This window comes from Mesorhizobium sp. WSM4848 (assembly GCF_055811375.1).
Genome location: NZ_JBVVPX010000025.1, coordinates 27,411 through 84,575 on the forward strand (window position 1 = coordinate 27,411; position 57,165 = coordinate 84,575).

Annotated in this window: 50 protein-coding genes and 1 pseudogene (1 of these 51 cut by a window edge); 24 read left to right on the top strand and 27 right to left on the bottom strand. The window is 63.4% G+C overall.

The features are described 5' to 3' along the window. Positions 1-279: 279 nt before the first annotated feature. Genes AC0L16_RS21555 through AC0L16_RS21590 form a run of 8 tightly spaced genes read left to right on the top strand, consistent with a single transcriptional unit; the run spans position 280 to position 9,428 of the window. The gene (locus tag AC0L16_RS21555; protein WP_473623118.1) at positions 280-1,203 is read left to right on the top strand and encodes a carbohydrate ABC transporter permease; all 924 of its coding nucleotides are present in this window, start codon (positions 280-282) and stop codon (positions 1,201-1,203) included. A 9-nt stretch (positions 1,204-1,212) separates the two neighbouring features. After that, positions 1,213-2,070 (top strand): carbohydrate ABC transporter permease, encoded by an 858-nt coding sequence (locus AC0L16_RS21560; protein WP_023800184.1) that lies wholly within the window; start codon positions 1,213-1,215, stop codon positions 2,068-2,070. 6 nt (positions 2,071-2,076) lie between these two features. Beyond that, positions 2,077-3,195 (top strand): ABC transporter ATP-binding protein, encoded by a 1,119-nt coding sequence (locus AC0L16_RS21565; protein WP_473623119.1) that lies wholly within the window; start codon positions 2,077-2,079, stop codon positions 3,193-3,195. Beyond that, a complete protein-coding gene (locus tag AC0L16_RS21570) occupies positions 3,192-4,316 on the top strand; it encodes an ABC transporter ATP-binding protein (protein WP_473623120.1) in 1,125 nt (374 codons plus the stop codon). The genes AC0L16_RS21565 and AC0L16_RS21570 overlap by 4 nt, the downstream gene beginning before the upstream one ends. Next, entirely contained in the window at positions 4,316-5,869 is a 1,554-nt protein-coding gene (locus tag AC0L16_RS21575) for an FGGY family carbohydrate kinase (RefSeq protein WP_473623122.1), read from the top strand. Before AC0L16_RS21570 ends, AC0L16_RS21575 begins: the two co-directional genes overlap by 1 nt. 10 nt (positions 5,870-5,879) lie before the next feature. Next, positions 5,880-6,920 carry a 2-hydroxyacid dehydrogenase gene (locus tag AC0L16_RS21580; RefSeq protein WP_473623123.1) on the top strand — a complete coding sequence of 347 codons (1,041 nt, stop codon included), beginning with the start codon at positions 5,880-5,882 and terminating at the stop codon, positions 6,918-6,920. A 49-nt stretch (positions 6,921-6,969) separates the two neighbouring features. Next, on the top strand, positions 6,970-8,487 hold the full coding sequence (locus tag AC0L16_RS21585; RefSeq protein ID WP_473623124.1) for a glycerol-3-phosphate dehydrogenase: 1,518 nt from the start codon (positions 6,970-6,972) through the stop codon (positions 8,485-8,487). Next, on the top strand, positions 8,487-9,428 hold the full coding sequence (locus tag AC0L16_RS21590; RefSeq protein WP_473623126.1) for a sugar phosphate isomerase/epimerase family protein: 942 nt from the start codon (positions 8,487-8,489) through the stop codon (positions 9,426-9,428). Before AC0L16_RS21585 ends, AC0L16_RS21590 begins: the two co-directional genes overlap by 1 nt. A gap of 43 nt (positions 9,429-9,471) precedes the next feature. Here AC0L16_RS21590 and fba read toward each other — a convergent pair whose 3' ends face one another. Then, on the bottom strand, positions 9,472-10,536 hold the full coding sequence (fba, locus tag AC0L16_RS21595; RefSeq protein WP_473623127.1) for a class II fructose-bisphosphate aldolase: 1,065 nt from the start codon (positions 10,534-10,536) through the stop codon (positions 9,472-9,474). Between the two features lie 301 nt (positions 10,537-10,837). Here fba and AC0L16_RS21600 point away from each other — a divergent pair, with 301 nt between their 5' ends. The 3 genes from AC0L16_RS21600 to derI all read left to right on the top strand — a co-directional run bounded on the left by AC0L16_RS21600 (position 10,838) and on the right by derI (position 12,930). Then, positions 10,838-11,605, top strand: a complete 768-nt coding sequence (locus tag AC0L16_RS21600; protein WP_473623129.1) for a DeoR/GlpR family DNA-binding transcription regulator — start codon at positions 10,838-10,840, stop codon at positions 11,603-11,605. Positions 11,606-11,699: 94 nt separating this feature from the next. Continuing rightward, positions 11,700-12,458 (top strand): triose-phosphate isomerase, encoded by a 759-nt coding sequence (locus tag AC0L16_RS21605; RefSeq protein WP_473623130.1) that lies wholly within the window; start codon positions 11,700-11,702, stop codon positions 12,456-12,458. A 28-nt stretch (positions 12,459-12,486) separates the two neighbouring features. Further along, positions 12,487-12,930, top strand: a complete 444-nt coding sequence (derI, locus tag AC0L16_RS21610) for a D-erythrulose-4-phosphate isomerase (RefSeq protein ID WP_254018744.1) — start codon at positions 12,487-12,489, stop codon at positions 12,928-12,930. Positions 12,931-13,017: 87 nt separating this feature from the next. Here derI and dhaL read toward each other — a convergent pair whose 3' ends face one another. From dhaL to oiaX, 8 genes are all read right to left on the bottom strand, one after another. After that, the gene (dhaL, locus tag AC0L16_RS21615; RefSeq protein WP_473623132.1) at positions 13,018-13,656 is read right to left on the bottom strand and encodes a dihydroxyacetone kinase subunit DhaL; all 639 of its coding nucleotides are present in this window, start codon (positions 13,654-13,656) and stop codon (positions 13,018-13,020) included. Between the two features lie 10 nt (positions 13,657-13,666). After that, a complete protein-coding gene (locus AC0L16_RS21620) occupies positions 13,667-14,674 on the bottom strand; it encodes a dihydroxyacetone kinase subunit DhaK (RefSeq protein ID WP_473623134.1) in 1,008 nt (335 codons plus the stop codon). 189 nt (positions 14,675-14,863) lie between these two features. Next, on the bottom strand, positions 14,864-17,149 hold the full coding sequence (locus tag AC0L16_RS21625; protein WP_473623135.1) for a xanthine dehydrogenase family protein molybdopterin-binding subunit: 2,286 nt from the start codon (positions 17,147-17,149) through the stop codon (positions 14,864-14,866). Positions 17,150-17,158: 9 nt separating this feature from the next. Further along, the gene (locus tag AC0L16_RS21630) at positions 17,159-18,145 is read right to left on the bottom strand and encodes an FAD binding domain-containing protein (protein ID WP_473623137.1); all 987 of its coding nucleotides are present in this window, start codon (positions 18,143-18,145) and stop codon (positions 17,159-17,161) included. Positions 18,146-18,148: 3 nt separating this feature from the next. Then, positions 18,149-18,808 carry a 2Fe-2S iron-sulfur cluster-binding protein gene (locus AC0L16_RS21635; RefSeq protein ID WP_236370151.1) on the bottom strand — a complete coding sequence of 220 codons (660 nt, stop codon included), beginning with the start codon at positions 18,806-18,808 and terminating at the stop codon, positions 18,149-18,151. A 90-nt stretch (positions 18,809-18,898) separates the two neighbouring features. Then, positions 18,899-19,783: a helix-turn-helix domain-containing protein gene (locus tag AC0L16_RS21640; protein ID WP_473623196.1), complete on the bottom strand. Its 885-nt coding sequence runs from the start codon at positions 19,781-19,783 to the stop codon at positions 18,899-18,901. 163 nt (positions 19,784-19,946) lie between these two features. Then, a complete protein-coding gene (locus AC0L16_RS21645; protein WP_473623139.1) occupies positions 19,947-21,281 on the bottom strand; it encodes a four-carbon acid sugar kinase family protein in 1,335 nt (444 codons plus the stop codon). A 4-nt stretch (positions 21,282-21,285) separates the two neighbouring features. Beyond that, the gene (gene oiaX, locus AC0L16_RS21650) at positions 21,286-22,536 is read right to left on the bottom strand and encodes a 3-oxo-isoapionate-4-phosphate decarboxylase OiaX (protein ID WP_473623140.1); all 1,251 of its coding nucleotides are present in this window, start codon (positions 22,534-22,536) and stop codon (positions 21,286-21,288) included. 141 nt (positions 22,537-22,677) lie between these two features. Here oiaX and AC0L16_RS21655 point away from each other — a divergent pair, with 141 nt between their 5' ends. Beyond that, complete coding sequence (locus AC0L16_RS21655) at positions 22,678-23,388, top strand: transcriptional regulator NanR (RefSeq protein WP_473623141.1); 711 nt, start codon at positions 22,678-22,680, stop codon at positions 23,386-23,388. Between the two features lie 50 nt (positions 23,389-23,438). On the opposite strand, the gene AC0L16_RS21660 is transcribed toward AC0L16_RS21655, so the two are convergent. The 6 genes from AC0L16_RS21660 to AC0L16_RS21685 all read right to left on the bottom strand — a co-directional run bounded on the left by AC0L16_RS21660 (position 23,439) and on the right by AC0L16_RS21685 (position 28,932). Then, positions 23,439-23,579, bottom strand: coding sequence for a hypothetical protein (locus AC0L16_RS21660; RefSeq protein ID WP_473623143.1), 141 nt, complete (start codon positions 23,577-23,579; stop codon positions 23,439-23,441). Next, entirely contained in the window at positions 23,576-24,610 is a 1,035-nt protein-coding gene (locus AC0L16_RS21665; RefSeq protein ID WP_473623145.1) for a Gfo/Idh/MocA family protein, read from the bottom strand. The genes AC0L16_RS21660 and AC0L16_RS21665 overlap by 4 nt, the downstream gene beginning before the upstream one ends. 3 nt (positions 24,611-24,613) lie before the next feature. After that, complete coding sequence (locus AC0L16_RS21670) at positions 24,614-25,678, bottom strand: ABC transporter permease (protein WP_473623146.1); 1,065 nt, start codon at positions 25,676-25,678, stop codon at positions 24,614-24,616. Further along, positions 25,671-27,227, bottom strand: a complete 1,557-nt coding sequence (locus AC0L16_RS21675) for a sugar ABC transporter ATP-binding protein (protein ID WP_473623147.1) — start codon at positions 27,225-27,227, stop codon at positions 25,671-25,673. Before AC0L16_RS21675 ends, AC0L16_RS21670 begins: the two co-directional genes overlap by 8 nt. Beyond that, on the bottom strand, positions 27,224-27,898 hold the full coding sequence (locus AC0L16_RS21680; RefSeq protein ID WP_473623149.1) for a DUF2291 family protein: 675 nt from the start codon (positions 27,896-27,898) through the stop codon (positions 27,224-27,226). The genes AC0L16_RS21675 and AC0L16_RS21680 overlap by 4 nt, the downstream gene beginning before the upstream one ends. 92 nt (positions 27,899-27,990) lie before the next feature. Further along, positions 27,991-28,932 (bottom strand): D-ribose ABC transporter substrate-binding protein, encoded by a 942-nt coding sequence (locus tag AC0L16_RS21685; protein WP_287326972.1) that lies wholly within the window; start codon positions 28,930-28,932, stop codon positions 27,991-27,993. A 670-nt stretch (positions 28,933-29,602) separates the two neighbouring features. On the opposite strand from AC0L16_RS21685, the gene AC0L16_RS21690 reads away from it, so the two are divergent. Together AC0L16_RS21690 and AC0L16_RS21695 are read left to right on the top strand one after the other, a co-directional pair. Next, positions 29,603-31,234 carry a polysaccharide biosynthesis/export family protein gene (locus AC0L16_RS21690; RefSeq protein WP_473623150.1) on the top strand — a complete coding sequence of 544 codons (1,632 nt, stop codon included), beginning with the start codon at positions 29,603-29,605 and terminating at the stop codon, positions 31,232-31,234. Positions 31,235-31,293: 59 nt separating this feature from the next. Continuing rightward, entirely contained in the window at positions 31,294-32,052 is a 759-nt protein-coding gene (locus tag AC0L16_RS21695; protein WP_473623151.1) for a hypothetical protein, read from the top strand. A 45-nt stretch (positions 32,053-32,097) separates the two neighbouring features. Here AC0L16_RS21695 and AC0L16_RS21700 read toward each other — a convergent pair whose 3' ends face one another. The 3 genes from AC0L16_RS21700 to mtnK all read right to left on the bottom strand — a co-directional run bounded on the left by AC0L16_RS21700 (position 32,098) and on the right by mtnK (position 35,582). Beyond that, positions 32,098-32,925: a phosphogluconate dehydrogenase C-terminal domain-containing protein gene (locus tag AC0L16_RS21700; RefSeq protein ID WP_473623152.1), complete on the bottom strand. Its 828-nt coding sequence runs from the start codon at positions 32,923-32,925 to the stop codon at positions 32,098-32,100. Between the two features lie 294 nt (positions 32,926-33,219). Next, positions 33,220-34,314: an S-methyl-5-thioribose-1-phosphate isomerase gene (gene mtnA, locus AC0L16_RS21705; RefSeq protein WP_473623154.1), complete on the bottom strand. Its 1,095-nt coding sequence runs from the start codon at positions 34,312-34,314 to the stop codon at positions 33,220-33,222. Further along, on the bottom strand, positions 34,311-35,582 hold the full coding sequence (gene mtnK / locus AC0L16_RS21710; RefSeq protein ID WP_473623155.1) for an S-methyl-5-thioribose kinase: 1,272 nt from the start codon (positions 35,580-35,582) through the stop codon (positions 34,311-34,313). The genes mtnA and mtnK overlap by 4 nt, the downstream gene beginning before the upstream one ends. A gap of 136 nt (positions 35,583-35,718) precedes the next feature. Between mtnK and AC0L16_RS21715 the strand changes: the two genes are divergently transcribed. From AC0L16_RS21715 to AC0L16_RS21725, 3 genes are all read left to right on the top strand, one after another. After that, complete coding sequence (locus AC0L16_RS21715) at positions 35,719-37,230, top strand: sugar ABC transporter ATP-binding protein (RefSeq protein WP_473623156.1); 1,512 nt, start codon at positions 35,719-35,721, stop codon at positions 37,228-37,230. A gap of 35 nt (positions 37,231-37,265) precedes the next feature. After that, a complete protein-coding gene (locus AC0L16_RS21720) occupies positions 37,266-38,285 on the top strand; it encodes an ABC transporter permease (protein ID WP_473623158.1) in 1,020 nt (339 codons plus the stop codon). 62 nt (positions 38,286-38,347) lie between these two features. Then, a complete protein-coding gene (locus AC0L16_RS21725) occupies positions 38,348-39,403 on the top strand; it encodes a substrate-binding domain-containing protein (protein WP_473623159.1) in 1,056 nt (351 codons plus the stop codon). Positions 39,404-39,473: 70 nt separating this feature from the next. Here AC0L16_RS21725 and AC0L16_RS21730 read toward each other — a convergent pair whose 3' ends face one another. Together AC0L16_RS21730 and AC0L16_RS21735 are read right to left on the bottom strand one after the other, a co-directional pair. Continuing rightward, the gene (locus AC0L16_RS21730) at positions 39,474-41,528 is read right to left on the bottom strand and encodes a bifunctional aldolase/short-chain dehydrogenase (RefSeq protein ID WP_473623160.1); all 2,055 of its coding nucleotides are present in this window, start codon (positions 41,526-41,528) and stop codon (positions 39,474-39,476) included. A gap of 81 nt (positions 41,529-41,609) precedes the next feature. Beyond that, positions 41,610-42,575, bottom strand: a complete 966-nt coding sequence (locus tag AC0L16_RS21735) for a sugar-binding transcriptional regulator (RefSeq protein WP_473584458.1) — start codon at positions 42,573-42,575, stop codon at positions 41,610-41,612. 145 nt (positions 42,576-42,720) lie between these two features. Between AC0L16_RS21735 and AC0L16_RS21740 the strand changes: the two genes are divergently transcribed. The 3 genes from AC0L16_RS21740 (at position 42,721) to AC0L16_RS21750 (ending at position 46,133) form a co-directional block, all read left to right on the top strand. Beyond that, positions 42,721-42,966, top strand: a complete 246-nt coding sequence (locus tag AC0L16_RS21740; RefSeq protein ID WP_473623162.1) for a type II toxin-antitoxin system ParD family antitoxin — start codon at positions 42,721-42,723, stop codon at positions 42,964-42,966. A gap of 22 nt (positions 42,967-42,988) precedes the next feature. Further along, a complete protein-coding gene (locus AC0L16_RS21745) occupies positions 42,989-44,626 on the top strand; it encodes an acyl-CoA synthetase (protein ID WP_473623164.1) in 1,638 nt (545 codons plus the stop codon). Between the two features lie 358 nt (positions 44,627-44,984). Next, positions 44,985-46,133, top strand: coding sequence for an amidohydrolase (locus AC0L16_RS21750; protein ID WP_473623165.1), 1,149 nt, complete (start codon positions 44,985-44,987; stop codon positions 46,131-46,133). A gap of 20 nt (positions 46,134-46,153) precedes the next feature. Here AC0L16_RS21750 and AC0L16_RS21755 read toward each other — a convergent pair whose 3' ends face one another. The 4 genes and pseudogenes from AC0L16_RS21755 to AC0L16_RS21770 form a co-directional block, all read right to left on the bottom strand. Further along, complete coding sequence (locus AC0L16_RS21755) at positions 46,154-47,008, bottom strand: COG3904 family protein (protein ID WP_473623166.1); 855 nt, start codon at positions 47,006-47,008, stop codon at positions 46,154-46,156. 249 nt (positions 47,009-47,257) lie between these two features. Beyond that, on the bottom strand, positions 47,258-47,863 hold the full coding sequence (locus AC0L16_RS21760; protein ID WP_473623198.1) for a PhzF family phenazine biosynthesis protein: 606 nt from the start codon (positions 47,861-47,863) through the stop codon (positions 47,258-47,260). 22 nt (positions 47,864-47,885) lie between these two features. Continuing rightward, positions 47,886-48,152 (bottom strand): annotated as a pseudogene (locus tag AC0L16_RS21765) (PhzF family phenazine biosynthesis protein); the annotation flags it as partial. A 51-nt stretch (positions 48,153-48,203) separates the two neighbouring features. Further along, the gene (locus AC0L16_RS21770) at positions 48,204-48,557 is read right to left on the bottom strand and encodes a VOC family protein (RefSeq protein WP_473623168.1); all 354 of its coding nucleotides are present in this window, start codon (positions 48,555-48,557) and stop codon (positions 48,204-48,206) included. A 309-nt stretch (positions 48,558-48,866) separates the two neighbouring features. On the opposite strand from AC0L16_RS21770, the gene AC0L16_RS21775 reads away from it, so the two are divergent. The 4 genes from AC0L16_RS21775 (at position 48,867) to AC0L16_RS21790 (ending at position 55,644) form a co-directional block, all read left to right on the top strand. Then, the gene (locus AC0L16_RS21775; protein WP_473623200.1) at positions 48,867-49,475 is read left to right on the top strand and encodes a TetR/AcrR family transcriptional regulator; all 609 of its coding nucleotides are present in this window, start codon (positions 48,867-48,869) and stop codon (positions 49,473-49,475) included. A gap of 71 nt (positions 49,476-49,546) precedes the next feature. After that, on the top strand, positions 49,547-50,683 hold the full coding sequence (locus AC0L16_RS21780; RefSeq protein ID WP_473623202.1) for an efflux RND transporter periplasmic adaptor subunit: 1,137 nt from the start codon (positions 49,547-49,549) through the stop codon (positions 50,681-50,683). Positions 50,684-50,932: 249 nt separating this feature from the next. After that, entirely contained in the window at positions 50,933-54,079 is a 3,147-nt protein-coding gene (locus AC0L16_RS21785) for an efflux RND transporter permease subunit (RefSeq protein WP_473623170.1), read from the top strand. A gap of 71 nt (positions 54,080-54,150) precedes the next feature. Further along, positions 54,151-55,644: an aldehyde dehydrogenase family protein gene (locus AC0L16_RS21790; protein ID WP_473623171.1), complete on the top strand. Its 1,494-nt coding sequence runs from the start codon at positions 54,151-54,153 to the stop codon at positions 55,642-55,644. A 106-nt stretch (positions 55,645-55,750) separates the two neighbouring features. On the opposite strand, the gene AC0L16_RS21795 is transcribed toward AC0L16_RS21790, so the two are convergent. The 3 genes from AC0L16_RS21795 to AC0L16_RS21805 all read right to left on the bottom strand — a co-directional run. Further along, on the bottom strand, positions 55,751-56,065 hold the full coding sequence (locus AC0L16_RS21795; protein WP_077381467.1) for a putative quinol monooxygenase: 315 nt from the start codon (positions 56,063-56,065) through the stop codon (positions 55,751-55,753). An 83-nt stretch (positions 56,066-56,148) separates the two neighbouring features. After that, positions 56,149-56,355 carry a GDCCVxC domain-containing (seleno)protein gene (locus AC0L16_RS21800; protein ID WP_473623173.1) on the bottom strand — a complete coding sequence of 69 codons (207 nt, stop codon included), beginning with the start codon at positions 56,353-56,355 and terminating at the stop codon, positions 56,149-56,151. A gap of 191 nt (positions 56,356-56,546) precedes the next feature. Continuing rightward, positions 56,547-57,165 carry the 3' end of an APC family permease gene (locus tag AC0L16_RS21805; RefSeq protein WP_473623174.1) on the bottom strand. 1,091 nt of this gene lie beyond the right edge of the window, so 619 of the gene's 1,710 nt are visible here — the last part of the coding sequence; its start codon lies beyond the right edge, outside the window — the gene reads right to left on this strand; it ends in the stop codon at positions 56,547-56,549.

Genomic DNA, 57,165 nt, shown 5'->3' on the forward strand with positions numbered 1-57,165 from the left:
GCCGGGCCCTCCATGCCCCCCAATTGGGCCCCCCTGGGGTCGCGGCCCCCCACACCCCCCGGGGCGGGGGTTTGGGGGGGGGGCCCCCCCCCCCGGGGGGGGGGGCCCCCCCCGCCATTCCACTGCGAAGCGGCGCCTGGAGCATCGGACCCAAAGTGGAAACCGGTTTTGGGAAAATCCGATGCTCAAACAACGGCGGTGCCGCCACTCGCCCAACCGGCCGCCTAGCTCCCTGGGCGGCCGGCAGGGCGAAGCAACAGAGATGACGGGTGAGCCACGATGACTGCGGCGACAATGCAAAGAAACAAGCCTTCCGGCTTCAGGATCAGCAAGAAAGTGCTGCCCTATGTGCTCAGCCTGCCGGCCCTGCTCGTCTGCATCGGCATCCTGATCCCGTTCTTCACATCGGTCGTCTATTCGTTGCAGCGCTACCGGCTGAGCCAGCCCTGGGCGCGGCAGTTCAACTGGGGCGACAACTACATCTCGTTTTTCACCGACCCGAGGTTCTGGAACACGCTGGAGATATCGCTGCTCTATGCCGGCATCACCGTCCTGCTCGAACTGCTTCTCGGTCTCGGCATCGCCATGCTGCTGCAGAAGCGCTCGACGCTGAACAACTTCATCTCGATCATGCTGTTGATGCCGCTGATGACGGCGCCGGCGCTTGCCGCGCTGATGTGGAAGCTGATGACCAATCCCGGCTTTGGCGTGCTGAGCTATCTCGCCAGCCTGATCGGACTGCAGGATTTCCGCTGGGCCTCGTCGCCGTCGACCGCGCTTTTCACGGTGGTGCTTGTCGACATCTGGGTCTACACGCCTTTCATCATGATCCTGCTGCTTGCCGGCCTGCGCAGCCTGCCGACGCAGCCCTTCGAGGCGGCAGCACTTGACGGCGTGCCGCGGAGTTTCGTGTTCTTCCGCATCACCTTGCCGATGCTGACGCCCTATATCCTGACGGCGACGCTGTTTCGCCTGCTGGATTCCATACAGCAGTTCGACATCATCTATGCCATGACCCAGGGCGGTCCGGGCGACACGCTGACCGTCTTCCAGGTCGAGGCCTACCTCAACTTCTTCCAGTCGACCAATGTCGGCCGCTCGGCGGCGCTGATGATCATCCTCTGGGCGATCACCTATTTCCTCTCCAACATCTTCATCAAGAACTGGCTGCGGCTGCGCGAACGCGCCCGCGGCCTGGCATAGGAGGCTGAGATGGAACACACCTCGCTTCTCGAACGCATCCTGCGTGGCATAGCGCTGACGCTGGTCGTGATCTTCTTCATGTTCCCGATCGTCTGGATCCTCATGATGTCGTTCCAGACCAACGAGACCATCCTGCGGATTCCGCCGCAGCTTGTCTTCAAGCCGACGCTGGCCAACTACACCGCGCTGATCACCGGCAAACTGACCACGGCGGCCGGCACGCTCGACATCGCCTTCATGCGCAACCTGTGGAATTCGGTGTTCCTGTCGGTCACCTCGGTCGCCGTCGCGCTGCTGCTCGGCGTTCCCGCCGCTTACGCCTTTGCACGGCACAAATTCCGCGGCTCGGAGGACATCGCCTTCACGCTGCTGTCGTTCCGGTTCGCGCCGGCGCTGCTGGTGCTCCTGCCGCTCACCCTCTATTTCCAGAAGCTTGGACTGGCCAACACCTATATCGGGCTGATCTGGGTCTATCAGCTGATCTGCCTGCCGCTGATCCTGTGGATCGTGCGCGGCTATTTCGAGGACATCCCGGCCGATATCGAATACGCCTATCGCATTGCCGGCCATTCCTGGTTCGCCACCTTCCGCAAGATCGCGCTGCCGCTCGCCGGGCCCGGCATCGCGGCTGCCGGCCTGCTCGCCTTCATCTTCGCCTGGAACAATTTCATCTTCGCGCTCGTGCTCGCTTCGGCTGACAAGCAGCCGGTGACGGTCGGCGCGCTGGCCTTCATCACCTCCTCCGGCATCCAGTACGGCCAGATCTCGGCAGCGATCGTGCTGTCGATCACGCCGACGCTGGCGCTCGCCCTTTACGCGCAGCGCTATCTCGTCGAAGGCCTGTCGCTCGGTGCGGTGAAAGGATAGCTCCCGATGGCCAGCCTCGAATTGCGAAATGTCGTCAAGCGCTACAAGAGCCAGACTGTGCTCGACAATCTGTCGCTGAGCGTCGCCGACGGCGAAACCCTGGTCCTGTTCGGACCGTCCGGCGCCGGCAAGACGGTGCTGCTGCGGCTCGTCGCCGGCGTCATCGACCCGGATGAGGGAAAGATCTTCATCGGCGGCGAGGACATGACCGATCTCGATGCCGAGTTCCGCGGCGTCGGCATGGCATTCCAGAATTTCGCGCTGTTTCCGCACATGACTGCGTTCGACAACATCGCCACGCCGCTTCAGGCCAAGCGATCGTCGCAAGGTGCGATGAAGGCGGGCGTCGAGAGCGTCGCCAAGCTGCTGAAGATCGGCCACGTGCTCAGCCACAAGCCACGGGCGCTGTCCAACGGCCAGAAGCAGCGCACCGCGCTCGCCCGCGCTCTGGTCGGCTCGCCGCCGGTGCTGCTGCTTGACGACCCGCTGCGCAACGTCGATGCCAAACTGCGCTTCGAGATGCGGCTCGAACTGCCGAGGCTGCTGGCCGACCGTGGCGCGACCGTCGTCTACGTCACCCAGGACTACAAGGAGGCCATGGCGCTCGGCGACCGCATCGCGGTGATGTCGCAAGGCGTCATCAAGCAGCTCGGCACGCCCGAGCAAATCTATCGCGAGCCGGCCAACATCGAGATCGCGCGGCTGTTCGGCGATCCGACAATCAACCTGCTCGACGTCAAGCCGTCGCGCGATGCCAAGGGCATCTATGTCGGTCTGTCGAATGTCCAGGTCCATTTGACAGGCGCCTATGACGCGACGGTCGGCCGCGATTGCGTGATCGGCTTGCGGCCCGAAGCGCTGCGCTTCGTCGACGAAGGAACACCCGCTGCCATTCCGGTGACGGTCGAGGCGGAGACGCCGCTCAACGAAAAGATCGTCACGCTGGTGCGCACCGTGCGCGGCCGCGAAATCCTGGTCTCCCGGCCGGCCGGAACAGCGGGTCAAACCGAGGGCAGGGCCCATATCGCCATCGACGGCAAAAGCGCCCTGCTGTTCGATCGTGCCAGTGGCGACCGTATCGGCTCGAAAAACGTCGTCAATTTGCGCAGCGGAGAAGCGGCATGAGCCAGAGCGCACTCACCATTTCCGGGGTCGACAAATTCTACGGCCCGATCGACCGAGGTGTGCACGCCGTCCAGAATCTGACGATGGAAATCGACAAAGGCGAGATCGTCGCACTGCTCGGCTCGTCCGGCTGCGGCAAGACCTCGACATTGCGCATGATCGCCGGCTTCGAAGAGGTCTCGCGCGGCAGCATTTCGGTTGCTGGCCGCAAGGTGCACACGCTGCCGCCGGTCAAGCGTAATGTGGCGATGGCGTTCGAGGGCTATTCGCTGTATCCGCCGCTGACCGTGCGCGAGAACATGGCGTTTGCGCTGAAGGCGGCCAGGCTGCCGAAAAGTCAGGTCGACGCGAAAGTTGCCAGCATCGCCAAGCTGCTCGAGATCGAGGACATTCTTGAGCGCTATCCGAGTTCCATCTCCGGCGGCCAGCAGCAGCGCGCCAGCCTCGGCCGGGCACTGATCCGCGAGGCCGACCTGCATCTGCTGGACGAGCCGATGGGCCAGCTCGAGCCGCAGCTTCGCGCCGTGCTGCGCGGCCGCATCAAGCACTTCATCAAGGAGCGCGGCCTGACCGCGATCCTGGTCACCCACGACCAGACCGAGGCCAACGCGCTTGCCGACCGGATCGCGGTTATGGAAGGCGGCGTGTTGCAGCAGTTCGACACGCCCGATATGCTCAAGCAGCGGCCGGCCAACCTGTTCACCGGCACCTTCGTCGGCGAGCCGCCGATGAATGTCTTCGAGGCCTATGTCGGCACGGCTGCCGACAAGATCAATCTGCGGCTGCCCGACGGGCTTTCACTCGACTATGACACGGACGCGTTCAGTGGCTCGGTTCGCGACGAACTGCTCAAACGCGAGCGGGTCGTCATCGGTGTCAGGCCCTATGCGGTTCGCCGCTCGAAGGACGGCGTGCCGGCCACGGTTTCGGCCAACCAATGGCTCGGCGACCAGACCCATATCGCGGCGGATTTCGCCGGCGGCTCGCTGGTCCTGGTCGAACATGATCGGACACGGCTGGAGCTTGGCGCGCCGATCAACATCAGCATCGATCCGAAAAACCTGCACGTCTTCGATCAATCCAGCGGCATGGCCATTTCGCACGGCATGGAGCTTGCCTGATGCGGGATGTGCTGATCGGCGTCGACGCCGGCACGTCTGTCATCAAATCCGTCGCCTTCGACACGGCGGGCCGGCAGCTCGCGGCCGCGGCGGTGCCGAACCGGTACGAGACCTTGCCGGGCGGCGGCGCCGAGCAGGATATGGCGCGCACCTGGGCCGATACCACGACCACATTGCGCCAGCTTGCCGACAAGGTGCCGGACCTCGCCAGCCGCATCATTGCGATCGCCGTGACCGGGCAGGGCGACGGCACCTGGCTGATCGACAAGGACGGTGAGCCGATCGCCAAGGGCTGGCTGTGGCTCGACGCGCGCGCTGCCGCCATCGTCGAGGAGATCCGAGCGCGGCCCGATGACCGGCTTCGTTTCGAAAAGACCGGCAGCGGGCTCGCCGCCTGCCAACAGGGGCCGCAGCTTGCCTTCATGAAGCGCAACGCGCCCGACAGGCTTGCCGGCGCCGCGACGGCATTCCATTGCAAGGACTGGCTCTATTTCAAGCTCACCGGCGAACGCGCCACCGATCCTTCCGAGGGCACCTTCACCTTTGGCGACTTCCGCACCCGCGGCTATTGCGACGAGGTGCTTGAGGTGCTCGGCGTTGCCGATCTCAGGCATCTGCTGCCGCCGATCGTCGACGGCACCAGGCATAGCACCGGCCTGTCTGCGGCGGCTGCCGAAGCGACCGGGCTGCTTTCCGGTACGCCGGTGGTGCTGGCCTATGTCGACGTGGCCTGCACCGCGCTCGGCGCCGGCCTGCTCGATCGCGAGCGCAAGCCCGGCTGCTCCATCATCGGCTCCACCGGCATGCATATGCGGCTTGCGCAGACGCCGGACGAGGTGCTGCTCAACGAGGCCAGGACCGGCTACACGATGACGATGCCGGCGCCCGGCGTCTTTGCGCAGATGCAGTCGAACATGGCGGCGACGCTCAACATCGATTGGGTCCTTGGCCTCGCCTCCGGTATTCTCGCCTCGCAAGGCATCACCCGCAGCAATGGCGAGATGATCGCGCTGGTCGACGAATGGATATCGTCATCTGAACCGGCCTCGCTGCTCTATCAGCCCTATGTGTCGGAGGCCGGTGAGCGCGGGCCGTTCGTCGATGCCAACGCCAGGGCCGGTTTCGTCGGCATTTCGTCGCGACACGGTTATGCCGATATGGTCCGCGCTGTTTTTGAGGGGCTGGCATTCGCGTCGCGCGATTGCTACGCCGCCATGGGGCCGCTGCCGAGCGAAATCCGGCTGACCGGCGGCGCCGCCAGAAGCCCGGCTCTGCGCAAGATCCTGGGCGCTGTCGTCGGCGCCGACATTCGCACCAGCCAACGCGAGGAAGCCGGTGCGGCGGGCGCCGCGATGATCGCTGCGGTCTGCGTCGGCCAATACGGGTCGATGGACGAATGCGTCGGCGAATGGGTCACGCCGCTGCTTGCCGCGGCGGAGCCGAGCGACCGAAAACTTGCCGCGATCTATGAACGGGTGGTTCCGTCCTACACATTGGCGCATGAGGCGCTGCGGCCGGTCTGGCGATCGATGGCCGCATCCAGGGCAAACTGAGAAGTCGAGCATGCGTAAGAAGATTGCAATCATTGGCGACCGCTTCATGCTTCCCGAGGTGTTTCGCGAGAAAATCGAGAAGGCCTGCGGCGACGACCTCGACATTCGCACCCTTGAGGCGGCCTGGCCCGACGAGCCGATGGAATTCGGCAATGCGGCGCTCGGCCTCGACAAGGTGAAGGAGTATTTTGGCGATCCGGACGAGGTGGTCGATTTCATTGGCGACGCCGAGATCTTCGTCACCCAGCTTGCGCCGCTCTCCGAGTCCATGATGCAGCGTCTGCCCACGCTGAAGCTGGTTGCGGTCTCGCGCGGCGGCCCGATCAACATCGACATGGTTGCCGCCAAGGCCCACGGCATCACCGTCGTCAATGTGCCCGGCCGCAATGCAAGTGCTGTGGCCGAGTTCACCATCGGTGCGATCCTTGCCGAGACGCGGCTGATCCGGGTCGGGCACGAAGCATTGCGCAAGGGGGAATGGCGCGGCGATCTCTACCGTGCCGACCGCACCGGCCGCGAGCTCAACGAAATGACCGTCGGCGTCATCGGCTATGGCAATATCGGCACCAAGGTTGTCCGGCTGCTGCGCGCCTTCGGCTGCCGCATCCTGGTCACCGATCCCTATGTGCAATTGAGCGCCGAAGACCGCAATGCCGGCGTCGAGCTGGTCGCGCTGGACGATCTCCTGTCCCGCTCTGATGTGGTCACGCTTCATCCCCGGGTGACCGAGGAAACCCGCGGCCTGATCAACAAGGATACCATCGCCCGGATGAAGCCGGGGGTGATTTTCGTCAACACCGCACGCGGGCCGCTGGTCGACTACGACGCGCTCTACGATGCGCTTGTCTCTGGCCATATCGGCAGCGCCATGCTGGAGACCTTCGCGGTCGAGCCGGTGCCTGCCGATTGGCCGCTGCTGCAGCTTCCGAATGTCACCCTGACGCCGCATATCGCCGGCGCGTCGGTGCGCACGGTGACCTATGCGGCCGAGCAGGCGGCCGAAGAGGTGCGCCGCTTTATCGCCGGGCTCCCGCCGGTCAACCCGTGCTGAAGGTCGCGGCAGCCATGAAACGCAATCCAGGCATAGAGGATCCGGCGAGATGAATGGCGCCACTGAAATCGTCGATTTGTTCGTCATCGGCGGTGGCGTCAATGGCGCCGGCATCGCGCGCGACGCAGTCGGCCGCGGGCTTTCCGTCATCCTGTGCGAAAAAGACGATCTCGCCGAAGGCACCAGTTCGCGATCGGGAAAGCTCGTCCATGGCGGCCTGCGCTATCTCGAATACTACGAATTCCGGCTGGTGCGCGAGGCGCTGATCGAACGCGAAGTGCTGCTTGAATCGGCGCCGCACATCATCTGGCCGATGCGCTTCGTGCTGCCGCACAGCCCGGACGACCGGCCGGCCTGGTTGGTCCGGCTCGGTCTGTTCCTCTACGACCATCTCGGCGGCCGCAAGCGGCTGCCGGGCACCCGCACGCTCAACCTGCGCACCGCGCCCGAAGGCGCACCGATCAAGGATGCGTTCAAGCGCGGTTTCGAATATTCCGATTGCTGGGTCGACGACGCCCGTCTCGTCGTCATCAATGCGCTCGACGCTGCGGAACGGGGAGCCAGGATCTTCACCCGGACCGCCTGCACCGCCGCCCGCCGTGAAAACGACCTGTGGTCAGTCGAGATGCGCGACAGCCGAACCGGCGTCAGGACCACGGTTCGGGCGCGTGCGCTGATCAACGCCGCCGGTCCCTGGGTCAACGACATCATCAACCGCGTGGCCGGCCAGAACTCCAAGCGGAATGTCCGGCTGGTCAAGGGCAGCCACATCGTCGTGCCGAAATTCTGGGAAGGGCGGCAGGCCTATCTCGTCCAGAACAGCGACAAGCGCGTGATCTTCATCAATCCCTACCAGAACGATCTGGCCCTGATCGGCACCACCGATATTCCCTATGATGGGCGGCCGGAAGACGTAGCGGCGGATGCCAGCGAGGTCGACTACCTGATCAAGGTGGTCAACCGCTACTTCAAACGCGAGCTTGCGCGCGATGATGTCATCTACTCATTCTCGGGCGTCAGGCCGCTCTATGACGACAACGCCGACAATCCGAGCGCGGTGACGCGCGACTATATTTTCGAACTCGACGCATCATCCGGGCAGGCGCCGCTGCTCTCCGTCTTCGGCGGCAAGATCACCACCTTCCGCAAACTGGCCGAGCATGCGCTGGACCGGATCGCCCCGTTCCTTCCGAAAATGGGCAAGCCATGGACGTCGAAAGGCTACCTGCCGGGCGGCGATATCGCCAACGCCGACTTTGAGCAGTTTCTCGGCGATCTCGGCCGCGAATATCCCTGGATGCCGGCATCGCTGGTCAAGCACTATGGCCGGCTCTACGGCACCAGGACGCGCGTTCTGGTCGGTGCGTCCAGGTCGCTCACCGATCTGGGGCGGTGCTTCGGCAAGGATTTTTTCGAACGCGAGGCGAGTTATTTGTTCGAGCATGAATGGGCGCTGACCGCTGCCGATATTCTCGAACGGCGCACCAAGCACGGCCTGCATCTGTCCGCCGCGGAAAGAGCCGCCTTCGAGGACTGGTGCGTTGGCCGACTGGTGAGGGCAGGCTGATGACTTTTACGCTTTCCCTCAACACCAATCCGCTGGTCAACCGTTTTGCCGAACCGGACGATCTGATCGACGCGATCGCTTACGACATCGGCATTCGTGACGTGCAGCTCACGCATGAATTCGTCAATCCCGGCTGGTCAGCGGCGACGATCTCGAAGTTCGTCCGCCTGTTCCGCACGGCGCTCGACCGCACCGGCGTGCGCGTGACGTCCGGGATGACCGGCCCTTATGGGCGGCTCAACCATTTCGGCCATCCGGACGCCGATGTGCGCCGCTACTACGTCGATTGGTTCAAGACCTTTGCCGACATTTCGGCCGAGCTCGGCGCCAGCGGCATGGGCACGCAGTTCGCGATCTTCACACACAGGGATTTTGACGATCCGGAGCGTCGCGCGCGGCTTTTCGAGATCGCACTGGAATGCTGGCGCGAGGTCGCCGAGCACGCCAGGGCGGCCGGATTGACCTATCTGTTCTGGGAGCCGATGTCGGTCGGCCGCGAATTCGGCCACACGATCGAGAGCTGCCGGGCCCTGCACAACCAGATCGAAGCGGCCGGCATGGCCATCCCGCTGAAGATGATGGTCGATATCGACCATGGCGACGTCACCTCGAGCAATCCGGACGACATCGACCCCTATGCTTGGGCCGAAGCCTTTCCCAGGGTATCGCCGATCATCCACGTCAAGCAGTCGTCGATGAACAAGGGCGGCCATTGGCCGTTCATCGCCGCCTACAACAAGGACGGCCGCATCACGCCGGAAAAACTTTTGGCGACGGTTCGGCGCGGCGGCGGCGTCGACAACGAGATCTGCCTCGAACTGTCGTTCCGCGAACGCGAGCCGGTCGACCACCAGGTCGTCGCGATGATCCGCGAGTCGGTTGACCACTGGGCGCCGTTTATCGAGACCGGCAGGACGGCACTCTTGCCGCGAGCAGGATAGGTGAACAGGAGCCGCTGCGGCTCCTGTTCAGAACCAGAATACGTCAGCCGAATTTCGGGTCGAGACTGCCCGACTTGTAGCGCTTGGCCATTTCCGAGACGGGCAGCGGCTTGATCTTGGGGGCGTTGCCGGCGGTGCCGAACTGCTCGAAGCGCTCCTTGCACAGCTTCCTCATCGCGGCCATTGCCGGCGTCAGATATTTGCGCGGATCGAACTCGCTCGGGTTCTCGGTCAGCACCCTGCGGATCGCGCCGGTCAGCGCCATGCGGTTGTCGGTGTCGATGTTGATCTTGCGCACGCCGTGCTTGATGCCGCGCTGGATCTCCTCGACCGGCACACCCCATGTCGGCTTCATCTGGCCGCCATATTTGTTGATGATCTCCTGCAGTTCTTCCGGCACCGAGGATGAGCCGTGCATGACCAGGTGCATGTTCGGCAGGCGGCGGTGGATCTCCTCGATCACGTTCATGGCGAGCACCGCGCCGTCCGGCTTGCGCGAGAACTTGTAGGCGCCGTGGCTGGTGCCCATGGCGACGGCCAGCGCATCGACATGCGTGTCCTTGACGAACTGCACCGCCTGCTCCGGATCGGTCAGCAGCTGGTCGTGGCTGACGGCGCCCTCGACGCCGTGGCCGTCTTCCTGTTCGCCGCCGCCCATCTCCAGGGATCCGAGAACGCCGATCTCGCCTTCCACCGACACGCCGCCCCAATGCGCCATGTCGACGACGCGCCGCGTGATGCCGGAATTATAGTCGTAGTCGGCCGGCGTCTTGCCGTCCTCCTTCAGCGATCCGTCCATCATCACCGAGGTGAAGCCGTGCTGGATCGCGGTCACGCAGGTGGCTTCGTTGTTGCCATGGTCGAGATGCATGCAGACCGGGATATCGGGATGGATCTCGACCAGCGCGTCGATCAGCTTGGCCAGCACGACGTCGTTGGCATAGGCGCGGGCGCCGCGGCTCGCCTGCAGGATGACAGGCGATTTGGTCTCCTCGGCCGCCTCCATGATGGCAAGGCCCTGTTCCATATTGTTCATGTTGAAGGCAGGCACGCCATAGCCGTGTTCGGCGGCATGGTCGAGCAATTGTCTCAATGTGATGCGAGCCACCCAATAGTCTCCCGTATTTTGTTTCAAGCCTATGGTTTGCGAGCTGTCCGGTCGTCATTCAGCCCATTGATGCTTCTGGCCGGATTTCCGGAGAATCGCAACCTTTGGCCAAGGCGCCGGGAGCAATTCTTGTTACAAGACAGCAATCAGAAGCGAATAATATCCCAAGGAAATGTAACATCATCACAAATGATTGGGTGACTATGCGATTTCCTCTGTTATAATGGCTTTGGCTCGCCGTTTCCGCCACCGCGGATTCGCAGCGGACCGGGATCAGGAAACAGGCTGGACAATCTAGACGATGAAGAGCGACGGCCGGCGGCAAGGGATCATGGATTTTCTGATGGACACCGGCACGGCCAGTGTCGATGACCTTGCCTCGCGCTTCGGCGTGTCGAAGATGACCGTCCATCGCGACCTCGACGAGCTCGAGGAAAGCGGCTTCCTGCGCAAGATACGCGGCGGCGCCTCGATCCAGCCGAGCGGCCTTTTCGAGAGTGATTTTCGCTACCGTCAGAAGCAGGCCGCCGAGGAGAAGCAGCGCCTGGCGGTTGCCGCCGTGGCTGTCATCGAACCGGGCCAGACGGTGATCATCGATGACGGCTCGACGGCGGGCGGCATTGCGCGCCACCTTGCGGATCTCCGCCCGCTGACGGTGATCTCCAACAATCTGGCCGTCATCCAGGATCTGGCAGGCGTTGGAGGGATCACCCTGATCGCGCTCGGCGGCCAGTACAGCAAGAAGTTCCACGGTTTCTTCGGCCTGCTTGCCGAGGACACTCTGAGATCCTTGCGCGCCGATGTCGCCTTCCTGTCTTCGTCGGCCATCCACGGCGTTTCCGCCTTCCACCAGGACCAGGAAGTGGTCCATACCAAGCGGCTGATGATGGCCGCGGCCGCCCGCAAATATCTGCTGGTCGATCACGGCAAATTCGGCCGCACGGCCCTGCATTTCCTGACCGATCTCAAGGCGTTCGACGCCGTCTTCACCGGTCGCGAACTGGAAACGCAGATGCGCGAGGCGCTGGATGCCGCCGGCGTTTCGCTAACACTAGTCGAGAAGGACTAGACCATGATCCCGAAAAGTGGGAACCGGTTTTCGGAAAAGATCATGGTCAAAGAAGAAGATAGAGCCCCATAAACAGGCTCTAGAAGGAGGACGCATGGTTTACTGGGTTGGCACAAGCTGGAAAATGAACAAGACGCTTGCCGAGTCGATTGACTTCGCCGGCGCGCTGGCAAGGTTCGTCCCCGGTTTCGACGACCGTATCCAGCCCTTCGTCATCCCACCCTTCACGGCGGTTCGCGAGGTCAAGAAGGCGTTGGCGATCACGCGGGTCAAGGTCGGTGCCCAGAACATGCATTGGGCCGACGCCGGAGCCTGGACCGGGGAGATCTCGCCGGTGATGCTGACGGATTGCGGGCTCGACCTCGTCGAACTCGGCCATAGCGAACGGCGCGAGCATTTCGGCGAGACCGACAATTCGGTTGGCCTTAAGACCGCAGCGGCGGTGAAACACGGGCTTGTGCCGCTCATCTGCGTCGGCGAAACATTGGCGCAACGCAACAGCGGCCAGGCCGATTCGGTGCTGGCCTTGCAGGTGCATGGCGCGCTGCAATATCTCGAAGGCCAGGCAAAGGCGGCGACGATCCTGTTTGCTTACGAGCCGGTCTGGGCGATCGGCGACAAGGGCATTCCGGCAAGTGCCGACTATGCCGACAGGCAGCAGGCGCTGATCAAGAAGATCGCCGGCGATCTTCTGCCGTCCACACCACCAGTGCTTTATGGCGGCAGCGTCAATCCGCAAAATGCCGCCGAGCTGATCGGCCAGCCTCATATCGACGGGCTGTTCATCGGCCGCTCCGCCTGGCAGGCAGAAGGCTATATCGACATCCTTCAACGCGCCTCGGCGGCGATCTGAAGCAAACGAACAGGAAAGGACAGAAAAAATGAAAATAGCCATTGGAGCCGACAGCGCCGGCAAGCCGCTGCTCGACGTCATCGCCGCTCACCTGGCCACCAAACCCGGCCTCGCCGTCAGCGATCTCAGCCAGGCGGGTTACTATGCCGATCTTTCGCAGAAGCTCGCCCAGACGATCCTCGACGGCGAGAACGATCGCGGAATCCTGTTTTGCGGCACCGGCATCGGCGTTTCCATCTCGGCCAACAAGGTGCCCGGCATTCGCGCCGCACTCACCCACGACACCTATTCGGCGGAGCGCGCGGCCAAATCCAACAATGCCCAGATCATCACCATGGGCGCCCGCGTCATCGGCCCGGAACTGGCCAAGTCGATCGTCGACGCCTGGCTCGCATCGGAGTTCGACGAAAACGGGCCATCGGCCGGCAATGTCCAGGCGATCGACAGACTCGACGCGGCGAAGCTGGGCTAATACATGTCGCCCAAAAGTGCGCAGCGGTTTTGGGACAACGACATGTATAAAACAGAAGCTTAAGCGCGTCGCATTAATGCGATGCTCTTAAGCTAGGCTCTTCCGCATCGCGCCAATGACGGTGACCGCCGACGCCGCGCCGGGGTCGATGTGTCCGAGCGACCGCTCGCCGAGCCGCGACGAGCGGCCCTTCGCGGCGATCATATCCTTGGTCGCCTCGGCGCCCCGTTCGGCTGCTTCGAGCGCGGCTGCCAGGCTTTCGGACAGGGTCTTGCCGGCGGCATGGGCAGCGGCCGCGGCTTGCGCCGCTGGCAGCCAGGCGTCGACCATCGTCTTCTCGCCGATCTCCGCCTTGCCGCGATCCTGGATGCCTTGCGCCATTGCCTGGAACAGGGCGACGACGTCGGCGCCCGCCAACCTTGCCTTGCCCTTGACGGCAGCCGCGCCGCGCATGAAGGCCGTCGCGTAGAGCGGGCCCGACGAGGCGCCGACGGCGTTGAGGAACGACTTCGCCGCAGTGTTGAGGAGAACAGTCGGCTCGGTTGCCGTGAGCTCCAGAGGGGCCAGCGCATCGCGCACCGCGCCAAAGCCGAGCGCCATGGCGATGCCATGATCGGCGTCGCCGATAACCCCGTCGAGTTGGCAGAGCCTGTCCTTATCGGCTTCGATCGCCATCGCGATCGCATCGAACATTCTTTTCAGATCGGCTGCATCGATGGATGTCATGGATGCACCTTCAGCCGGCGCGGAACATGGCGCAGTCGCAAGGATGGTCGAGCATCGTCTGCAATTCGGCGTCGAGATGCATCAGCGTCACCGAGGCGCCGGCCATTTCGAGCGAGGTGCAATAATTGCCGACCCAGGTCGCGTGAACTGACACGCCGATGTCATCGAGCCGCTGCTTGACGCGCCGGTTCATGATGTAGAGCTCCATCAGCGGCGTCGAGCCGAGCGAATTGACGAGCACGGCGACCCTGTCGCCGCGTGCCGGCGCTATCTCGTCGAGGATCTTGTCGAGCATCTCGTCGGTGATCTCGTCGGCGGTTTTCAGTTTTCCGCGGGCAATGCCCGGCTCGCCATGGATGCCCATGCCGATCTCCATCTCGTCCGGTCCGATCTCGAAATTCGGCCGGCGGGTCTGCGGCAGCGAACAGGGCGACAGCGCCACGCCCATGGTGAAGGTGTGATCGTTGGCCTTCCTGGCGATGCGCTCGCATTCGTCGAATGACAGCATCCGCTCGCAGGCGGCACCAGCGGCCTTGAAGATGAAGAAATTGCCGGCGACACCACGGCGCTTTTGCCTCTGGTCGCGCGGCGCCGATGCCACGTCGTCGGTGGTCAGCACGGTGCGCACCTCGATGTCATCCATCGCCGCCATCTCTGCGGCCATGTCGAAATTCATCACGTCGCCGGCATAGTTGCCATACATGAACAGCACGCCGGCGCCGCCGCTGGCCGCCTTGGCGCATTCGAGGATCGGGTCCGGCGGCGGCGAGGCAAAGACGTTGCCGATCGCCGCCGCGTCGGCCAGCCCCTTGCCGACGAAGCCGAGGAAGGTCGGCTCGTGGCCGGAGCCGCCGCCGATGACGAGGCCAACCTTGCCCTGGCGAGGTCCATCGCGGGCAACAATCGAGCGTGGGCTGCCCTCCATGCTTGTGAGATGGCGGGGATGCGCGGCCAGAATGCCCTCCAGCATCTCGTCGACAGTGCGGTTGCCGTCGTTGATGATCTTCTTGGTCTGCACCGGCAGCCTCCCGATTTCGGTATTTTCGCAGATAGTACAGCGTGTTACCGGAATTTCCACCCGGGGACGGACATTTCACGCGGCAATATGTTCCCGCGCGGCCAGGATCTGCATGCAGGCGTGGACTGCCTCTTTTGCCCCTGAAGTGCTCGAAGAAGAAGCGGTGGGAAGAGCTGATAACTTGCCCCGTCAAATGGCGATCACCGGCAAGGCAGGCAGCAGCTTGTCCAAGGTGATGGGAAATTCACGCACCCGCACGCCGGTTGCGTTGTAAATGGCGTTGGCGACAGCGGCCCCCGCACCGCAGACGCCGAGCTCGCCGATCCCCTTCGCGCCGAATGGATTGGCCTTGTCGTCATGTTCCTCGAGGAAGACGACCTCCATCTCGGGGACGTCGCCGTTGATCGGGACGTGATATTCGGCCAGATCGTGATTGACGAAGTGGCCGTAGCGCCGGTCGAGCACCGTCTGCTCCATCAGCGCCGCACCGATTCCCCAGGTCATGCCGCCGATGATTTGCGAGCGCGCGGTCTTGGGGTTGAGGATACGGCCGGCGCCCATCACCGCCAGCATCCGGCGCATGCGGATCTCACCGGTGTCGCAATCGACGGCGACCTCGGCGAAATGCGCGCCATAGGAATGCTGCGAGTAAGCCTTGTATGACTGGGTGGCAGCGCCGGCGGCCACGGAACCCTCGGTCTCGAACCCGTCGGGAGCGATCCGTCGGACGAGGTCGGCCAGGCTTGCCGAATGCTGGCCGACGCTGACCTCGCCGTCGGCAAAGCTCGCCTCGGTGGTATTGGCGCCGCGCAACGGCGAGGCTTGGCTCGACTGCGCCGCTTCCAATATCCGTTCCTTGAGGGCGGTGCAGGCGTTGTGCAGCGCCGACCCTGCGCTTGCCGCGCCCCAGGACCCGCCGGAGCCGGCGGTACGCGGGAAGCGGCTGTCGCCAAGCTCCACTTTGACGGACGAGATCGGCACGCCGAGGGTTTCCGCGGCGATCTGGGTCAGGATCGTATAAGTGCCGGTCCCGATATCGGTCATGTCGAGCCGCGCCGTCACGCGACCCTCGCGGTCGATCGCAACCCGCGCCGTTGCCGCGCCGATGTAGTTCGGACGGATCGCCGCCGCCATGCCGTAGCCGATGAGCTTGCGGCCCTCTCGGGCGCGGCCCGGCGTCGGGTTTCTTCGCTGCCAACCGAAACGGCGGGCACCTTCCTCCATGCAGGCGACGAGATTGCGGGTGGAGAACGGCACGCCGCGCTCGGGATCCTGGACCGGTTCATTGCGGATCCTGAGCTCGATCGGGTCCAGTCCGAGCCGCTCGGCGAGCTCATCCATGGCGCATTCGAAGGCCAGCATGCCGGGCGCTTCGCCGGGCGAACGCATCCATTCGCCGCGGTTGATATCCAGCGGAACCAGGCGATGACGGGTGACCCGGTTCGGCGCCGCATAGAGCGAGCGGGCAAAAACTGCCGTTTGCTCGCAGTACTCCTCGAAGCTGGACGTTGCCGACCAGACGTCGTGCGCGATCCCGGTGAGCCGGCCGTCGGTGTCCGTGCTGAGACGCACCTGTTGGATCATCTCTGCGCGATGACCGGCATTGGCGAACATCTGTTGTCGCGTCAGCGCGATCTTGACGGGACGCTGCAGGACCTGCGCCGCAAGCGCCGCCAGGATCGTATCGGCATGGGCAATCAGCTTGGAGCCGAAGCCGCCGCCGATGAACGGGCTCACGATGCGCACGCGCTCGGGCGGGATGCGAAGCGTGCTGGCGACCCCCGCCCGGAAATTCGCCAGGGTCTGCGCCGATGTATGGATCGTCAGCTCGTTGCCTGACCAGGAGGCGAGCGTCGCATGGGGCTCCATCGGATTGTGATGTTCGAAGGGCGTCCGGTAAGTGGCATCGACCTTGACCGGAGCCGCGGCAAAGGCGCTCTCGAAGTCGCCGATCACGCTGTCGGTCTCGAAGCCGGCATTGGTCCGCTTTGGTGCGTAGGCGTCGGCCACATGTCCCGGCAGATCGTAGAGGCCCGGCTCCTCGTCGTAGCGCACTTTGATGAGGCCGGCGGCAGCGCGTGCCGCCTCGAACGTCTCCGCAACGACCAGCGCGACGGGCTCGTCGTAATAGCGCACCCGCTCGCTGTTGAGCGCGGGCCGAGCGCGGGTGAAGACCTCCGGCACCGTCGGCGTGACCGCCGGGCCGAAATCCGGCTGGGACGGCGCATTCCGGTGCGTCATGACGAGCAGCACTGCCGGCGCCCGTTCGGCTTCGGCCGTGTCGATCTCGGCAATGCGCCCCTTGGCGACGGCGGCGCCGAGAATATAGCCAAAGGCTGTACCCTCCAGCGTATTCTCGTAAGCGTAGGTGGCGTCGCCTCTCACCTTGAGCGGACCGTCGATGCGATCGAATGGACGCCCGATGACGCCGCTGCGTGTTTCGCGAGAACGGTTCGAGGTTGTCGTCTCTGTCATCATGTCACCTCACGCACTCTCGGCGGCAGCAGCGAGCGTGTGCCGCATCGTTCGTTTCGCCAGCGGGATCTTGAAATCATTGCCGCCATATCCGACGGCTCCGGCGAGTGCGGCTTCGGCCGCGTTGGTAAAGGCGCCGTCGGACGCCGCCGCTCCTGCGAGCGTGCGCTCCGCCTCCGCCGCGCGCCAGGGCTTGGCTGCCACGCCGCCCATGGTGATCCGAGCGCTTCGGATACGATCGCCGCTTTTCTCGACGATTGCCGCCACCGATACCAGCGCGAAGGCGTAGGAGGCACGGTCGCGCACCTTGCGGTAAACCTGCCGGCCGGGCGGTGGCGGCGGCAGGGTGACGGCGGCGATCATCTCGCCGTGGTCGAGCACGGTCTCGACATGCGGCGTCGCCTCGGGCAATCGATGGAGATCGCCGATCGGGATCGTGCGGGCCTCGCCGCCGGGCGATATGGTCTCGATCCTGGCGTCGAACCCGGCCATGGCGACCGCCATGTCGGAGGGATGGACCGCGATGCAGGCTTGGCTGGCGCCGAGTACGGCGTGCATGCGATTGAAGCCCTGCAGCGCCGCGCAGCCCGAACCCGGCTGGCGCTTGTTGCAAGGCATGTTGCGGTCATAAAAATAAGGGCAGCGCGTGCGCTGCAGGAGATTGCCGCTGGTCGAGGCCTTGTTGCGTATCTGGCCGGACGCTCCCGCCAGCAGCGCTTGCGTGAGCATCGGATAGCGCGATCTCACCCGCGGATCGGCGGCAAGATCGCTGTTGCGGACCTGGGCGCCGACGCGAAGCCCGCCTGCCGCCGTCTCCTCGATTCGATCGAGCGGCAGCCGGCTGATGTCGACGAGATGCGCTGGGCGCTCGATCTCGAGCTTCATCAGGTCGAGCAGATTGGTGCCGCCGCCGATGAACTTGGCGTCCGGCCGGGCCGCGACCGCGGCAGCTGCCTGCTCGGCACTTGCCGCACGTTCATAAGTGAAGGACTGCATTGCTCACGCCCCCTCTGCCGCGTCGCGGATTGCAGCGACAATGTTCGGATAAGCGGCACAACGGCAGATGTTGCCGCTCATCCGCTCGCGGATCTCGGCATCTGTGAGGGCGACGGATGCCGCAGCCACGTCGGCGCTTGCATGGCTCGGCCAGCCCGCCCTGGCCTCGCCCAGCATAGCGACCGCCGAGCAGATCTGGCCCGGCGTGCAGTAGCCGCACTGGAAGCCGTCGCGGGCAACGAAGGCGGCCTGCACTGGATGCAGCCGGTCGCCCTCGGCCAGACCCTCGACCGTGGTGATCTCGTCGCCTTCATGCATTGCGGCAAGAGTCAGGCAGGAATTGATCCGGCGCCCATCAACCAGCACCGTGCATGCGCCGCACTGGCCGTGGTCGCAGCCTTTCTTCGAGCCGGTGAGGCCGAGATGGTTGCGCAACGCGTCGAGCAGCGTCGTCCGCGGATCGAGCTCGACAGCAAAATCCTTCGCGTTGATCCGCAGGGATATCGGCATCGTCGGCGCCGGCGTCGGAGAGGCGGCCGCCGCAACGGCGCCGGCCGGCTCCGCGTATACCGGTATACCAGTAGCCAGGAGCACGCCGGTCGCCACCCCGCCCTCCAGAACCGTTCGACGAGTCGGCCCGCTCCTTGTGTCTGTTTTGGCCATGCATGATCTCCCTGTCGCAGTTCTGTCACTCATCGACCTTGGAGGTGGGGAGGCGCGCGGCGGCTTTCTTTCAAGAAACCGGCGGCAATATCAGGATTCCGGAGAAGAATTCACCCGATAGGCCCGAGGAGTCATGCCCCTGAGACGCCGGAACGTCGTGGTGAAGTGGCTCTGGCTTGAAAAGCCGAGCCGAAAGGCAATGCTACCGATCGACAAACCGGTTTCGCGCAGCAGTATCTCGGCTCGCCGCACGCGTTCCTCGATCACATACGCATAGGGTGCAACGCCGGTCGTCGCCTTGAATCGGCGCGCAAAACTGTCGACGGCCATGCCCGCGACGGCTGCCAACTCGCTTAGAGAAACGTCGGCATTCATATGCGCATCGATGTAAGCCCGAACTCGACCAAGCGCGCGACGGCTGAGACAGCCGTGACGCACCGACGGGTGTTGCTCCCGGTTCAGGGCGGCCACGCGGAGGCTGACCAGGGCGACCAGATGCTCGATATAGGCAGTGTCCGGCCTGTGGCCGAGTGCCATCTCGTCGCGAAGCGAACTCAGCAGCGTGGCGATCACCACGTCTTTCCTGTTCACCAGGATCGGCAGGTCTCTCAGGCGTTCGCAGCCGGGAAGGCTGACGTCGGGATCGATCCACAGGGCTGAGTAGGAGAGGTTTACATCACGATAGAAGCCCTGCCGCTCCGCACCGGCGGGGACGAAGGTGAGGGCTCCGGGACGGTCCATTCCGTCGTAGAGCGATCTCGCCTCGTGCCGGATGGACGTATGGGAGGTTCCGCCTTCTTCGGTCAGCACGATCAGATGATGAGGGGCTGTCCAGCGGAGCTCCGCCTCGCGGCACGCCCACCGCCGATTGTCGAAAACGATCGACGAGCCGGCCCATGACGCGGTTTGCTGGGGCTCCGACTTCTCCTCCTGGCTGCGAACCCGTCCGTCACCAAGCAACGGTCTGAATGACATCGCGCCACCCCGCTGGTTCAATCGCGGAGCCCAGCCCCGCTTGAGCGTTGTGCGCCGCCCCGCCGCTACGCATACGGCGGTTTATGTGGGGCAGGCATCGTGCGTTGGTAACCGCGCCGTGTTCAAGAAGTCGTGAGATCAGGCAGATCCAGCGCGCCTGCTGTCAGCCGCCGAGTCCATCGCGGATGGCGCAGAAATAGCGATCGGTTCCGACCTGCCCGCCCTTGAGGGCAATCTCCAGTCCGTCGATCGCCTTGACGCGCGAGTGGGCGACGCAAAGCGGAGAGCCGGGCGAGGCAGGCAGCGGCATCCTGACCGTCAGCGCATCGACGCCCATCTGGCCGAGCGCATGGCTCGACGTATCGCCGCCGGCAATGACCACGCGCTGCAATTTCTGCTCGATCGTCAACTCGCGAAGAAGTTCGCCGAGGCCGCGGCCAAGCTTGTGGCGGGCACCTTCCTGCCGGTCGATTTCGGCGCCCCGGTCGGCTGCGGGACCGAGGGCGGTGTAGAGGACGACGCTGCGCCCGGCTTCCAGACTGGCGCGGCCGCTTGCTGCCGCGCGCGCAATCGCATCGCTGGAGGCTTCGGAAACCAGTTCGACAGGGTCCACCGCGACCCCGTCGAAACCGTCCGTCAAAGCATGCCGGATCTGTCGTTCCGTCATCGGCGAGCAACTGCCCGAGACCACTGCGATCCGGTCGGCCGCACCCGGCGGCGAAAGGCTGGGCTCGGCACGGACGGTCCGGTTGGCGGTCCATTCGGCCAGCAGCGCATATTCGATGCCCGAAGAGCCGACGACGAATGTGCCGCCCGGCCGGCGAACGCGCCATATCTCCTTGCCGGCAAGCGCCTGAGTTTCCAGGCTGGCGATATCCAAAAGCACGATGTTGGTGCCATCGGCGAGCAAGCGATCGAACGCTTCCGAGCGGGACGCCGACTGCAGCGTCGCCAGGTCGACCAACCCGGAGGTGAGGTCCGCCTGGCGCGACAGATGGATCAGCAGGTCGGATTCATCCATCGGCGTGGTCGGGTGGCGGCTCATCACCGGGTGGCGGTCGATACGGAAATATTTTTCGCGGTAAGCCGCGAACAGATGGCCGAAGGCGGTGTAGCGCTTGAGCTGCGGCGCGCCGACCACCAGCGGCACGCTGTCCTGGCTGAAAACCGAGCGGCCGATCTCGATCGCCCGGCCGATGCTGCCGATCGCCGGGCTGGAATCGAAGGTCGAACAGACCTTGTAGTGGCAGATCTCGGCGTTCACGGTCTTCAGCCAGGCGAAGGCCCGCTTGAGATGCATGTCCATCCACTGCGGCGTCTGGCTTCGGCTGGTGCCGGCCAGGCCGATGGCACGGCATTGCCTGAACTGCGAAAGCAGGGCCTCGTCCGGCTGACGCATGAACAGCACGGTCGGCACGCCGCCGAGCTCGAGCGCCTCCATGACGTCGGTCGAGCCGGTGAGATCGTCGCCATAGTAGCTCAGCAGCAGGCTTTGCATGGCGTCAGGCCGCTTTGCCGTCGCCGAATTTCTCGATCGACCGCGCCAGTTCGGGGTGGCTCAGGGCGAAATCCGCCAACGGTATGCCATCGACGGCCGCCTGCCAGGCTTGCTGCACGGCGCGCACACCGGCGCCCGGTCCGTCAGGATGGCTGACGATGCCGCCGCCGCAGAGATAGAGAAGATCGACGGTTCGGCCGGTTCGCCGGTAGGTTTCGGGGGCTTGTCCACCCCATTGGCCGGAGCCGGCGACCGGCAGCGCGCAATCATCCGGCGAAAAGATCGGCGTGGTCACCGCCTCGAACGAACTGATGAAGGACCAGTCCGGCTCCCAGTATTTCGAGGCGATGCCGTTGATCTGGAACTGGTCGACGCCGAGCAGCCGCCAGAACTGCTGCCAGACCTTGAAGTCCATGCCGAGGCCGGGGTGGCGGGTGAGAATGTCCCAGCCGTTGCGGTGGGCATGGAGCACCAGGCTGGAGCGCTTTCTCAGGTAAGCCATGCCGCCGAAGCCGACGGAATTGATGTTGACCACCGCGCAATTGCCGCCGGCCTTTGCCACCATATCGTGGTTGCGCATCATCTCGTCCGGGTCGGCGTGCGAGATGCCAAAGGCATACATCACCTTTTTGCCGGACTTCTGCTCATGGTTGAGGACGAGCGGCATGATCGCTTTCACCCGTTCCGACAGCGGCGAATAGGCCGGGCTCATCAGCTTCTCGTCGTCCTTGACGAAATCGACGCCGGCGTCGATCAACTCACCGACCATCGCGGCCGTCTCGTGCGGGCGCAGCCCGAGCGCCGGCTTGACGATCGTTCCGATGATCGGGCGATCCCTGACGCCGGTCAGCCTGCGGCTGCCGGCGACACCGAATTGCGGGCCCGGATGCGCGCCCCGGTATTCCTCCGGCAGCTTCATATCGACGACGCGGATGCCGGACAGGCCTTCGATCGAAAAGGCGCCGCCAATGGCGACGGTCATCAATGCCGAAAGATCGGTGCCGATGGCATCAAGCGGAAATGCGATGTCGACATCCGCCCGCTTGAAGGGCCCGTCGCCGGCTTCGGGAAGGGACGGGCGATCGGCGTCCGGCAGAGGCCGTATCGCCAATACGCGCGCCGCCACACGGGCCTTGAGCTCCTCGGTCTCGCCGGCCAGCGCGACGAAGGTTCCGGTCGACTGGTCGCTGGCGATCTTGGCCGCCAGCGCCTCGATACTGCCTGGGGTTTCGATGCGATAGGTGAGGGTGATCATAGTCCGAAAAAAGTTCCCTGGTCTTCGAAATCTGGTATAATGAGTACATAAGTATTGCAAGCGATATCCTGCTCGGCCGAGCATTCCGAGATTCGTGATGACGATGCTAAACAGAACCGGTCAAGGGAGTGATTCGCGACGATGAACCGTTCGGAGCCGATCGTCCGGCGCAAACTTTCCGACGAAGTGTTTTTGCGACTGAAGCGCTTGATCACCAGCGGCGAATTGCAGCCGGGCGACGACATGCCGTCGGAGCGCGAGTTGATGGAGCGCTTCGCGGTCGGCAGGCCGGCGATCCGCGAGGCGATGCAGGCGTTGAGCAATATGGGCCTTGTCGCGATCTCGCATGGCGAGCGGGCGAAGGTGCTTCAGCTGACCGCCAAGTCGATCATCAAGCAGGTCGACGGCGCCGCCAAGATCATCCTGTCGTCATCGAAGGACACGCTGGAGCACCTCAAGAGCGCCCGCATCTTCTTCGAGCGCGGCATGGTCAGGGAAGCCGCCGAAAAGGCCACCGCCGAGGACGTGCAGCGGTTGCGGGCAACCGTTGCCGAACAGCGGAGCTTTCGCGGCGATTCCGAAGCCTTCATATCCGCCGATATGAAGTTTCATACCCAGATCGCGGCCATATCCGGCAACCCGATCTATGTCGCGGTCAGTGAAGCGATGCTTGGTTGGCTGAAGGAATATCACACCGAGATGCTGATCTGGAGCGGCAAGGAAAATTTCACGCTGACCGAGCACGAAGAAATCATCGGCCGCATCGAGCAGAAGGACGCGGACGGCGCCGAGAAGGCGATGATCAAGCATCTCGAGCGCTCACGCGCGCTCTATGTGATGAATTCCGGGTGATGAACTCCGGCAGCTAATTCACCCGATCCGGGTGATCGCGCAAGGCGTCATCACAAGGCGTCGTTCGATGCCGCCATGGCGGATGCGTACAGATTGCCGTTGACGAAGTCCGCACTGAGCGCGCCGGCGCGCAACCTGGCTGGCTCGGCCTCGACCGCGTGTGTGCAGAGGAGGAAGGCGTCGGCGGTCATCTCAGCACAGCGTCGAGCTGCACCGGCTCACCGCTTGCAGCACCGGCATAGGCGGCCTCGACCAGCGCCAAGGTCCTAAGATTGTCCGCGCCCGAGGTTGCCGGCTCGGTTCCGTTCGCCAGGCAGTCGACCCAGTGCTTTTGAATGGCGACGACACTTTCCTGGATGTTGTGCCACGGCCGCGATGCCCAGGGCAGCAACGGAGGCGAGACGTCGCTGACCGCCGTTCCGTTCCTGCCGGTGACGGTGAGCCGGTAATTCTGCTCGAGCCGGATCGTGCCGTCGCTGCCGTCGATCTCGACCAGCGTCTGCGGAAACGGCTCGATGGCGAGCTTGGTCGCATAGCTGCAGTCGACCACGGACGTTGCGCCGCTCTTGTGGTCCATCAGCATGGTTGCGACGTCCTCGCCGGCAATGTTGGGATTGATGCGAGCGGTTCGGGTCGTGATCGTCGAAACGTCGCCCAGCAGGAAGCGGGCTATGTCGAGACTGTGGATGCCGAGGTCTTCGATGATGAAGCGCTTTCCCGTCGCCAGATAGGGCTGCCCGGAAAACACGTCATAGGCCGAGCGGAACGAGATCCGTCCGAAGAAGGGTGTGCCGATGTCGCCGCTGTCGAGCACAGCGCGCACCGCCTGGATCGGCGACTGCCAGCGAAAATTCTCATGCACCATCAACGCCACGCCGGCATCGCTGCATGCCTTCACCATAGCATTGGCGGCGGCAAGCGACGGCGCGAACGGCTTTTGGCAGATCGCCGGAACGCGGTTTTGTGCCGCCATCTCGACGAGCGGACGATGGCTGGGCGCTGTGGTGGCGATATCGACGAAATCCAGGCTTTCGCCGGCAAAAAGTGCCGCCGCGTCTGTGTAGCGTCGCTTAATGCCGAACTGGTCGCCGACCACCTTGAGCCGTTCCGGGTCGCGGTCGCAGATGGCGACGATCGAGGCGCCTTCGATGTCGCGCCAGCCATGTATCTGGTTGACGGCGAAGAAGCCGCAGCCGATCAGCGCTCCTCGCAGTTCCGCCACGGGTCAGCCCGCCTTTGCCATCTGCATCAGCGTCACCCGGCTCTGCAGCCGGCGCTGCGCCTGGTCGACGACGACGGCAACGATGATGACCAGGCCTTTGATCACCATCTGCCAGAACGAGCTCACCCCCATCATCACCAGCCCGTCGGAAAGGATGCCGATGACGAAGGCGCCGACGATGGTGCCGCCGATCGTGCCGCGGCCACCCGACATCGAGGTGCCGCCGAGCACCGCCGCGGCGATGGCGTTGAGCTCGAAGCTTTCGCCGGTCGCCGGATGCGAGGCCATCAGTTCGGACGAGATGATCAGCCCGACGACCGCCGCGCAGAAGCCGGAGAACATGTAGACGAACATCTTCACCATGTTGACCCTGACGCCCGAAATCCGCGCCGCCCGTTCGTTGCCGCCGACCGCGAAGATGTGGCGGCCGAGCGGGGTGTATTTGGCCAGATAAGCCGCGCCAAGTGCTACGACGACAAGAATCCATATCGAGACCGGCAGGCCGAGCAGCCGGCCGGCGCCAAGGAAGCCGAACCCGGTCGTGCCCAGATCGGGCTTGCCGACGAGGTTCGGAAAGGTGCGGCCATCCGACGACAGCAGCGCCAGGCCGCGTGCGACATAGAGCACTCCGAGCGTGGCGATGAACGGCGCGACATTCAGCCTGGTGATCAGCAATCCGTTGACGGCGCCGATCAATATGCCGACCGCCAGCGTGATTAGTGCGATCTCGAAGACGTTGAAATAGATCGTGTAGCCGACCTGCAGGTCGATGCCGTTGAGCACGAGATAGCCGGCGACCATGCCGCACAGGCCGACGATCGAGCCGACCGAGAGGTCGATGCCGCCGGTGATAATGACGAAGGTCATGCCCATTGCTAGGAAGGCGTTCAGCGCCACATGCTTCGACATCAGGATCAGGTTGGCGGCCGACAGGAAATTCGGCGCCGCGATCGAGAAGAAGATCAGGACGGCGATCAACGCAATGAACGTCCTCGCCTTCATCAGCGTCAGCAGCGCGGAGCCGCTCGAGGCGGAGGCGACCGAAGCCTTGGCTGGGATGTCAGTCATGGGCGTGGCTCTCCATGTGCGGGACCGGCCCGTGGCCAAGCGCCGACGCGGCGACAAGTGCCGCCTCCGTCGCCTCGGCGCGATCGAACATGCCGGTCAGTTTTCCATTGCTCATCACCGCGATCCGGTCCGACAGCGCCATCACCTCGTCGAGATCGGACGTGGCGAACAGAATGCCCAGCCCGTCGCGGGACAGTTTGCGCATCGTGCGGAAGACGTCGGCCTTGGCGCCGACATCGATGCCGCGGCTCGGCTCATCCATCAGCAGCACCTTCGGCCCGGTGAGCAGCGCCTTGCCGATCACCACCTTCTGCTGGTTGCCGCCCGACAGCGACGAAACCTCCTGTGCCGGATCGGCGACCTTGATCGCCAGCTCCCGCACTATCTGCGTCACCGCCTGGATTTCCTTGGCGCCGCTGATGTGGAACAGGCGGACAAACCGCGACAGGCTGGCCAGCGTCAGATTGCTGGCGACCGAGAGGATCGACACCAGCCCTTCGCGCTGGCGGTCCTCGGGGATCAGCGCCAGCCCGCGCCGGATGCGCCGCGTGGTGTCGCGTTCTCTGACCTTCTTGCCGGCAATGAAAATCGCCCCCGTGGCATGGCCGTGGCGCCCCATGATGCAGTCGAACAGCTCGCTGCGTCCGGCACCCATCAGGCCGTATATGCCGAGGATCTCGCCGGCACGCAGCGATAGCGAAACGTGATCGACCGCCAGCCCGCCGGTCACGCGCGGCAGGCAGATGTCCTCGGCGCGGAAGATCTCTTCGCCCGGAACATGGCCGTCGGCCTTGGCGAAGTCCTTGGCGTCGGAGCCGATCATCTGCCGCACGATCCATTGAGTGTCGACGTTTTTCATCTTCTCCTGGCCGGTGATGCGGCCGTCGCGCAGCACGGTGATGTAGTCGCCGATGCGGACCAGCTCCTCAAGGCGGTGCGAGATGTAGACGATCGCCACGCCGCGCGCCTTGAGGTCGGCGATCACCTTGAACAGGATCTCGACTTCCGCCGCACTCAGCGCCGAGGTCGGTTCGTCCATGATCAGGATGCGCGCATCGAGCGAAACCGCCTTGGCGATCTCGACCAGCTGCTGCTGGCCGATGCGCAGATCCTCGACCAGCATGTCGGGCCGGATGCCGGCTTGCAGGCGCTCGAGAAATTCGGCCGCACGGCGCTCCTGTTCCCGGCTGTCGATCTTGCGGAACCGGTTGGTGATCTCGCGGGTGGCAAAAATGTTTTCGGCGACGCTCAGATTGCCGAACAGGTTCAGCTCCTGGAACACCATGCCGATGCCGCGGTTCACCGCGTCGCCGGATGAGGAGAAGGAAACCTCCTCGCCCTCCAGCAGGATGCGGCCGAGCGTCGGCTGTTCGACGCCGGCGATGATCTTCATCAGCGTCGATTTGCCGGCGCCGTTTTCGCCGACCAGCACGTTGACCGCGCCCTCGCGCACCTCGAAATTCGCGCGCTTGACCGCGACTGTGCCAGAATAGACCTTGGAGACGTCTTCCAGCTTCAGAATGACATCATGATCGCCGGCGGCATTCATGGCTTTGGCCCGATCTCTGCCTCCGCCGGGGTCACCAGCGGCAAGTCCTGGCCGCTGCCCATGACATAAGCGCCGACGACCCTGACGCTGCGGCCCTCCAGCGCTTCGCGCGGCAGCTTGGAAAGCACTGTCCTGTCGGCATGGATGTTGAACGCCTTGCCGAACTGGGCGAAGTCGATCTGATTGGTGAAATCGTTGAACTGGATGAAGTCGAGGCTGTCGCGCAGCGCGGTGCCACGCATCGCGGGTCCGATCTGCACCCGCGCATCCGCCTTGCCGTCACCGTCGGCATCGACGTCCATGGTTGCCGCGCGTGACTGTGTGTTCGCCGCAACAATCTTGCCTTCGAGGCGAACCGCGAAGGTCCACGGCGAATTCGCCTGCTTCTTCGGATTGCCAAATTTGGCGCCGGCAGCGGCAGGATCGGCTTTCGCCAGGGCATGAACTTGGGGAAACGATCCGGCCTTCTGCTGGAGATAGGGCACCATTTTGGGGGCCCAGATATCGCCGACCATCTTGTCCGCATTGAAGGCCGGCGCATTGCCGCCATTTTCCGCGGGCGGTGTCGGCAGGATCTTGCAGGCAGTCAGGCTGATGCCAAATATCACGGCAAGGGTCGGCCAAGCGAGGGTCGGCCAGGCAACGGTCGGCCAAGTCAGCTTTTTCAACATGTCGGCTTGTTCGGCATGGCGGTCAGGCACCCGGGAAATGGAAGCAAGGGACGAGCCGGAAGCTCGTCCCTTGCGATTGATGTCACACCGGCTCAGTTGGTCAGCGCGAAGGTTTCCAGCTTGGCGGCATTGTCGCCATTGATCAGGACGCAGTCCATCAGCTGCTTTTCCTCGGCCGGAGACTTCTTGTTCTTGATAAAGTCGTTGGCCTGCTCGACTGCCATCTGCGCCTGCGCATAGGCCGGCTGCAGGACTGTGGCCTTGATGCCGCCAGAGGCGATCGAGTCGCGCACGTCGTTCGATCCGTCGAAGCCGACGACGATGACGTCCTTGCGGCCGGCGGCGGCAAGTGCGGCATGGGCGCCCATCGCCATCGTATCGTTGCCGGAGATCACGCCCTTGATGTCCGGGTTGGCCTGGAGGATCGATTCCATCTTGGCATAGGCCTCGGTCTGGCTCCAGTTGGCCGACTGCTGCGCCACCATCTTGAGGTCCGGATAGTCGTCGATGACGTCGTGATAGCCCTTGGAGCGGATGCCGGCATTGGTGTCGGATTCCTTGCCGACCAGCTCGACGTAATTGCCCTTCTCGCCCATCAGCTTGACGAACTCCTGCGCGCCGAGCTGGGCGCCCTGGTAGTTGTTGGAGACGATCTGCGCGACGGCGACGCCGGTGGCGTTGATCTCGCGATCGATCAGGAACGACGGAACGCCCGCGTCCTTGGCCTTCTGCACGGCGGCGACCGAGGCGTCGGCGCCGGCATTGTCGAGAATGATCGCCTTGGCGCCGCGGCCGATCGCCGTGTCGATCAGCTCGGACTGCTTGTTGGCGTCGTCGTCATGGACCAGAACCAGCGTTTCATAGCCGAGTTCCTTGGCCTTGGCTTCCGCGCCGACGGCTTCGGCCTTGAAGAATGGATTGTCGTGCGAGGGCGTGATGATGGCAATGAGATCCGCCGCATAGGCGGGTGCGGCGGTGCCCAGCGCCAGCATGCCGGCAAAAACCGCAAGTGTCATTCTGCGAGTGAGTTTCATGATTTCCTCCCATTTGAAAAAGCCTGTGCTTCCGCGGCCCAGGCTGAAATGCATTCCACTTTGTCAGGCGGATCTCGTCCGGTGTCGCGGATCGGGTCATTTGCCGGCGGGCGGATCATCCGGTTCGGTTCCGTCCTCAGGCTGCCCTCCACCTGCCACCAGCCTAATTTTCAGCCCGGCCTCGGCTGGCCAAAGCCATTCCAACAGCTAAGCCAACTGGTATAATGAGTCAACCACAAATTCAGATGATATGTATCTGATCAGCAGCTGGCGCCACCGGAGAGTCATTCCCACCAAGAGCGATACTTCGTTCCCTACGATGTGCCCGCAGCTGGCCAAGTCGGAGAGCCACCACCCTAAGTGGTATGATACGCGGGGTGATGGCGTAATAAATAAGTAAGGAGGAGACACTCCTAAGCCTTATTCGGTGCTCAGCGGTACGCGCGGGCTTTGCTAGTATCGCGTGCTGGTTGTGGAATTTCTCCGCGGCCCCAGCCTGCGCGCGGGTCTCTTAAGTATCCGTTCGCGGCAAGGGTCGCGTTGCCGGTGAGGTTCAGCTATGACTTTTGTGCAGAGTTTCAGGCCGTCATCCTGCAGCCCCGCGCCAAGCTTTGCTGACCGACGGCATTCGGCTTCATTGCGTGGCATGTGCGGCAGGAGCTGCAGCGCCATGCTGTGCCTCATTTCGTTGTGTATCATCCTGCTGCTGGGATCTGCGGCACACGGTCGGCCGAAGGCTGAGGACAGACTTGCTCCGCGAGACACGATCGAACTGCACGTTTGGCAATGGACTGCCTTGCGCGATGGCGTTCTGGAAGCGTTGCAACTCAACCATAGTTTCACCATCGACTCGACCGGCACGCTTGACCTTCCATTGATCGGGAGCATTGCCGCCGCAGGTCTGCGTGAGGAAGAGCTGGCAAAGCTGATTTCCGATCGCTTGCAAGCCAGGAGCGGCCGTCAGGAACGGGCTGACATAACCGTCAAACTGATTCGAAATTCGTCTTCTGATCTCACAGCTTCGGTGGAGGTCAAACAAGAAGCGCTCGAACCGCCGGCGGACGCAGCCAGCGACGGCTCCGTGGCTTCGCAACGCGCCAGTGTCGAGAACGGCCAGGCCGAGGCGCAACCGGGCGTGCCCGGTTCCCACACATCTCCTCAGCCTGCTGCGGAGCAACAGAAAGCTCTGGAAGGGGCGCTGAATGAGCTGTCCGCCGCTCGCATGAAAATTGCGGCAGCGCGCGAGGAAGCACTTGCGGCTCGCCAGACCGCTCGCAACGATGCCGCCCGCCATAATCAGAACCTTGCGACGGCGCGTCAACAGGCCGACGCCTTGGCGCGGGAACTCGATGCGATGCGGACTGATCGCGGCACGCTGGAACAGCAGCTCTTTGCGGCGCTTAGGGAAGTCGACGCGCTCAAGAAGAGCGTGCAGCCGGCTCGCGATGACCATGACGGCCGCGATTTGGCGGCGGCGCGAGCCGAACTGGCCGTGATGCAGCGCGGTGCCCGCGACGCCAGCGCGCAGGCGCGAGCGATAGTCGACATGATGGCTGAACAAGAACAGGCGCTAAAAGAGCTCGCGCTTAATCTGGAAGTGGCGCAACGCCAAGTCAAAAGCTTGAAGGCCAAAGCCGCTCTCGCCGATCGCGAGAAGGCCGCCATGCTTGAAGCGCGTCACTCCATGGCGGCCTCTGTGGCAGAGGCGCAGCGAGCGCTTGATGAGGAGCGGCACAAGGCTGAGCGCTTCGAACGCGAACTCACCGCGGCGCGCCAAACCATCGACGCGCTTAAGACAAGCGCGGATCTGGCTGCGGTCGCGCGCACCGAGGCCATCAGGCAACGACACGTGGCCGAGGCGGCTTTAAAGCGAGCTGGCGACGCACTCGAACTGGAGCGCGAACGGGCAGATTCAGCTGCTCGTGATCGCGACAGCGCCCGCCGGGAACGCGACGCGGCAAAGCAGGAAGCGAGCCGCGTCTCGATGGAGCTGAGCGTGGCGTTGGAGCAGGAGCGCAACAAGGCCATCGGCCTGGCCCGCGAGCTCAGCGCCGCTCGAAAGGCGATTGACGTTGAAAAGGCCCGGGATGAGCGTCGCACCGAGCGTGTCAGCCGCGCTCCTAAAGCGCGTGCCGTCGCAACTTCGCGTGCAGATGTGTCCGTGCGCTCGCGACCAGCCCGTCAATCGGCGTTGCGGGAAACCCGCAAAGTGAAGGCCAAAAGACTATCGCGACCTGTTGTGGTGGCGACCATTGCGCTTCCCGACGCGTTGCTGCCGACGCGCCCGCCGAAGCTCGACTAACGAGGGTTGATCGTGAAGGGCATTTCCGTGGGCCGAATACATGCCGCAGGAGTATGGTGATGAACAAATACGTCGCAGCCGCATTGACAGTCGCGATCGCAATTGGCCCGGCCTCGGCTCTTGAGGCGGGGCTTGGCGGTAAAGTTGGCGGTGTCGGGGTCGGTGCTGGCCTGAGCGCCGGCCCGAAAGGCGCCTCTGTGTCGGGCGGCACGAGTGCCGACGGAGTAGGGGGAGCAAGCCTTGGCGGATCGCTCGGCGCGGACAAGGGATCGCTCGGGGCCGGGCTTGGCGTCGGCGGCAACCTCGGCGGCGCAAGCGGCGGCCTGTCGACAGGTGTCGGGGTGGGCGACCGTTCGTCACCATCGGCCACCGCTCCGGGGGGCAAGCCAGGCAACCCGGCGCTGGGCGCTGGGCAAGCCGCGAGCAACAATGCCGGCATCACGCCAGCCACCGCCAAGGCCAGGGCCGCGAGTCAATTCGCCTTCCTGCCGCGCGCGCTCAGGCCTTCCGGCACCGGTCGCAGCGCGTTGGCGCCGAACACTTATGGCTATCCGTTTATGGCGCCGCTGAGAGCCAAACCGGGTATCCCACCAGCTGTGGTGCGCGCCTGCCGCACGGCGATCGCGTCGGCCGCGGCGCCGCTTGGCGCCGTTCGTGTTAACGCGGTAAGCGCAGGTGCGTTGCAGCAATTTCGGGGCGCACTCACGGCGCGGATCGAGGTGCGCATACACTATGCAAGACAAGGCGGCGTCGAGGTTCGGCAGGCGCGAGTCGGCTGTCGCCTCGATGCGGCGGGCAGGGTCACCGCGGTGACATAGGACGCGCCTTTTCGTTCTCCCGCAGCGGGAGAAGGAAAAGGTCACTCAGGTGATGCGCTGGATGCTCGCTGCAATCTCTTCCGGCTCGAAGACCCGCTTCCAGTCGTCCCGCATCAGCACCGGCTTGCCGAACTCGATTGCCTTGTTGCAGGCGTCGGAAAACACACCCTTGGTCTCGCCGAAGATGACGGCGCCGAGCACATTCATGTGGCCAAGCAGGAAGTCGAGCGCGGCCTGCTGGTCGACCCCGCGCGCCACGACCTCGTCGACCGCTTCCTTCATCACGACCAGCAGCGAAGCGCAGACGGTCTCGGAAAGGCCCGGCTCGAGCAGCGCCATCTGATCGACCGTGACGCGATGCGACCGCATCACCGGGGCCCAGATGATCTTGGCGATCGCTTCGCCCTTGGCGAAATCTTCCTCCGGCCCCTGCATCAGCGCGCTGACCATATGCTGCTTGGCCTTGACGCCGCCGAAATAGTCCTTCTTGGCCGCCATGTCGGTCTCGTCGTTGAAGATCGGCGGATGGCAGGGATGGGTGACGAAATAGGTCAGGTCCGGCCGCTTCGGCAGATGACCGGCGAAAGGCGCTGCGGCGTCGAGCACGACCACCATCGTGCCGGACGCAAGCTTACCCTCGATGCTGGCAGCGACCTTGCCGATATGGGTGTCGGGAACCGCCAGGATCACCACCTCGGCGCCATTGAGCGCTTCATCGGCGCCGACCGCGTCGATGCCCAGCCCGGTCTTCAGGCGCTCGCGGCCGGCGTCGCTGACCTCGACATGGCGTATGCTGTAGGGAGAGCCGCGAAAATTGGTCGACAGCCGGTAACCCATTTTGCCGCCGGCACCAAACAGCGCAATCGTTGTCATCTAGCCGTACTCCTGATCTCCAACGATGGCCCTGCCGATCGTCACCTTAGTAACTGGTATAATCACGCTACCATGGATTGGCAATCCGGTTTGGGACGAACGCGTTTACGAGGGCCAATTCCGCACTCCCGCCGGGGGCTGCGCCGCTGGTGGCGGCCTTGTCGGATCCCGGGTGGATCGACGTCGCATTTGGCATTGCCCGCGAGACCCGTCTTTCAGGGGGTCCGGCGAGCCGGCAGTTTTGGTGTTTAGGGTCCGCTGCAGACCGTTCAGCAGTAAACCGCGGGAGCAGGATCATCCCCGTCCGGGAAACATCGCCTTCAAGCCGTCGCGCGAAGCCTTGGCGACGCCGCGTTCGGTGATCAATCCGGTGACCAGCCGCGCCGGCGTCACGTCGAAGGCCGGATTTGCCGCGGGCGTCGTCTCCGGCGAGATGCGGACCTGCGCAATCTCGCCATTGGCGCTCTTGCCCCAGACCAGCGAGACCTCGTCGCCAGAGCGCTGTTCGATCGGGATTTCGGCCAGCCCGTCACCCACCGTCCAGTCGATGGTCGGCGACGGCAGCGCGACATAGAACGGCACGTCGTTGTCGGCGGCGGCCAACGCCTTCAGATAGGTGCCGATCTTGTTGCAGACATCGCCGTCGGCGGTGGTGCGGTCGGTGCCGACGATGACCATGTCGATCTGGCCGCGCTGCATCAGATGGCCGCCGGCATTGTCGACGATCAGCGTATGCGGCACGCCGTGGCCGGCCATCTCCCATGCGGTCAACTGGGCGCCCTGGTTGCGCGGGCGGGTTTCGTCGACATAGACGTGAACGGGAATGCCGGCTTCCGTTGCCAGATAGATCGGCGCCGTGGCGGTGCCGTAGTCGACGGTGGCTAGCCAGCCGGCATTGCAGTGGGTCAGGATGTTGACCGGCTCGCCCGGCTGCTTGCGCGCTGCGATTTCCCTGATGATTTCAAGCCCGTTGACGCCGATGGCGCGGTTGAGGCCGACATCCTCGTCGGCGATTTCGCCGGCGCGCCGGTAAGCCGCCTCGGCGCGCTGTCCAGATGGAAGCGGCCGCAGCAAATTGCGCATCTCATCGAGCGCCCAGCGCAGATTGATCGCGGTCGGGCGGGTTTCGTGCAAGACCTCCCAGACGCAGTCGAGTGCCGCATCGGAAGGATCGTCGGCCATCTGCATGGCAACGCCATAGGCCGCGGTGACGCCGATCAGCGGCGCGCCGCGCACCCACATGTCGCGGATCGCCGTGGCGATGCCGGCAACGGTGCCGACTTTTTCGACGCGGAAATCATGCGGCAGCCAGCGCTGGTCGATGATGTCCACCGAACGGCCGTCGTCGCTCAGCCAGATGGTGCGATAGTGGCGGTCGCCGACGTTCAAATCCTGTTCTCCCGTTCGATCAGCGCGGCCAATTTGTTGACCTCGTCGATGCTGTGGATCTGGCGCCGGTTGACGGCGATGTGACGGCCGAATTTCAGCGCCTTTGCCTCACATGTGGCGCGCAGATCCTCGTCGGCAATGGTCTCGAAATCGGCGTTGTGCGCGAGGCCCAGAATGCGCCTGTGCACCTCGACGCCGGCAAAGCCCAGCATGTCGGTCCACACCTGATGCAGCATGTGGTCGAGCGCCTGTTCGGCGCCAAGCCTGTCGCCCTGATCCTCGAACAGGCTCTTCTGGTAGAGCATGCCGGTGCGCTCGGTTCGCCACAGATGCGCAAACTCGGTGCGGAAGACCGACCATGTGTCGACGGTCACGTCGAGCAGATAGGCGCGCATGGTGTCGCGCTTTCCATTCTGCTCGTGGCCACGCTGCGAGAAGAACGCCATCCAGAAATTGGCGAGCAGCATGCCGACGTCGAAGGCGATCGGGCCGTAGAAGGCGAATTCGGGATCGATCATCCGCGTTTCTGTCTCGGTGACCATGATCGAGCCGGAATGCAGGTCGCCATGCAGCAGCGTCTCCGCATTGGCCGCAAAAATGTGCTTCAGCCGCTGCGCCTCGACCTTGAGATCGCGATCGGCGCGCAACTCTGCGACGATGCTGTCGAGCTGCGGGCTCGTATGCCGGTTCATCTTGGCGTCGAAATACGGGTCCGAGAACACCAGGTTCTCGGTGATGTCGCAGAGCTCGACATTGTCGGCGAACAGCGCCAGATCGGCTTTACGATCCCTGGTCGCCATATGCAGGTCGGAGCCGCGAAACAGGGTGCGGGCCATGAACAGGCCGATGTCTCTGGCGATGTTCGGCAGTTGCCGGCCTTCGATCAGCGCGCGCCGCAGGATGATGTGCGGCGACAGATATTCCATGATGATCAGCGCCTGGCTCTCATCGAAGTGATGGATCGCAGGCACCGAACCTGGCGCTCTCGCCTCCTGCCGCGTCAGCGCGTGATACTCGAAGAAGGAGCGCTTCAACGGCAGCGGCCAGCTGTCGCCGACCAGGCGGACATAGGGTAGGGCCTGCTTGACGACGGCCGCACCCGTGGCGCCCTCGACGATGAAGACCAGGTTCAGATTGCCGTCGCCGACCTCGCGGACCTTCCAGCGGATTGTATCTTTGCCGATATGCGAACACAGGGCATCGTTGGCGCCGAGACGTGCTGCCAGGGTGTCGACCGACAGTGCTTCGAACGGCAATTTCCCAGTCATCCTCACCCTCCCGCTGATGTGCTCCCATCATAGTGGAGCCAAGGCGGTTGGTCCAAGCTAGGAAGCTCTCTGGCAATTGTCAATCGTGTTGACAATTGCCGGAGCAGCCCCTAGCGTCATGGTCAGGGAGGAACGAATGGGCAATAATGCCGTGTTCCGCGTGCACGGCCTGAGGAAGTCCTTTGGCCATATCGAGGTGCTTGGCGGCGTCTCGCTCGATTTGCATGCTGGTGAAGTGACCGTGCTGATGGGCGCCAACGGCGCCGGTAAATCCACCCTGGTCAAAATCATCAGCGGCGTCTACGAGCGCGGCGGCGGCACGATGAGCCTTGCCGGGCACGACTTTGCGCCGAATACGCCGGCGGAGGCGATACGCGCCGGTGTCGTCACCGTTCATCAAAACATCAATGATGGTGTCGTAGCCGACCTCGACGTCGCCACCAATTTGACCCTCGACAGGCTGAGCGGCAGCGGCGCGCCGACCCTATTCAATCCGGGCCTGGTGCGTCGCGAGGCAAAGGCGGTTGCCGACCGCATGGGGCTGGCCATCGACCTGAGAGCCCGGATCAGCGAACTCTCGCTGGCCGACCGCCAGATGGTGGCGATAGCCCGCGCTATGGCGCATCAGCCGAAAGTGCTGATCCTCGATGAGCCGACCTCCTCTCTGTCCAGCGCCGAGGCCGACCGGCTTTTCGCGCTGCTCGACAGGCTTCGCGGGCACGGCGTCGCAATCCTCTACATCTCGCACCGCATGTCGGACATCAGGCGGCTTGCCGACCGTATCGTCTCGATGCGTGACGGCGTCGTCTCAGGTGTCTTCGACAGCAAGCCGCTCGATTATGAAGGCGCGGTCAACGCCATGCTCGGCCGCAAGATCCACCTCGACCGGATCGTCGCCAGGAATTCGGCTAGGCCTGTCCTGACGATCGACGGGTTGCGCATTGCCGAAGGTTCCAGGCCGATCTCGCTGACGCTCGGCGACGGCGAGGTCGTCGCCATCACCGGCCTCGTCGGCGTCGGCAAGACAGCGCTCGCCGAGACGCTGTTTGGCGTCCGCAAGCCGCTCACCGGCACCATGATGCTGAACGGCAAAGCCTATGCACCGGGGTCGACGGGCGAGGCGATCGCTGCTGGCGTGTTTCTCGTCGCCAAGGACCGGAGCGAAAACGGGATCGTCGGCGACTTCAACATCCAGGAGAATATCAGCCTGCCGTTCCACCGGCGGATGTCGCGTCTGGGCGTCCTCAAGCGCCGCGTCGAGCGCGCCACCGCCCGCCGGCAGATCCAGGAATTGGGCGTCGTCTGCCGCTCGGAGAAGGACGAAATGTCAGCGCTTTCCGGCGGCAATCAGCAGAAGGTGATGGTCGCCCGCTGGATGTCGCAGGCGGCAAGACTGTTCATCCTGGACGAGCCGTTTCAGGGCGTCGACATTTCGGCCAGGCGCGATATCGCCGCCGAGCTGCGGGCGAGCGCCAACGGCCGTGCGACGCTGCTGTTCGTCACCGAGCTTGATGAGGCGCTGGAGACCGCCGACCGCATCCTGGTGATGTCGGAGCAGACGATCGTCGGCGAGCATCGCAACGCCGACATCGACCTCGAACGCCTGCTGGCCGAAGTGGCGGGCGGGCCGCTGCACAGCGCAGCGTGAGGCGGGCAGATAATGGGACGTGGAATGGAGAGGGCATGAGTTCGGGTTGGGCAAGGATGGCGGCCGCGCGCGACCATGCCATTCGCTATGGCTTCATCGTTCTGCTGTTCGGGTTGATCGCCTATTTCGCCATCGCCGCCGATGGCTTCGTCTCGCCGCAGAGCGCCGTCTTCATCTTTCAGTCCGTCGCCATCACTGGCGTGCTGGCGCTCGGCGTCACCGCCACCCTGGTCGTCGGCGGCTTCGACCTGTCGATCGGCTCGGTCGCCACCAGCGCCATGATGGCAGCCGCCTATGTCATGGTGGTGCTGGAGCAGAACGCTATCGTTGCTGTTGTCGCATGTCTCCTGATCGGCGCCGTTGTCGGCCTCATCAATGGCTGGCTGATCGTCTATATGCGCGTGCCGGATCTCCTGGCGACGCTCGGCATGATGTTCCTGCTCGTCGGCTTGCAGCGCATACCGACCGAGGGCCGCTCGATCGCCACCGGCATGACGATGCCCGATGGCTCGGTCGCCAACGGCACGTTCGGCCGCGCCTTCCTGGCGCTCGGCCGCCACCGCTTCGATTTCTTCATCCCCAACCTCATCCCGGTTTCGGTCGTCGTCCTGCTCGTGCTTGCGGTGCTGATCTGGTTCTTTCTCGAATACACCCGTTTCGGCCGCATGATGTATGCGGTCGGCAGCAACGAACGGGCTGCCGAGCTCGCCGGCGCGCCTGTCAAGGCATACAAAATCTGGGCCTACGTTATTTCAGGGGTTTTTGCCTCGATCGGCGGCATTTTGCTCGCTGCCCGGCTTGGACGCGGCGACATCGCCTCGGGTAATAATCTCCTGCTCGACGCTGTCGCGGCGGCGCTCATCGGCTACGCGGTTCTTGGCGCCGCCAAGCCGAACGCCTTCGGCACGGCTGTCGGCGCGGTGTTTGTCGGCGTGCTGCTACAGGGCCTGACGATGATGAACGCGCCCTACTACACGCAGGATTTCATCAAGGGCGTGGTTCTCGTGGTTGCCCTGGTCTTCACCTTCGCCCTTTCCGGCAGGGGCAACAGGTAGGATTTCGACAGATAGGATTTTCGACCGCCTGAAATTTGAGTTCAACAAGTGGAGGAAACACCATGAGGATCACAAGAAGACTTTTGGGGAAGGCAGCACTCGGGCTTGCCGGCGCTGCGCTGCTGATGCAGGTCCCGGCGATGGCACAGGACAGGCCGGCGCCGTTCGACAAGCCCGGCGCCGTCAAGATCGCGCTGGTCCGCTATCTCTCGACCGGTGACTTCTTCCAGGCCTATCTGTCCGGCGTCGAAACGCAGGCCAAGGCGCTTGGCGTCGATCTGCGGGTCCTCGACAGCCGTCAGGACGCAGCCCTTCAGGCAGATATGGTCGACCAGGCCATCGCGCTCGGCGTCCAGGGCATTATCATCCAGCACGGCTTGACGGAATCGATGAAGGAAGCCGCCCAGCGCGCGGTCGACGCCGGCATCAAGGTCGTCGCCTTCGACGTCAATGTCGAAAACCCCAAGATACCGCAGATCGAGCAGTCCGACCGCGACCTCGCGCGCCTCGCGCTCGAGCAGGCGGTCAAGGACAATGGCGAGAGCTGGAAGGCCGGCTACGTCTACGTCGCCGGCATCGCGCCGCTCGACCGCCGCAACGAGACCTGGGTCGACTTCAAGAAGAAATATGCGGGCATCAACGAGGCTGCGATGTTCGGCACGCTCGACAATCCGATCGCCAATTCCGTCGCCAACCAGGCCCGCTCGGTGCTGTCGGCCAACCCCGACATCAAGGTGATGTTCGCGCCCTATGATGAATTCGCCAAGGGCGTGAAGATCGCCGTCGACGAGGCCGGTCTGTCCCAGGACATCAAGATCTATTCGGCCGACATCTCGACCTCCGACATCGCCGCGATGCGCGAGCCCGACAGCGCCTGGGCGGCAACCGCCGCGACCAATCCGGCTGTCGTCGGCCAGGTTTCGGTGCGTGCGCTGGCGCAGCTTTTGGCCGGCGAAGACCCCGGCCACAACGTCGTCGTGCCGCCGACGCTGATCACCCAGAAGGATCTGATCGACAAGGACATCAAGAACATGGAAGACCTCTCGGCCAAGCTGCCGCAGTTCGCCCATGCCGATGTCGCGATGCCGGCCTGGATGCCGAACCCGAACGCCAAGTAGCTCTTTATCGCAGGCAAAAGAAAAGAGCGGCTTTCGGGCCGCTCTTTTTGCGTCTGGACTGTTCTTGAGCCTACCTCAGCGCCGCCGCGATGTTGCCGCCATCTACCGTCGTCACATCGGCGGTGGTCCGCTCGGCCAGCGCCTGATGCAGGAAGGCCTGGGCGACGTCCTCGGCCGTCACTTCCTGCCCGAGCAGGTTGCCCGCCATGTATTCCTTTTCCGACACGCCGCGCGCGCCCGAGCGGCTGGCGATCATGGCGTCGGTCAACAGCCCCGAACGGATGCGGTCGGCGTTGACGGCGTTCGAACGGATGCCATGCGCGCCGTAGTCGAGCGCATACTGCCTGGACAGGAACAGCGTCGCCGCCTTCGGGATGCCGTAGGCGCCGAACTTCGGCCCCGGATTGATTGCCTGCTTGGAGGTGTTGAACAGCAGCACGCCGCCGGTGCCCTGTTCGAGCATGATGCGCACCGCGTTCTGCGCCGCTGACTGGTGGGCGAAGAAATTGAGTTCGAAGCTCTTGTGCAAAGTGGCGTCGTCGAGTTCGCCGATCCTGCCTTCCCAGGCCGCACCGGCGTTCGAGACGAGGATGTCGAGGCCGCCGTAGACGGCGACCGCCTTGTCGAAGGCAGCGCGCATTTGCGCCGGATCGGTGATGTCGGCGCCGATGCCGATCGAACTGTTGCCGGCCCTTTTTGCTGCCTCGGCAGCCTTTGACGCGTCGAGATCGACGACGACCGCATGAGCGCCATTGTCGGCGAACAGTTTTGCGGTGGCGGCACCGATCGCGCCGGCGCCGCCGGTGACCAGCACAACCTGGCCGGTCAGCGGCTTCGGCTTGTTGGAGGCGAGCTTGGCCTGTTCCAGCGACCAGTATTCGAGCGGGAACAGGTCGGCCTTGGACAGTGGATGGAAATCGCCGATCGCTTCGGCGCCGCGCACCGCCTCGATCCACATTTCACCGACGTCGGAGGCAATCTTCGCGTCCTTCAGCGTGCGACCATGGCCGAACATGCCGAGCCCCGGCACCAGCGTCAGGCGCGGCATCTGGTCGAGCATCGTGCGCTTCACATCGTCGAGCGCGTCGTTGGTTTCGAAGTAGGCGCGATAATCCCCGGCGAATTTCTCGACATGCTGGCGAATGACGGATTTGTAGTCGCCGATCTTGTCGGCGTCGGGCGCCGGCAGCGCCATCGGTCCGGTCTTAATGCGGATCGACAGGTCGGGCGTCGACACGCCGCGCCCGGCATAGTCGGCAATTTTTGCCGAATTGATGAAATCGACAATCGCGTCCGAGGTGCGGAAATCGCTGATCATGCGGTCGAAGCGGCCTTCGCCGCGCGCCACCGCCACCGCACCGCGCAGCATCGGCGCAATCTCCGCAGGCTTCGCCAGCCTGGCCGGCAGGGCGGCTTTTTCGATGTGCGGCTTGCCGTGGCTGGCGATGAAATCCTCGGCGAGGTTCACATAATGGATCATCCGGTCGTAAGCCTGCTTGGCATCGTCGCCGAAGGTGAAGATGCCGTGCTTGTCGAGGATCAGGCCTTCGACCGTCGGGTCGGCGTCAAAGACATCGGCAGCCGCCTTCGCCAGGTCGAAGCCCGGCATGATGTAGGGCACGAACCCCATCTTGTTGCCGAAGACCTTCTTGCTCAGCGCCTCGCTGTCGTCTTGGTCGACAATGGCGAGGATCGCGGTCGAATGCGTATGGTCGACGAATTTATGCGGGAGGAAGGCGTGCAGCAGCGTCTCGACCGACGGGTTCGGCGAAGACGGATCGATCAGGTTGACCCGCTGCAGCGCCACCATGTCTTCGTCGGAGAGTTTTTTGAGCGACCGCGCCTTGAGCAGCGCGCCGAGCTTGACCGCCGGCAGGCCCTGCGGCTCGATGACGCCCATGTCCCAGCCGCTGCCCTTGACGCAGAGCACGTCCCATTCGTCGCCGACGAGATCGGTGGCCTTTGTCTTGCACGATGTGTTGCCGCCGCCATGCAGGACAAGCCGCGGTTCGCCGCCCAGAAGCCTGGTCGTGTAGACGCGCAGCGTCAGGTCGCGTGCCACACCCTTCATTGCATAGTCGGCAACCAGCTTCTCCGCGTCGCCGTCATTCCACAGGTTCTTCATGTTCGCTTTGTCCGGTTGTTTTTGTTGTGAAACAGGAATGCCGCGACGCCTTGATGACAATGCGTCCGCGGCTTGTGTTCGCTAGGCGACCTTTTCTGCTGCCGGTCCTGCATGGTCGAGCAGCCGTCGCGCCATCCGGGCGCCGACCACCAGATGCGTGCATAGCCCACCCGCGATCGCCGCCACCAGCGGTCCGAACTTGCTGTCCTCCTGCACCACCACGAGACGCTTCTCAATCTTGCGCAGCGATGACAGCTCCGCCGAAATGATCCGCCGGTTGTAGCTGCAGTCGAGCGCCTTGCCTTGCGCGTCGATGATCTGACCGGCGATGACGCCGGCAGCCCCGGCACGACGCAGCACCTCCATTTCGCTGGCAGTCAGCGCGCCGCATTTGACGACATGGCTGTCGGCATCGACGGTGCCGACCGAGTAAAGCGCCAGATTGCACGCACTGATGCCCGACAACTGCTCGCGGATCACCGGCTCGTCGCGCAGGCCGCGCGCCAGTTCCTCTGTCGTCAGCACCAGCGGCGCATAGAAGTTGAGTCCCTTGGCATTGAGCCGGCGGGCGATTTCCATGGTGCATTGGTCGGGCCGGTAGGAATAGGGGGCTCCCAGATTGCCGCAGAGCTGCACCACCGTGACATCCTGCAGGTCGGCATAGGACATGATGTCGGCGATCGTATAGATGGTCCTTCCCCAGGCGACGCCGATGCGATCGCCCTTCTTGATCAGTTCGAGAAAGACGCTGGCCGCCAGCACCGCGATGTCGGTCGACGGATCGGCGACATGGCCGTTTTCCGGCGCGATCCAGACGGCATCGAGCCTCAATGCGTCTTCGAGCTTGCGCGCCATTACATCGTCGGTGAAAAGCTGGGTCGAGGTCGAGATGTTGACGATCCCGGTCTCGCGCGCCTTGCGCAGATACATGGCGACCGAGGCTCGGGAAATCTTGAGCTGGCTGGCGACCTGGTCCTGGCGCAGGCCATGGGCATAGTAGAGCCAGGCGGCCTTGTGGATAAGCTGTTCTGCCGGTCGGATCGCCATGCCATCTCCTCGCTGACATTATTCACGGCTGCCGACAAAAGTCAAATTGCGAGAGCTTGGTGAACTGCGAGGCATTTTGTCGATGTCAGTGATTGCGCCAATTTTGGTGTCGCGATAACAAAAAAACTGAACAGGAGGCCTGACAATGAACGTATCATTGGGTGAGCGCTGGGAAACTTTTGTGTCCAACATCGTCAAGCAGGGCCGCTACGGCTCTGCCAGCGAAGTCGTGCGCGAGGGCTTGCGCCTGGTCGAAGAACGTGAGGAAAAGCTGAAGGCGCTACGTGCCATGCTGGACAAGTCGTTTGCTGAAGGCGGCGTGGCCACCGAGCAGGATATTGACGCGGCCTTGGAAGCCAAGGCTAGGCAGTTCGCAAAGCAAGGCTTCTAGCCGATTGAGGCGGGAGGACGGGATGGGCAATCCCTACGAACAGGATCTCGGCAGGAATCCAGCCAACCACCAGCCGCTGACGCCGCTCAGCTATCTGGAGCGGGCGGCAAAGACCTTTCCCGACCATGTCGCGATCATCCATGGTCGCCAGCGCGCGACCTATCGCGATTTCTGGCGGCGGTCGCTGAAGCTTGCCTCGGCGCTCTCCAGGCGCGGCATCGGCAAGGGCGACACCGTCACCGTCATGTTGTCCAACACGCCGCCGATGCTGGAAGCGCATTTCGGCGTGCCGATGACCAAGGCGGTGCTGCATTCGCTCAACACCCGCCTCGATGCCGCCGTCATCGCCTTCCAACTCGACCATGCCGAAACCAAGGTGCTGATCGTCGACCGCGAATTTGCGGGCGTCGTCAGCCACGCGCTGGCGCTGGCCAAGGTCAAACCGCTGGTCATCGACTATGACGATCCCGAATACGCCACTGACGCGCCCTATCCCAAGGGCGAGCGGATCGGCTCGCTCGATTACGAGAACCTCGTCGCGGGCGGCGACGAGGATTTCGCCTGGTCGATGCCCGACGACGAATGGGACGCGATCTCGCTCAACTACACCTCCGGCACGACAGGCAATCCCAAGGGCGTCGTCTATCACCATCGCGGTGCAGCGCTGATGGCCTATGCCAACACCATCCATGCCGGCATGGGCAAGCATGCGGTCTATCTGTGGACGCTGCCGATGTTCCACTGCAATGGCTGGTGCTTTCCGTGGACGCTGGCCGTGCAGGCCGGTACCCATGTCTGCCTGCGCTGGGTGCGGCCGAAGCCGATCTACGACGCCATCGCCGACCACGGCGTCACGCATCTGTGCGGCGCGCCGGTGGTGATGTCGGTGCTGATCAACGCCAGCGACGAGGACAAGCGGCAATTTCCGCAGACGGTCACCTTCAACACCGCCGCGGCACCGCCGCCGGAAGCGGTGCTGTCGGGCATGGCCGATGCGGGTTTTGCCGTCACCCACCTCTATGGCCTGACCGAAACCTATGGCCCGGCGGTCGTCAACGAATGGCATGGCGAGTGGGATGGGCTGGAGAAGGGACAGAAGGCGGCGAGAAAGGCCAGGCAAGGCGTGCGCTATGCCGCGCTCGAGGATCTGACGGTGATGGACCCCGAGACGATGGAGGAGACGCCGGCCGACGGCGAGACGATCGGCGAGGTCATGTTCCGCGGCAACATCGTCATGAAGGGCTACCTCAAGAACCGCAAGGCGAGCGACGAGGCCTTCGCCGGCGGCTGGTTCCACTCGGGCGACCTCGGCGTCATGCATCCCGACGGCTATATCCAGCTCAAGGACCGCTCCAAGGACATCATCATTTCCGGCGGCGAGAACATCTCCTCGATCGAAGTCGAGGAGGCGCTCTACAAGCATACCGCCGTCGCCTCCTGCGGCGTCGTCGCCAGGCCCGATGACAAATGGGGCGAGGTGCCGGTCGCCTATGTCGAGCTGAAGCCGGGCAGGACGGCGACCGAGGCCGAGATCATCGACCACTGCCGCGCGCTGCTCGCCCGCTTCAAGGTGCCGAAAGCGGTGATCTTCGCCGAAATCCCGAAGACCTCGACCGGCAAGATCCAGAAGTTCCGGCTGAGGGAGATGGCCAAGGGATAGCAGAGCAATTCCAGGAAAAGTGCGCAGCGGTTTTCCGTCCGGAATTGCGTAAAAACAAATATTTAGAGCGGGGTCGGCGATTCTATCAAAAGCTGAACCGCTCTAGAGTCAGGACCCATTAATCAGGTAAGCGTAACGACCGTTTCGAGCCAGAGTTAACCTACAGAACCCCATCCGGCTGCAGTCGAGGAGGGATCATAATCGGCACCGATGGTGCCTTTCTTTCAGCGTTAGAGCGGTTCAGCTTTTGATAAGAATCGCCGATCCGCTCTATCTCTTGTTTTGACGCAATTCCGGACGGAAAACCGTTTCACACGCTTCCTGGAATTGCTCTAGCGCCAAGCAGAGCAGGAAAAACATGACCCTGACCAATCGAGACATTGTCGAGCTGACGGCATGGCGCCGCAGGCTGCACCAGCATCCGGAAATCTCGCATGAGGAAGAGAAGACCGCGAGCGAGGTTGTCGACTTCCTCGCCGACACAGCGCCGGACAAGGTGCTGACCGGATTGGGCGGCCACGGTGTGGCGGCGGTATATGAAAGCGGCAAAGTCGGTCCGACAATCCTGTTCCGGTCGGAACTCGATGCGCTGCCGATTTATGAGCTTTCAGGCGTTTCTCATTCGTCGCTCGTACCGGGAAAGTCGCATATGTGCGGCCATGACGGACATACCGCGATCCTGGCCGCACTTGGCCGCCAGTTCGGGCGCGAAAGACCTGCCCGCGGCCGCGTCGTGCTGATGTTCCAGCCGGCGGAAGAAACCGGCAATGGCGCGGCCGGCGTCGTAGCCGATCCGCGCTTTTCCGAGATCGCGCCGGATTTGGCCTTCTCGCTGCACAATTTGCCCGGTGTGCCGTTCGGTGAGGTGCGTATCAAACCCGGCGTGGTCAACTGTGCTTCACGCGGCATCCGGATATTGCTGGAGGGCAAGACCGCGCATTCGTCGATGCCCGAAACGGGTGTCTCGCCAATGATGGCGGTCAGCCAGCTGATGCCGGCACTGCCCGCGCTCGGGCGCGGAACCTTCGCTGACGACGATTTCAGTATGGTGACCGTCACCCATGCCCTGATGGGCGAAGCCGTGTTCGGCATTGCGCCGGGAATTGCAGAAGTGTGGGCGACGCTGCGCACAAGGCGCAATGAGCGCATGGCAGACCTGTGCGCCGCCGCGGAAGCGCTGGTGGAAAAGATCGCGGGAGATCATCGGCTTTCGGCCCGCTACGACTATCACGAGATCTTCGTTGCCAGCGTCAACGCGCCGGATGCCGTGGAACATCTGCAGCGCGCGCTCGACGAAGAAGGCGTGCCACGCACAGAGGAAGCCCTGCCGATGCGCGCTTCGGAAGATTTCGGCGTGTTCGGACATAGCGCAGCGTCCGCCATGTTCTTCCTCGGCGCCGGCGAGCGGTACCCTTCGCTGCACAACCCCGACTATGACTTTCCAGACGACCTGATCCCGATCGGATCCAGAATATTCATGCGCACGGCGCGCAACCTTCTGGGCTGATTGGCTCCCCGGGCGGCCACCTATTTGAGCAAAATCTCGATCTCAGGCGGGATATTAATGACGTCGCCCGGTTCGTCATCGGTTCCACCAGTGACGTAGCCCGGTTCGTCCGAGTATGAGAAGACTTTCGTAATGATGCCTGATTTGAGCGCTTCAGCGCTCCATACGTCATAGAGGCCCTCCGGCGTTGCCAGGCCCATCATCACGAACACGTCGCCGCTGCGGACGCCCATTTCCTCGAAATAGTCGGAAAGCATCCGTTTCAGGGCCGGATCAGGCCTCGTAGAAATTTCATCGAGGTTTCTGCGTCCCGTCGGAGTAGGCGCTCTTTTCCTGCCGTCCGTTATTTGATGGAGGGCGATCCTGGCATTGACAGCCGCGGCGCGGACATGCCCCCCAGCCAAGGCGAAGGGGCAAGCCGAGAAACAGTACGCCCCGCCTGCGTGAACTTCGCCTTCCGACCAGCCGTTCTTGACGATCTTTTCGGGACAGCGCGGCACCAGCATCGGGCAGCCGTTCAACACCGTTCTGCCCACCGCGGTTTCGAGGCCAGCGGCCCGGATCACGCGTCCAATCCAAAGCGCCGAAGCCACGTTCCCCCCGCCAGACTGAAACACGACGGGAAGCCTTTGATCCTTCAGCTTGGTCAGAAACTGCTCAAATTGTCTGCCGGTGTCAGCTGTTATCGTGCCCTCGGCAGAAATCCATTGGACGCAGCTTACCTTGCAATCGCCGTTCCGAACCAGAGCGAAATTCATCGGCCACGCTTCGGGTTTCTTCTGCTTTGCGCCGGCCGAAGCGGTAGCAACCAAGGCCACAAGTAAACTTGCGACGATGAAGCAGAATGTCGTCAGCAGACCCAAGCGAGTTGTCATGATGAAAAGCCCCCCAGCAGCAGAATAATTGCTATCGCCTCGGGCCCCTCTGACACAACCTCTTTTATATCTTCGGCGGCAGGGGCGCGCATCCGTTGCGCAAGCCCGGGGACCTCAGGCACCACACGCTGATCCGCGACGGCTATCGGATCGATTGGGCGGCCTGGCTCGCCAGCGCGGGGGCGAAGGCGTCGATCCGCAGAGCGGCCTTACCTTCGATTCCGCCACCTTCGCGGTCGAGTCTTTCGACTAAATCGAAAACGCTCCGCTCGCCACCACAATGCAGCGCCCCGATACGCTCACTGAGCCGGCATCGACATCGACCTCGATGATGCTGGTACGTCCGAGCGCCGTGCCTTGCTCGACCTTGACGACGCCGGGCTGCGCAAGACCGTGTGCAACCAGATGTGCGGCGAGCGGACCAGCCGCCGTACCGGTTGCTGGATCCTCGGAAATGCCGACAGTCGGGTTGAAAAACCGTGCATACGCTATACTTCCCCGCTGTAGCGGATCAAGTGAGAAGACGTAGCAGCCTTCCCCGCCGACCTCGTCGAGCAGGTCGAAAAGCTGTTTGGCGTCAGGCGAAATCCGGTCGACGGCTTGGCGATCGCGGATCGGCACCAGGAGATGGGCAGCACCGGTCGAGACCACCTGGCAAGGCACGACGTCCGTTATTTCTTCCGTACTTAGGCCGAGTGCCGTGGCAAGAGCGCCAGGATTTGAGATCTGCCCGCCGGCCACTGGGGCTTCTTGCCGCATAATGATCTTTTCGAGTTTCCCCTGACTTTGCCAGATGGCCAATGGATATACCGAGTCGCCGATCTGTTGGTGAAACCATGTCGGGCCATCGCTCAGATCGAGCCGCCCCGCTGCAGCGAGCCACCACCAGGGCCCCTAGCGTGTTGTGGCCGCCTGCACCGAAAACCTCTACGCCTTTCGGCGTGAAAGAGCGCAATTTCCAATCGGCGTCCGCCCGGGTCGCCGGTAGGACAAAAGTGGTCTCGGACTGGTTGAACTCACGGGCAATGTTCTGCATCAGCTCGAGCGCCAACTCGGCACCGCAATCGACCACCGCCAGTGAATTGCCGGTCAGCGGCTCTACCGCGAAGACATCGACGAAATGAAATGGAATTGTTCTGCTCATGGTTTTCCTCCGAGAACCGCAATTGGGCCCGTGCAGTATTGCAGACAACTTCTAGCGGAGGTGGGAGAGCACGTTGAGCAGCTTGCCGGTCGGGTCGGCAATGAAGAAGCGTCTTACGCCCCACGGCTCGTCAGTCAAATCATAGACCACTCTGCAACCGATCTCGTTTGCGCGAAGATAAATCGCATCGACATTGTCGACCTCGATCGACAGATCGGGCACCGGCGTGCCTGAGCCGCCCTCGCTGGCGATGCCGATCTGGGGGACGGTGGTTTCGCTGGACGCCAGCGTGACGAGCCATCCGTGATCCATGACGGCATCGAGCCCGAACAAGTCGGTATAGAACTTCCGAACATCCGGAATGCTGTCTGTTGCGATATTCGAGACGATGCGCAGGACGGTCATTCCATATCTCCTCCACAGCTTGCCATATCTCCACAGCTTGGATGGTAACGCATAGCTGCGCGCTGCGGAGCACGTCGGAATAAAATACGCCGATCACCTGAGCCGCAGAGTGCCGGAGACCTTGGAGGACCGGCGGGGTGCCGGTGCACGGCCGCAGCAGGCTTCGTTAACGCTGTTCACGCCCAGGTTGTATCAACAGATGTCATCGGTCGTCCAGAAAGGTAACATCACCTGTTGACAGGTGGGCGATTTCGAATTACGAGTGACGAAATTCAAAATTCGTCACTCGTAATGAGCTAATGATCCATGATGCATGACACCCTCGACACGACGGCTGACCTGGTCCGGCAGGAGAATGTCGCGCGCATCCTCGATTGCGCAGAGCGACTGTTCCGCCACTACGGCTACGGCAAGACCAACGTCGCCGACATAGCCCGTGAACTCGGCATGTCTACGGCCAACATCTACCGTTTCTTCGCCTCCAAGGTTGAGATCCACCAGGCCGTTTGCGGCCGTATGCTCGCCACCTGCTACCAACTGACCTACGACGCCTGCCATAGTCCCGGAACGGCCAGCGAAAGGCTGCGCCGCTACGTGCAAACCCATTATCAGTGGACCCGCGACACCATGCTCGACCAGGAGAAGGTGCACGAAATGGTCGTCGTCGCCATCGAGCGCGATTGGCATGTCATCGAGAAGCATATCGACAGGATCCGCGGCTTGGTCGAGGAGGTGATCCGCGAGGGAATCGCGGCCGGCGAGTTTGCCGACCAGGACCCGGAGGTCGCTTCGCGGTGTTTCGGCGCCGCTATCATCACCCTGTGTCACCCGCAGATGGTCGCCCAGTGCCTTGCCAAGAACAACCGGGCGATGCCGGACGAGCTTATCGTGTTTGCCATCAGGGCTTTGAAGAAATGACCGGCGTCCGCCGGGCGTCGACAATCCATCTCCATTTCGGGAGTACGCAAGTGTCTTTGTCCAGATCCATCATGAACAGGCTGCCGGCCATTGGTCCGGCTCTGGTCGTCGTCGCGGCGCTTGGGCTCGCCGGTTGCTCGCAAGAAAAAGTGGAAGTCAAGGACATCGTCCGGCCGGTCAAGGTCGTCGAGATCGCCAAGGCGAACGATACCCGTGAGCTCTCCTACTCCGGATCGGTGCGCGCCCGCACCGAGATGAATCTCGGGTTCCGCATCAACGGCAAGATCACCGAGCGCCTGGTCGACATCGGCCAGCGCGTCAAGCCGGGCGACGTTCTGGCCCGCATCGATCCCGCCGACTACGACCTTTCGGTCAACAGCGCCGAGGCCAACCTCGAGGCCGCCGAGCGGCAGGTCGAGACGACGGGCCTTGCCCGCCGTCGTGCCGAACAGTTGTTTGCCAAGAAGTTCGCCTCGGAATCGCAGCTCGAACAGGCGACGCTCAGCTATGATCAGGCGGTCGCCACCCGCAATTCCGCCCGCTCGGCGCTTGAACAGGCGAAGAACCAGGTCCTCTACACCGACCTCAAGGCGGACAGGAACGGCATCGTCACGTCAGTCACCGCCGATGTCGGTCAGGTGGTCGGCTCCGGCACGCCGGTTGTGACCGTTGCCGTCGATGGCGAAAAGGAAGTGCTGATCGCCGTGCCGGAAACGGATATCGCCCAGTTCAAGCCGGGCAAGGACGTCAAGGCAAGCTTCTGGTCCGACGAAGCGCTGACGCTCGACGGCAAGGTCCGTGAAGTCGCCGGCAGCGCCGATCAGCAGTCGCGCACCTTTGCCGTTCGCGTCAGCCTGCCCAACGATCCGCGGGTGCTTCTCGGGATGACCGCGAATATCGAGGCTTCGGCCGCCAACAACAGCCTGCAAAGCGTATCGATCCCGTTGAGCGCACTGGCGCAAAAGGACGGCCAGCAGATCGTCTGGACCGTGGACCGCATCGGCGAGACCGTCCATGCGCGTCCGATCAAGGTCGCCGAGTTCACCGCCGACGGCGTGCATGTTGCCGAAGGATTGCAACCCGGCGATGTCGTCGTTGCGGCGGGCACGCAATTCATGGCCGAAAATCTGAAGGTCAAGCTGGCCGGCGACGCGGTGCAACAGTCCGCATCGGCGGACGATGGCGCCGCCGTCAAGCGCGTGCGCTGACGGCCAGGCATAAAACGGCTTTTCCTCGCATCGGCGCAAGCCGCGAGGTCAAGCGGTTCACGGTTTCCGGGCGGCAGGTGCCCGATTGTCGAGACGTCAGGTCGATGTACCCCCCCGACATCGGCCCTAGCGCCCCACCGCGATGAGTGTCTCTCCGCTCGGAAAGCCTCGCCGCCCGGAAGCCAGCATTAGAAGCTCCGTGGGCATGCCGTGTGCGTGCGCTGACGATCAGATAGATGGACTGGCGCTATGACCACCGACACCAATGAAAAACGGCCCTTCAATCTTTCGCGCTGGGCGATCGGGCACCCGAGCATTGCGCGGTTCCTGTTCGGCCTGATCATCGTTGCCGGTGCGCTCGGCCTGATGCGCATGGGCCAGAAGGAAGATCCGGATTTCACCTTCCGCATCATGGTCGTCCAGGCGGTCTGGCCCGGTGCCTCGATCCAGGAGATGGAGGACCAGGTCGTCAACAAGATCGAGCGCAAGCTGCAGGAAACGCCGCATCTCGATTTCGTCCGTTCTTACACGCGCGCCGGCAGCGCCATCATCACCTTGCAGGTGGAAGGCGACACCAATCCGACTGAGGTCGCGGATGCCTTTTACCAGGTACGCAAGAAGGTCGGCGATATCGCCAATGAGCTGCCGCAGGGGCTGCTTGGGCCTTACTTCAACGACGAATTCGGCGACACGTTCATCACCCTGCATTCGATCAGCGGCGATGGCTACAGCTATCCCGAACTGAAGAAATTGGCCATCCAGGCGCGTGACATGCTGCTGACCACGCCCGGTGTCGAGAAGGCGGTGATCATCGGCGACCAGCCGGAAAAACTCTATATCGACGTTTCATCCAAGGTGCTTGCCGAGCGCGGCCTGACGCTCACCGATCTGCAGAACGCGATCAAGGGCCAGAACAATGTCGATCCGGCAGGCTCGGTCGACACCGGCCAGCGCTCCGTGCGCATCTCGGTCGAGGGCAGCGTGACCGAGGCGGCCGACATCCGCGAACTTCGCCTGCGCGCCGGCAACCAGGTGACGCGCCTCGGCGACATCGCAACCGTGACCCAAGGTCTCGAGGATCCCTATCAGCGCAAATACCGCTTCAACGGCCACGACAGCGTCCAGGTCGGCGTCGTCATGGCCAAGGGCTTCAACGTCACCGATGTCGGCAAGGAGGTCGAGGCGACCTATCACCGCTTCGAAGAGGCCTTGCCCTACGGCGTTTCGGTCGATCAGATCGCCGACCAGCCGGAAGTCGTGCGGGACGCGGTGGGCGAGTTCATGACGGCGCTTGGCGAGGCGCTGCTGATCGTGCTTGTCGTCTCGTTCCTGACGATCGGCTGGCGTTCGGGCCTGGTGATCGCGATCACCATTCCGCTCGTTCTGGCCGCCACCTTCGCCATCATGTACGAGATCGGCATCGATCTGCAGCGCATTTCGCTTGGCGCGCTGATCATCGCGCTCGGCCTGCTCGTCGACGATGCGATGATCGTCGTCGAAATGATGGAACGCAAGCTCGAGGAAGGAATGGTCAAGATCGAGGCGGCGAGCTTTGCTTACACCTCGACGGCCTTCCCGATGCTGACCGGCACGCTGATCACCACCGCCGGCTTCATTCCGGTCGGCTTCGCGGCCTCGACCGCCGGCGAATATGTGCGCACGCTGTTCTACGTCGTCGGCATCGCGCTGGTCGTGTCCTGGTTCGTGGCGGTCTATTTCACGCCGTGGCTTGGTCACATGATCCTCAAGCAGCGAAAACACGCCGGCAGCCATCACGATGTCTTCGACACGCGCTTTTATCGCCGGCTTCGCGCCACCGTCAGCTGGTCCGTCCGCCATCGCATCATCGTGTTGGTCATGACGCTGGTGACCTTCGCCACCTCCCTGTGGGCGTTCCAGTTCATCCCGCAGAATTTCTTCCCACAGTCGTCGCGTCCGGAAATCCTTGTCGACCTCTGGCTGCCGGAAGGCACGAGCATCAAGGAAGTCGAGACGCAGGCCAAGGCGCTCGAAACCAGGATGATGGACGACAAGGACAAGCGCTTCATCGCCACCTATATCGGTGAGGGCGCGCCGCGCTTCTTCCTGCCGCTCGACCAGCAGCTTCGCAATCCGAACTTCGCCCAGCTTCTGGTGATGGCCAATGACGAACCGGCCCGCGAGCGGCTGATTGTCAAGCTGCGCACCATTCTGGCCGAGGATTTCCCGTCGGTCCGCGCCAAGGTCGACCGCCTGTTCCTCGGGCCGCCCACGGGCTGGCCGGTGCAGATGCGCGTCATGGGCCCGGATCGCCAGGAGGTGCGCCGCATCGCCGACGAGGTGAAGGCGAAGTTCCAGACAAATCCGCTGCTCGGCGCCGTCCACGACGACTGGCTGGAGCCGGTGCCGGAGATGAAGCTGGTGATCGACCAGGATCGCGCCCGTGCGCTCGGCGTCACCTCGCAGCGCATCCGCCAGGTGCTGCAGGCGACCATGTCGGGAGCGCCGCTCGATGATTTCCGCGACGGCGAGGAGACGGTTTCGATCGTCGCCCGGGAACCGGCGGCAAGCCGCCACCTGCTGTCGGCGGTCGACTCGGTCTCTGTCCCGACGGATTTCGGTGGCTTCGTGCCGCTGTCGCAGGTCGCCAAGGTCGTCCCGGTGCTGGAGCAAGGCGTCGAATGGCGGCGCGACCGTCTGCCGACCATCAGCGTGCGCGCCACGCTGCCGGATGGCGTGCAGTCGAACGATGTCGTCATGAAGATGTACAGCGAGATGCAGGGCCTGCGCGACGGTCTGGCGCCCGGCTACAACATCGAGATCCAGGGCGGCGCGGAGGATTCGGCCGAAAGCCAGGCCTCGATTGCTGCGAAAGCGCCAATCATGCTGGCCGTCATCGTCGTGCTGCTGATGATCCAGCTGCAGCATTTCGGCAAGGCGATGCTGGTGCTGGCGACCGGCCCGCTCGGCATCATCGGTGCTGCGGCGGCACTTTTGATCAGTGGCGCACCGTTCGGCTTCGTCGCCATTCTCGGCGTGATCGCGCTGCTCGGCATCATCATGCGCAACTCGATCATCCTGGTCGACCAGATCGACCAGGACATCGCGGCCGGCATGGAACGCTCGGAGGCCATCATCGGCTCGGCAGTCCGCCGTTTCCGGCCGATCATGCTGACGGCGCTGACGGCGGTCCTGGCGCTGATCCCGATCTCGCGCGGCGTCTTCTGGGGTCCGCTCGCCTATGCCATGATGGGCGGCATCCTCGTTGCCACGGTGCTGACTATTCTCGTCCTTCCGGCAGGCTATGCCTTGTTCTTCGGCAGGGAGCGCAAGAAGGTCGAGGTCGCGGAGCCGGCCGCCGAGCCGAAACTGGCGGAAAACGATGACCAGCCGCAACTGCCCCTGGCGGCCGAATAGAGCTGTTGGCAGATGTGACGTCCAGGGATTAAATCCGCCCACCGGCAGGAGCGCGCTGGAGGAGGACCGTCATGACCGTAGCTCAGACACCGGCGGCGCTACGCCGGCCGATCGACGGACGCCACCGTCAGATGTTCGTCGATGGCACCTGGATAGACGCCCGCTCGGGCCGCACGATGGAAACCCGCAATCCGGCCACCGGCGCGGTCATTGCCACGGTGCCGCGCGGCGACCGCCAGGATGTCGAACTGGCGGTGGCCGCGGCGCGCAAGGCCTTCGACGGGCCGTGGAGCCGGTACAAGCCTTATGAGCGGCAGGTGCTGCTGCTCAGGATCGCCGACCTCTTCGAAAAGCACTGGGAGGAGATCAGCCGCTCGGACACCACCGACATGGGCATGCCGATCGTTCGCACCCGCGCCAACCGCAACCGCGTCATCGGTATGCTGCGCTATTACGCCGGCATGGCGACCTCCCTGCATGGCGAGACGATCGAGAACTCTCTGCCGGGCGAAATCGTCTCCTTCACGCGCAAGGAGCCGGTCGGCGTCGTCGGCGCCATCATCCCGTGGAACGCACCGACGGCCGCTTCGATCTGGAAGATCGGGCCGGCGCTGGCGACCGGCTGCACGGTGGTGCTGAAACCTTCGGAAGAGGCGCCGCTGACGCCGCTTCTGATCGCCGACATCATGAACGAGGCCGGCGTTCCGCCAGGCGTCGTCAACATCGTGACCGGCACCGGCGCCGAGGCAGGCGCCGCAATTGCCGAGCATATGGGCGTCGACAAGATCGTCTTCACCGGCTCGACGGCAACCGGCCAGTCGATCGTCCGCGCTTCGGCCGGCAACCTCAAGCGCGTCTCGCTGGAGCTTGGCGGCAAGTCGCCGGTCATCGTCTGCGCCGACGCCGATCTCGACAAAGCGGTGCCGGTGGCGGCGATGTCGGTGTTCGCCAATTCCGGCCAGATCTGCATCGCCGGCTCGCGCATGTTCGTCGAACGCTCCGTCCATGACGAGTTCATCGAGCGACTGGCGGCCTATGCCAAGGATCTCAGGATCGGCGACGGCATCGACCCGGCGACCGAGATCGGCCCCCTCGTCTCCGAAAAGCAGATGCAACGGGTCGCCTCTTATCTCGAGGCCGGCGCGGCGGAGGGCGCGACCCTCGTCACCGGCGGTGAACGCCTGATGAAGGGCGCGCTGGCCGCCGGCAATTTCGTCGCGCCGACCGTGTTCGCCGGTGTCTCTGACGACATGAGGATCGCGCGCGAGGAAATCTTCGGGCCGGTGATTTCGGCGCTGCCGTTCGATACGCTCGATGAGGCGGTCGAGCGCGCCAACAACACGCCCTACGGTCTTGCGGCCGGGGTCTTCACCCGCAATGTCGCCACCGCCCACCAGCTGTCGCGAAAAATCCGCGCCGGCTCGGTCTGGGTGAACACGTATCACGCCATCGATCCGGCCGTGCCCTTCGGCGGCTACAAGATGAGCGGCTACGGCCGCGAGGGCGGCGCCGAGCACCTCGACGAGTATCTCAACACCAAGGGCGTGTTCATCAAGATCGATTGAGCGATCCGCCTGCCAATCCTCAACCGCGGCGCTGACCGCCAAGATGCCGGCAAAGCCTGAAACAAAAAACCCCGCCTCGGCGGCGGGTCGTTGCTCGGGTAGTGTCTCAGTTTGAAATCTGATTTTTCGCTTTGAGCGAGATCGGGTCCGTCTCGATTAGCCGAAGCGATCTCACCATGTCGGCAGTTCGAGTCTTGTAATTGAGAAAATGTGGTGAGGTGAGGTGCGCCTCATAGGCCGCTTGATCAGCGTAGCCTTCAATCACCAGCACCTTATCGCGGCTTCCCTTGACCGACAGCGCGTACAGGAAGATGACCCCAGGTTCTAGCCGCACCGAGGCTTCAATCTCTTCTGATAGGAGTGCGCCGTAAGCCTCGATCTGGTCGGGATCGATCTCCGTTTCTGCTATCCTGACAATCATTCGCTATTCCGCTTCTTGTACCGGTCGCGATGAGCATGACGCGGACGGCGTTGCCGATCACGTCGGCGGGGCGCTTCTGGCCTTTAGATCCGGTTGGCATGGCTACTCTCCTGAAGCGGCGGGCATGGCAGATCGGCATATGAGCAGAAAACGCAGCAATCGCCCGCTAAGGGCTTCAGGAGTACCCTGCAGTTTTTGCATTCGTAGAAGTGAACGCAGGCGTCGGTCGGCATCGTTTCCACGGACTGGTGCCCACAGTCCGGGCAAGTGATGGTGCTCTCATGCTTCATTGCCGCTCCAATGCTTTCCGCTAAGCATATAGGAGTTCGGCCCGGATCGCGACAAGCGCGGCGTCAAATTTCAAACTGAGACACTACCCGACCTCGCGATCGCGAGCTTCCAGTGAGCGAGCTTGCGACGAGCCTCTGGAAGCAAATCGGATCGAGCGCGGCGGTCCGCACTCGATCCTTTCAGGCCGATGTCAGGTGACGAACAGCCAGTTGGCGAGCAGCATCACCACGACGCCGGCGATCAACGTCAGGTAGGGCAGGATGCCCGCCTTTCTGACGGCGAGATCGGACGAAGTCATGCCGAGATCCGCCAGCATGTGGTCGGGGAATTTGCCCTTGTCCTGGATGTAATGCCGGAAGCAGAACACCGGGATGATGAGGGCGGCCGTGATCAGTCCTGCCCACAGCGCCATCGGGTTCCAGATCTTTGCACCGGCACCCATGAAGATCATGTTGACATAGGCAAGGATGGCGCCGAGGCCGAGCAGCCAGCTCGGTGCCTTCCACGGCCGCGCGATATGGCCGTTGTCGATGCGGTGGATCCAGCCGGCATTGAGGTTGAGGAAGTTGAAGATGATGTAGCCGCAATTCGACACGGCGAGGATGAAGAAGAAGCTGGTCGCGTCGGCCGAGGCGATGGCCAGAACGAACAGATTGAAGATCAGGTCGGTCCACATGGCGCGGGTCGGGGCGCCATGCTCGTTGACGTGGCTGAGATAGCGCGGCAGCCAGCCGTCGACTGAGCCCTGGTAAAGCGTGCGTGAGGACCCCGCCATCGCCGTCATGATGCAGAGCACCAGTGCCAGGATC

Bases quoted from the DNA above. Each gene is read 5' to 3' on its own strand.
- AC0L16_RS21555 (WP_473623118.1), top strand. From the start codon at position 280: ATGACTGCGGCGACAATGCAAAGAAACAAGCCTTCCGGCTTCAGGATC.
- AC0L16_RS21560 (WP_023800184.1), top strand. From the start codon at position 1,213: ATGGAACACACCTCGCTTCTCGAACGCATCCTGCGTGGCATAGCGCTG.
- AC0L16_RS21565 (WP_473623119.1), top strand. From the start codon at position 2,077: ATGGCCAGCCTCGAATTGCGAAATGTCGTCAAGCGCTACAAGAGCCAG.
- AC0L16_RS21570 (WP_473623120.1), top strand. From the start codon at position 3,192: ATGAGCCAGAGCGCACTCACCATTTCCGGGGTCGACAAATTCTACGGC.
- AC0L16_RS21575 (WP_473623122.1), top strand. From the start codon at position 4,316: ATGCGGGATGTGCTGATCGGCGTCGACGCCGGCACGTCTGTCATCAAA.
- AC0L16_RS21580 (WP_473623123.1), top strand. From the start codon at position 5,880: ATGCGTAAGAAGATTGCAATCATTGGCGACCGCTTCATGCTTCCCGAG.
- AC0L16_RS21585 (WP_473623124.1), top strand. From the start codon at position 6,970: ATGAATGGCGCCACTGAAATCGTCGATTTGTTCGTCATCGGCGGTGGC.
- AC0L16_RS21590 (WP_473623126.1), top strand. From the start codon at position 8,487: ATGACTTTTACGCTTTCCCTCAACACCAATCCGCTGGTCAACCGTTTT.
- AC0L16_RS21600 (WP_473623129.1), top strand. From the start codon at position 10,838: ATGAAGAGCGACGGCCGGCGGCAAGGGATCATGGATTTTCTGATGGAC.
- AC0L16_RS21605 (WP_473623130.1), top strand. From the start codon at position 11,700: ATGGTTTACTGGGTTGGCACAAGCTGGAAAATGAACAAGACGCTTGCC.
- derI (WP_254018744.1), top strand. From the start codon at position 12,487: ATGAAAATAGCCATTGGAGCCGACAGCGCCGGCAAGCCGCTGCTCGAC.
- dhaL (WP_473623132.1), bottom strand. From the start codon at position 13,656: ATGACATCCATCGATGCAGCCGATCTGAAAAGAATGTTCGATGCGATC.
- AC0L16_RS21625 (WP_473623135.1), bottom strand. From the start codon at position 17,149: ATGACAGAGACGACAACCTCGAACCGTTCTCGCGAAACACGCAGCGGC.
- AC0L16_RS21630 (WP_473623137.1), bottom strand. From the start codon at position 18,145: ATGCAGTCCTTCACTTATGAACGTGCGGCAAGTGCCGAGCAGGCAGCT.
- AC0L16_RS21635 (WP_236370151.1), bottom strand. From the start codon at position 18,808: ATGGCCAAAACAGACACAAGGAGCGGGCCGACTCGTCGAACGGTTCTG.
- AC0L16_RS21640 (WP_473623196.1), bottom strand. From the start codon at position 19,783: ATGTCATTCAGACCGTTGCTTGGTGACGGACGGGTTCGCAGCCAGGAG.
- AC0L16_RS21645 (WP_473623139.1), bottom strand. From the start codon at position 21,281: ATGCAAAGCCTGCTGCTGAGCTACTATGGCGACGATCTCACCGGCTCG.
- oiaX (WP_473623140.1), bottom strand. From the start codon at position 22,536: ATGATCACCCTCACCTATCGCATCGAAACCCCAGGCAGTATCGAGGCG.
- AC0L16_RS21655 (WP_473623141.1), top strand. From the start codon at position 22,678: ATGAACCGTTCGGAGCCGATCGTCCGGCGCAAACTTTCCGACGAAGTG.
- AC0L16_RS21660 (WP_473623143.1), bottom strand. From the start codon at position 23,579: ATGACCGCCGACGCCTTCCTCCTCTGCACACACGCGGTCGAGGCCGAG.
- AC0L16_RS21670 (WP_473623146.1), bottom strand. From the start codon at position 25,678: ATGACTGACATCCCAGCCAAGGCTTCGGTCGCCTCCGCCTCGAGCGGC.
- AC0L16_RS21675 (WP_473623147.1), bottom strand. From the start codon at position 27,227: ATGAATGCCGCCGGCGATCATGATGTCATTCTGAAGCTGGAAGACGTC.
- AC0L16_RS21680 (WP_473623149.1), bottom strand. From the start codon at position 27,898: ATGTTGAAAAAGCTGACTTGGCCGACCGTTGCCTGGCCGACCCTCGCT.
- AC0L16_RS21685 (WP_287326972.1), bottom strand. From the start codon at position 28,932: ATGAAACTCACTCGCAGAATGACACTTGCGGTTTTTGCCGGCATGCTG.
- AC0L16_RS21690 (WP_473623150.1), top strand. From the start codon at position 29,603: ATGCTGTGCCTCATTTCGTTGTGTATCATCCTGCTGCTGGGATCTGCG.
- AC0L16_RS21695 (WP_473623151.1), top strand. From the start codon at position 31,294: ATGAACAAATACGTCGCAGCCGCATTGACAGTCGCGATCGCAATTGGC.
- AC0L16_RS21700 (WP_473623152.1), bottom strand. From the start codon at position 32,925: ATGACAACGATTGCGCTGTTTGGTGCCGGCGGCAAAATGGGTTACCGG.
- mtnK (WP_473623155.1), bottom strand. From the start codon at position 35,582: ATGACTGGGAAATTGCCGTTCGAAGCACTGTCGGTCGACACCCTGGCA.
- AC0L16_RS21715 (WP_473623156.1), top strand. From the start codon at position 35,719: ATGGGCAATAATGCCGTGTTCCGCGTGCACGGCCTGAGGAAGTCCTTT.
- AC0L16_RS21720 (WP_473623158.1), top strand. From the start codon at position 37,266: ATGAGTTCGGGTTGGGCAAGGATGGCGGCCGCGCGCGACCATGCCATT.
- AC0L16_RS21725 (WP_473623159.1), top strand. From the start codon at position 38,348: ATGAGGATCACAAGAAGACTTTTGGGGAAGGCAGCACTCGGGCTTGCC.
- AC0L16_RS21730 (WP_473623160.1), bottom strand. From the start codon at position 41,528: ATGAAGAACCTGTGGAATGACGGCGACGCGGAGAAGCTGGTTGCCGAC.
- AC0L16_RS21735 (WP_473584458.1), bottom strand. From the start codon at position 42,575: ATGGCGATCCGACCGGCAGAACAGCTTATCCACAAGGCCGCCTGGCTC.
- AC0L16_RS21740 (WP_473623162.1), top strand. From the start codon at position 42,721: ATGAACGTATCATTGGGTGAGCGCTGGGAAACTTTTGTGTCCAACATC.
- AC0L16_RS21745 (WP_473623164.1), top strand. From the start codon at position 42,989: ATGGGCAATCCCTACGAACAGGATCTCGGCAGGAATCCAGCCAACCAC.
- AC0L16_RS21750 (WP_473623165.1), top strand. From the start codon at position 44,985: ATGACCCTGACCAATCGAGACATTGTCGAGCTGACGGCATGGCGCCGC.
- AC0L16_RS21755 (WP_473623166.1), bottom strand. From the start codon at position 47,008: ATGACAACTCGCTTGGGTCTGCTGACGACATTCTGCTTCATCGTCGCA.
- AC0L16_RS21770 (WP_473623168.1), bottom strand. From the start codon at position 48,557: ATGACCGTCCTGCGCATCGTCTCGAATATCGCAACAGACAGCATTCCG.
- AC0L16_RS21775 (WP_473623200.1), top strand. From the start codon at position 48,867: ATGCATGACACCCTCGACACGACGGCTGACCTGGTCCGGCAGGAGAAT.
- AC0L16_RS21780 (WP_473623202.1), top strand. From the start codon at position 49,547: ATGAACAGGCTGCCGGCCATTGGTCCGGCTCTGGTCGTCGTCGCGGCG.
- AC0L16_RS21785 (WP_473623170.1), top strand. From the start codon at position 50,933: ATGACCACCGACACCAATGAAAAACGGCCCTTCAATCTTTCGCGCTGG.
- AC0L16_RS21790 (WP_473623171.1), top strand. From the start codon at position 54,151: ATGACCGTAGCTCAGACACCGGCGGCGCTACGCCGGCCGATCGACGGA.
- AC0L16_RS21795 (WP_077381467.1), bottom strand. From the start codon at position 56,065: ATGATTGTCAGGATAGCAGAAACGGAGATCGATCCCGACCAGATCGAG.
- AC0L16_RS21800 (WP_473623173.1), bottom strand. From the start codon at position 56,355: ATGAAGCATGAGAGCACCATCACTTGCCCGGACTGTGGGCACCAGTCC.